This window comes from Streptomyces sp. NPDC127068, from assembly GCF_042724695.1.
Classification (GTDB): domain Bacteria; phylum Actinomycetota; class Actinomycetes; order Streptomycetales; family Streptomycetaceae; genus Streptomyces.
Genome location: NZ_JBHXEN010000065.1, coordinates 1 through 44641, shown reverse-complemented (window position 1 = coordinate 44641; position 44641 = coordinate 1). Strand labels below are relative to the sequence as shown.

Here is a 44641-nt window from a genome sequence, read left to right as displayed (position 1 = left end):
CCGCCGACCCGCACGGCACCCGTGCCCGGGCCGGCGGAGACGAGGGTGGAGAGGATCTTCACGACGGTGGTCTTTCCCGCACCGTTCGGGCCGAGCAGGGAGAAGACGGTGCCCGCGGGGATGTGCAGGTCGATGCCGTCGAGGACGACCTTGTCACCGTAGGACTTGCGCAGGCCGACGGCGGAGACGGCGGCGGGCGGTGTCTGACCGTCGACACTATTGGACATGGGCATGACAGATGAAGCCATGGGGCTCTCCCGATCGAGGGCTGGAGCGGTCTGGGACGGACGGGAACGGAGCGAAGCGGAGGGCGGACCCGCTCAGACGCGGGCGCGGCGGATGTCGATGTTGCCGTGACGGGTCCGGGCGCGGACCTTGACGGTGCCCTCGACCTCCTTCGGGGCCTCGGAGGTGGTGAGCCCGTTGCGCACCTGTCCGGAGCTGGAGCTGACGTCGAGCCAAGCGGCCGTGCCCTCCCGGATGCCGACCTCAATGGCACCGTAGGAGGTCTCCAACTCGACCTTTCCGTTGGCGACTTCGGCTACGCGCAGGGTGCCGTGGGCGGTGGTGGCGGTGACGGAGCTCTCGGCCCGTTCGATGTCGATGTCGCCGTTGGCCCCGCGCACCCGCAGATCGCCGGCCGCGACGCCGATGGTCGTGGAGCCGTGCGAGTTCTTCAGGACGGCCGATCCGTCGACGCTGCCGACGCGCAGGCTGCCGGAGCTGGTGCTGATCTCGGCCGTCCCCTCGATCCGGTCCACGGTGATCGAGCCGTGGGAGGCGGTCAGTTGGAGCGGCCCGGTCGTGTCGAGGCGGACGTCCCCGGAGGAGGTCCTCACCTGCACCTCACCGAGTCGCCCCTCGCCGAGCACCTGGGTCCAGGCGCCGCTGACGTCGACGTGTGAACCCGTGGGCAGTTCGACCGTCACGTCGACCGTGCCGGGACGGGCGAGGGGATTGCGCGGCTTGGGCGTCCGGATGGTCAGGACGCCGCCCACATGGGTGATCTCGGCCTGGTCGGCCGATCGCACGTCCTGGTCCTTCGACCGGTCGCGGGGCTGCACCTCGACGACCGTGTCGAGCCGGTCGCCCGCGGTGAACTGGATGGAACCGGAGTACACATGGGCCTTGACCGCGACCGGCTTGGGCGTGTCGAAAGAAGGCATGGCTGTCCCGTCCTCTTGGGTTCTGTGGAATGTTCTCGGCGTCCCCGCTGGTGAACGGGGTGTGGGTGGAGTCGTTGCGAAGGCCGGCTAGTGCACCCAGCCGGTGAAGCTCTGACCGACGGCCCTGGTCTTTCCGGGGGGGCGGGGGCCGGCTGCGCCCGTGTCGACGGCGGCCGACACGACACGCACCAGCCAGGCGTTGACCGACAGGCCCTCGCGGCTCGCGGCCTCCTCGGCGCGGGCCTTGAGAGGGGCGGGCAGGCGCAGATTGACGCGGGCGGTGCCACCCTCGTCCGTCTCGGTGGGGACCGGAGCCGGGGCGGGTGCGGGCGCCGCCGCGGCGAGCGTTTCGGTCCCGTCCTCGCGCTGCGGCAGCACCACCACGAAGTCGGGGTCGAGGCCCCGCAGTCGTACGTCGACCGAGCCGGGGGCGAGTTCACGGGTGATCTCGTCCATGGCTGCGGACAACACGTTGAGCAGGGTCAAACGGGTGGCCGACTCCAGCGGGGCGGTCAGCCGCTCGGCGAGCTCGCGGGCTTCTCCACCTCCGGCCTCGGCGGCCACCGCGAGTTCCCGGCGGAGTGTTTCGACGTACGGCGTGAGGTCCATGACGCAATAATGGCACCATTTTGGCGCCACTGGCAAGTGCGATGGCGCAACTGATGGCACGAACCAACACCCGAGGCCCCCCGATCGCCGTATTCATGCAGCTCACAGCCGTGGGTGCCAATCTGGCGCCAGAGCGCCACACAGTGGCACCGGATGGCGCCGGGTGGCACCACACGGCACCCATCGGCCGCCCACACCCACGGGAGGACTCCCGCCCGACACCCGCAGCGGACGCACACCCACCTCAGATCGGGCCGAAAATCCACACATACCAGACAATCACCCTATGGATCTGCCGGTGATGCCACCCGTGAAGCCGATGCTCGCCAAGTCCGTGAAGGACATTCCGCCCGGCATGCAGTACGAGGCCAAGTGGGACGGCTTCCGGGCCGTCGTCTTCCGCGACGGCCCGGAGTTGGAGATCGGCAGCCGCACCGGCAAACCCCTGACCCGTTACTTCCCCGAACTGGTCGGGGCGCTGTCCGCCCGGCTACCGGCCCGGTGCGTCGTGGACGGGGAGATCGTGATCGCCCGGGAGGGGCGGCTCGACTTCGACGCGCTGACCGAGCGCATCCACCCGGCCGACTCCCGGGTCCGGCTGCTCGCGGAGCGCACCCCGGCGTCCTTCGTCGCCTTCGACCTGCTCGCCCTCGGCGACGACGGTCTGCTGGAGACCCCGCTGACGGACCGGCGCGCCCTGCTCTCCCGGGCACTGGCCGGGACCGTCTCGCCCGTGCACCTGGCGCCCGCGACGACCGACCCCGAGGTGGCGCGCGCCTGGTTCAGGAGTTACGAGGGGGCGGGCCTGGACGGGATCGTGGCCAAGCCGCTCGACCTGCGGTACCGACCGAACGAACGGGTGATGTTCAAGGTCAAGCACGAGCGGACCGCCGATGTGGTGGTGGCGGGCTACCGCTTCCACAAGTCCGGGCCGATCGTCGGCTCGCTGCTGCTCGGCCTGCACGACGCGCGGGGCACCCTCCAGCACGTGGGGGTGTGCGCGGCGTTCCCCATGAAGCGCCGGGCCGAACTGGTGGCCGAACTGGAGCCGCTGCGGATGGAGTCGGCCACGGACCACCCGTGGGCGGCCTGGGCACAGGAGTCCGCGCACGCGTCGGCGCGACTGCCGGGGGCGCCGAGTCGCTGGTCGGGGAAGAAGGACCTGTCGTGGGTTCCGCTACGGCCCGAGCGGGTCTGTGAAGTGGTGTACGACCACATGGAGAACGGGGCGCGGTTCCGGCACACCGCACGCTTCAGGCGCTGGCGCCCGGACCGGACGCCGGCAAGCTGCACGTTCGACCAGTTGGAGGAGCCGGTGCGCTATGACCTCGGGCAGATCCTCGGCACCTGACCGCGCCCCCGGCGGGGTCGCGGGCGTTCGCGCGGACGGACGGCCCGGTTGGTCGTACCGTGGAGATCACGGCCGTCACCGGGGGTGCCAGATGAAGGAACCGATCAGTCGGAGCCGCACAGCCGGGCGGACCCGGCGCGCGGTCAGCGCAACCGTCGCCGCGCTGGTGCTGGGTGTGCTCGGCACCAGCTGCTCCGACGGGGGCCCGTCGCCGCAGGAGTCGGAGACGGCCCCCGCGGTGGGGCCGGTGCTGGCCGTGAAGGTCGACAACGTGGCCGCGGCCCGTCCGCAGACCGGCCTCGCCGCGGCCGACGTCGTGTACGCGGAACAGGTCGAGGCGGGGTTGAGCCGGTTGCTGGCCCTGTACGCGACCCGGTTGCCCGACACCGTGGGCCCGGTGCGTAGCGCCCGCGAGTCCGACCTGGAGCTGCTCGCGCAGTTCGAGGACCCCGTGCTCGCCTTCTCCGGTGCGCAGTCCAAACTGCTCCCGCTGATCGACGCGGCGCCGCTGCGTCCGGTGCCGCCCGACGGGGCACCGGCCGGGGCGTACACCCGGGAGCCCGGCCGGTCCGCGCCGCACAACCTGATGCTGCACCCCGCGAAGGTGGTGGACGGGCCCGCCGGGGCGGCGGCCCTGGCCCAGACCGGCTTCCGCACGGGTCCGGCACCGGACGGCGGCGAGCCGGTCGGCGAGCGGACCGTCAGCTTCCCGTCGGCCCGATTCACCTTCACCTGGTCGGCCGACCAGGGCCGCTGGCTCGTCTCGATGGACGGCCGCCGGAGCACCGAACCGAACGGCACCCCGGTGACGGCGGCGACCGTCGTCGTCCAACGGGTCGAGATCCGCGATTCGCAGTTCCAGGACTTCATGGGCAACAACTCGCCGTTCACGGTCACCGTGGGCTCCGGGCCCGCCGAGGTGCTGCGGGACGGGCGCGCCCATGCGGGCGAGTGGAAGCGGCCTTCGGCCTCGGACGGAACCACCTTCACCACCCGCGACGGCAAGCCGCTCGACTTCGCCGCCGGGCCGGTCTGGGTGCTGCTGGTGGCCCGCTGAGAGGGTGGGGCCCTACCGTCAGTCGCGTTTGCGCCAGGCGGCGAGCGCCGCTTCCCCACGGACCACCAGACCGTCGGCGCCACAGGAACGGGCGAGCGTGAGACCCCGGTTCACTTCGGCGGCGGAGCGGGCCGCGATCCCGTAGTCGATCCGGGCGACGGCGTGTTCGTAGGCACAGGGGGACGCCTCCAGATAGGCCACCGCCTGGGCGTAGAGCGTCACGGACCGCTGCCCGGTCTCCAGGGCGGCGGCGCACCGCAGGGCCTCGCCCATGGCCGTGTCGGTGCCGATGCGTTCGGCCTGGGCCCGGGCCACGGCGGCCAGTTCGGCCGCCCGTGCCGGGTCCTTGCGCACCAGGGCGCGGGCCAGGTCGGCGGCCCAGGGGGCCATCACCGTGTTGTGCCGTCCACCGACGGCGGCGGACTTCTCGGCCGCCTCCAGCGCCCGGACGCCCTCCGCCACTCGCCCCGTCTCGATCAACAGCCGGCCGCGGACCGCATGGGCGTCCGGCATGATGATCGTGGACGGGTACGGCGGGGTGATGCCGTACTGGTCCACGACCTCCATGGCCTGGTCGAGGTGGCCGCGGGCCACCAGGGTGTCGATCAGCATGCAGGCCGCGTCCCAGTGCATCGGCAGCCCGGAGCCCACCCGGTCGGCCAAGCGCAGGCCCTCGCGCAACAGCCCCTCGGCATCGGCCAGCTTCCCGCGGCGACGCAGGACGAAGCCGACGAAGGCGTGGGCGAGCGCCAGATGGCCACCGCTCCAGCCGCGGGACTGGTAGACGCGCAGCGCTTCGCTGAAGAGGCTCTCCGCACGGTCGAGCCGGTCGGTGAACAGGTACGAACTGCCCAGCATCATCAGGAGCTCGAAACCCCACTCGGTGTCGGTCCAGCCGAGACCGGCCGGGAGGACACCGTTGACCAGGGACCGGTCGCACAGTTCGACGACGGCCTCGGCGCTCTCACCGCGGGTCATGGCGTCGAAGGCCCGGATGATCAGGAGGGCGCGTTCCGTGTTGTCGCGGCCGGTGAGGGGGGTGACGAGCGCGGCGAGGCTCTCGGAACGGGTGGACGAGTTCACCTTCTCGGCGTGGATGCCCTCCCACATGTACCGCAACGCCTGGAGGCGCAGTCGCTGGGGTCCGGGCTCCAGATGGCCGGCCTCCTGGTCGATCACGCGGACGGCTTCCTTCAACTCGTCGTTGTGGACGAGGGCCTGGGCGAGCCGGCAGACCGCGTCGACCCGGTCGTCACCCGAGAACCCGGGCACGGCGAGGGCTTCGCGCAGATGGGCGACGGTCCTGGCGGGCGCGGTCAACAGCGTGGCGCAGCCGAGTTCGTAGAGAACGTGCCCCTGGAACTCGGGCGGCGGCGGCTCCCTCAGGGCACGTTCCAGACAGCGGACGGCGGCCTCCGGCGCCCCGACGGCGAGGCTCTCCCGTGCCGCGGCCCGTAGCTGCTCCACGAGCTCGGGGTCGTCGTCCGGGTGGACCTCCAGGAGGTGGCGGGCCACGGCGGTCGGAGACCCGCCGGTGTCCAGGACCACCCGCGCGGCCAAGCCGTGCATGGTGGTGCGGGTGGCCGGTCTGATCGACTGGTAGACGGCGCTGGCGATCAGCGGGTGCACGAACTCCAGCCCGTCGGACCCGGTGGCGGGGACCGCTTCGGGCTCGGCGAGGATGCGGGCCGCCCGGAGTTCCGCGACCCGGCCGTGGGCCACGTCCTCGGTGACCCGGGCGAGTCGGGCGACGACGGGCAGCGGGATGTCGGTGCCGAGGATGGCGGCGGCCCGGGCGAAGCGGGCGGTTTCGACGCCGAGTGCGTCCAACCGGGAGATGAGGCCGCCGTCCCGTGCCGCCTTGTTGAGGCCGCGCAGCGCGTCGGCCGAGGACTCGGTCGGCTGCATGGCGCGGTCCTCGACCTTGGCCAGCAGTTCGACGGTGTCGTACGGGTTGCCGCCGGTGACGGCCCACACCTGACGGCAGAACGGGTCGTCGGCGTGGGCGCCGAGGGTGGCCCGGGTGAGCTGGGCCGCCGCCTCGGGCGTGAAACGGTGGAGGACGCTGTCGAGTTGGGCGGCTTGGCCGATCCGGCTCAGGTACGGCGCGGCGTCGTGACCGGGGTCGAGGGTGCGGTGGGCGACGACGACCAGGACCCGCGACTCGTCGAGGTGTTCGGCGAGGTCGGCCAGCCAGCGCAGGGTCTCCGGGTCGGCCCACTGGGCGTCGTCGATCAGCAGGACCAGCGGGAAGTGCTCCTTCGCGAGGTTGCCGACGACGTGCACGAGTCCGTCGAACACGGCCTGCGGGTCGACCAGCGATTCACTCGGTTCGGCGATGCCGAGGGCGGGACCGGCGATGCCGTACCACTCGTCGAGGTGTCCCCGCGCCTCGTCGGGGGTGAGGGTGATCAGGGCGGGCTGGATCAACTGCCGGACGACGTGGAAGGGTACGGAGGTGAGCGTCTCGCCGCTGCGTGCCGACCAGACGACGCAACCGGCGTTCTGGGCGGTCCGACGGATCGCGTCGAGCAGCGCGGTCTTGCCGATGCCGGGCTCACCCGTGAAGACGAGCAGGTGACCGGGTGGTTCGGGGACGCCGGGCACGGTCGCGGGCCGGTCCCGACACAGGTCGGCGATGGCTTCCCGAGCGGCGTCGAGTTCGCGGTCACGTTCCCACAGCTTTCTCGCGCCGGCCGCGTCCGGCCGTCCCTGCGTCATCCCGCGTCCTCCCAGATCACCCAACCGGCGTACAAACTCACGAGATTAGCCGGCCGGGACCCGAACGCGCCGACGGACGGGCAGGTTGCCCCACGTCGAGTGACGGCACCACCCCGAGCAGGACGAACGGGCGTTCCCCGCACGGAGGGTCGCGAGTCGTTCACCGAGGCGCGTGGGGCCACCGTGCTCGGGGTTGGCCGGAACACTGCGCCGCTGGTCACAGCCCCGCTACCGATCTGCCCCCTCTCATCCGGATCTCAGGAGGGGCTCCTACTGTTACGTCATGACCCAGATGACGCCGCCCGGCTGGTACCCCGACCCCGGGCAGACAAGTGACGGGCCGCCGACCGAACGATGGTGGGACGGCACCGCGTGGACGGAACAGACCCGGGTGCTCGGCGCATCGGGTGCGTGGGGTCCCCCGACCGCCCCGTCCTGGCCCGTGGCGCCCCCGACCTCGAAGCGGCGCAAGGCGATACGCGCGGCGATAGGCACCGTGGTCGCGCTCGCCGTGCTCGGCGGCCTCGCGGGTGGGGTGTACGCGCTGACGCTGGACGACGACGGGGACGACGACCGCACAGCGCCGGCCCCCACCGCCTCGTCCGCCACCCCGGAGGGCACGCAGCCCCCGGAAGGCGCGCAGCCGCCGGGCGGGGGGCCCGAGGACGCCGTGCCCAGCACGCCGGACGGGCCCGGTGGGCCGGGCGGCCGGGACGGCGGGGGTCCGAGCGGACCAGGGGTGCCGGAGCAGGGGGCGCCCCCCTTGGAGAAGGGGTACGCCACCGACCTGGCGAGCGGCATCAGCCTGCCGGTCCCCAAGGGGTGGACCGGCCAGTCCTCGCCCGTCGGGGCGCAGGTGACCACCGGGCCCTACAAGTGCCCGGGCGACACCAAGAACATGTGCGCGCGGGCCGGCGCGAACTCGGGTCCGGCGAAGGCGTTCAAGCGGAACCAGTCGTCGGCCGAGGCGATAGCGAAGGCGGACATCAAGCAGGCGGCCGAGGAGGCGTACGGGAAGAGTTCGTACGGTGGGATCACCTCGCACACCGAGGTGGCCGCCCGGTCGGCCACCGTCGCGGGCGGCAAGGGGTACCTGATCCGCTGGAAGGTGATCACCGAGAAGGGCGACGACGGCTACGTGCAGACGCTGGCCTTCCCCTCGCCGCGGGACAAGGGCCAGTTCGTCGTGGTGCGGTTCGGTTTCGACGTGAACGACAAGGCGCCCGCGCTGTCCGTGATGGACGACATCACCAAGGGCATCAAGAAGGCCGCCAAGGGGTCGGGCAACGGTCGGCCGGCCTGATCGTCGGACCGGGAGCCGGACGGGTCCCGTGTGGAGGGACCCGTCCGGCCCGGGGTGCGCGCCGCCCCCGTCCCCACGGTGCGGCGCTGACGGGCCGCCGCGGGTCATCCGTCCCCGGCGGCCCGTCGCTCACGGAGAGCGGTCGGCCGTGACCGCTCCGTCGAGGCCGAAGGCGGGCAGGATCACGGCGTCCACCAGCCTGACCAGGTACTCCGGATCGGCGAAGCGGCCCTCCAGCTGGGGGCGGACCCGGGTGACGCCGAAGAGCAGGGCCGCGACGTACTCCGCGGCCGGGTGCCCCGCCCGGATCTCGCCCCGGTCCACGGCCCGGGCGAGCATGGCGTCGAGGGCCACCAGTTCCGGTTCGACCAGCGCCTCGCCCAGTGCCTGCTGGAGCTCCTGGTCCTGGAGCGTGGTGTGGCCGAGGGCGTGCAGCAGTCGGGTGTCGTCGCAGGACTCGGCGCCGGCCGCCCGGGCGGCGGCGCGGAGGTCCCCGGCCAGGCTGCCGGTGTCGATGCCGGCGAAGCGGGGGCAGCGCTCGGAGCGCAGGGCGGCGGCCACGAAGCGGGGTTTGGTGCCCCACTGGCGGTAGAGCGTGGACTTGCCGCACCGTGCGCGAGCGGCGACGCCCTCCATGGTCAGCGACTCGTACCCGCACTCCCGGAGCTGGTCGAGCGCGACGGCGAAGAACTCCCGCTCCCGCTCGGGGCTGATCTTCGAGCGGCGGGCCGGAGCCGCTGCCCGCGGTGCTGGTTCCCCCGTGGTGCCCGTCGTCATCGTGGCTCCGTCTCCTTCCGCGCGTGGTGCGCGTCGCGCCGCTCCCCGGACCGGTCCCGCTGCCGTGGCGGTAACGATCCGGCGACCCCATCGATACGTGAGTGTACCGATACGGGCCCGTATCGGTACACTCACGTATCGATGGGGTGGCGCGCGGCCGGCCCGTGCCCGGGCTGCGCGGCACGTGCGCCGCCGCACCGCCCAGCAGGTCTCACACGAAGGGGCAGGGAATGGACTCCCGTACCGGGGCATCCCGGCCGGAGCCGCAGCGAGCGCTCCGCCGACGCCCCCTGCCCCGCCCGGGGGTGCAACGATGAACGCCACCGCCGTCGCCGTCGTCCTCTCCCTGCTCTCGGCCGTCGCGTACGCCTCGGCCGCCGTCACCCAGGAGCGGCTCGCCGCGCGGAGCCGGGACGAACGCCACCTCCGGGGGCTGCTGGGCGCCCGGGTGTGGTGGGGGGCCGTGGCGCTCAACGCGGGCGGCGCACTGCTGCACGTCGCCGCCCTGCGGTTCGGTCCGCTCACCCTGGTGCAGCCGCTCGGCGCCCTCACCCTGGTCGCGGCGGTGCCCCTGGGCGCCCGGCTGGCCGGGCGACGGGTGGGCCGGCTGGAGTGGCGGGGCGTCGCCCTCACCCTGGCCGGGCTCGGCGCCCTGACGTTCGCCGCGTCGGGGCCGGCACCCGAGGACGCCCTGTCGCTGGGCGAGGCGCTCGGCGTCGCCGGGGTCACCGTCCTGCTGCTGGGCCTGCTGGCGTGGCCCGGGGCCCGGCCGGGGCTACGACACGCGACCGCGTCCGGCATCGCCTCCGGGGTCGCGTCGGCGCTCACCCAGACGGTGACCGTCGCCGCCACCGCGACGGCGGCCGGACTGCTGAGCACCCGGGTGGCCGTGGTGGCCCTGCTGGTCGCCGGCTTCGCCTCGGCCGGCCTGCTGCTCGCCCAGACCGCCTACCGCCACGGGCTGGGTGCGCCCCTCGCGCTGCTCACCCTCGCCAACCCGGTGGCCGCGTCGGCGATCGGGATCGCCCTGCTCGGTGAGGGGTTCCGGGGCGGCACGCCGGGGCTGGCGCTGGCGCTGGCGCTGGCCGGCGCGGTGGTCGCGGCGCGCGGGGTCCTCGTGCTCAGTCGGGCCTCCGCCGGGCTCCGGGACACCGGGCCGGGCGCCTCCCGGGTCGTCGTCTCCGGCGGGACGGTGCCCCGCCCCGGCCCGCGGAACGGACCGAGCAGCGCCGCGGACGCTCCCCCACCCCTGACGCCCGCCCCCTGACGGGCCGTCCGGACCCCGTACGCCCCGGCCGCCGGGGTCGACAACGGCCCCTCGCAGCCCACTCGGTACGGTCGGACCCGGCACGATCACCAGTACGGGAACGACGGGGGCACGGCATGGACGAACGCCGGGAGGAGCACGGGCGTCACCAGCGGCGGCGGGGCAAGGACAGGGCCTCGGGGCGGTACCGGTCCCGGCGGGACGGGCCGCCGGAGGAGGAGAAGGACGGCTGCTGCATGACCGCCATGGACACCTACGTCGGCCACTACTACTGCTGTCCGGCGAACTGGTTCCCGGTGCTGGTCCTCCTGGCGCTGCGCCCCGGCTCGACGAAGGGCACGACGGGCCGTCGCGCGCACCGCACCGACCCGGCCGCGCGCCGCCCGTCGGGGCCCGTCGCGGGCGTGCTGTACGCGGCCGTCGTCCGGTACCGGACCGAGGTCAGCCCGCGGCTGCCCGCGCGCTGCCCGTACCGTCCCTCCTGCTCCACCTACGCGGTGCAGGCGCTGGGGCGGCACGGGGCGGTGCGGGGCGTCCGGTTGACCGTGGGCCGGCTGCTGCGGTGCCGTCCTTCCCGGGCCCGGCGCCGGGGCGCCATCGACCCGGTTCCGCCGGTCGACTGAGCCGGTCGCGCGCGGCTACCGGAGGTAGGCCAGCCCCGGGTGCGCGCGGGCGTACCCGTCGACCAGTCGGCGCGCGACGGACACCGAGTCGACCAGGGGGTGCAGGGCGAACGCCTTGACCGCACCGGCGCGCGAGCCGGCGTCCGCCGCGGCCATCGCCTCGCGCTCCACCGCCTTCACCCCGGTGACCAGGGCCAGGGCGTGGGCGGGCAGCGGGTCCACGGGCAGCGGGTGGGCGCCCCGGGAATCCACCCGGCAGGGCACCTCGATGACCGCGTCGGCGTCCAGTCCGGCGAGGGTGGAGCGGTTGCGGACGTTCAGGACGAGGGTGGCCCGTTCGTCGCGGGCGATGGCGCGCATCAGGGCGAGGGCCACCGTCTCGTAGCCGCCGGACTCGGTGAGGGACGCCTCGTCGCGTTCGCCCGCCCCGGCCGCCTCCCGGCTCTCCGCCATGTACGTGGCCTCCCGTTCGGCCCGGACCTCGTCCCAGGTAGCGAGCGCCGGGACGGTCGGGTCGGCCGCGCGGGCGTAGAAGCGGGCCTGCTGCCCGTGCAGGAAGGCCCCGCGGGTGAGGTCGGCCTGCTGGTAGGCGCGCACCGCCTCCCGGTTGAAGTAGTAGTAGTGCAGGTACTCGTTGGGGACGCAGCCGAGTGACCGTAGCCAGTCCGCGCCGAAGAGCCGGCCCTCCTCGAAGCTCTCCAGGAGCGCCGCGGACGTGAACAGGCGCGGCAACTCGTCCTTGCCGTCCACCCGGAGCCCGCGGAGCCACCCCAGGTGGTTCAGGCCGACGTAGTCGACCTCGACGGTCGCCGGGTCGGCGCCCAGCGCCCGGGCGACCCGGCGCCCCAGCCCGACCGGTGAGTCGCAGATCCCGATCACCCGGTCGCCGAGGTGCCGGGACATCGCTTCGGTCACCAGCCCCGCCGGGTTGGTGAAGTTGATGAACCACGCGTCGGGGGCCACCTCGGCCACCCGCCGGGCGATGCGGTCGACGACCGGCAGGGTCCGCAGCCCGTAGGCGATGCCGCCCGCGCCCACGGTCTCCTGCCCGAGGACCCCTTCGGCCAGGGCGATCCGCTCGTCGGTGGCGCGCCCCTCCAGTCCGCCGACGCGGATCGCGGAGAACACGAAGTCGGCGCCGCGCAGCGCGGTGTCGAGGTCCGTGGTCACCCGCACGCGCGGGGCGTCGGTCGTCGCGGAGGTCGCCGCCTGGTCGGCCAACACCCGGGCGATGGTCCGCAGCCGCAGCGGGTCGGTGTCGTACAGCACGACCTCGTCGACCCGGCCCTCGCCACGGTCCCCGAGCAGGGCTCCGTACACCAGGGGGACCCGGAACCCCCCACCGCCCAGAACGACCAGTCTCATCGCGCCACCGCCCTCGTGTTCCGACCGCATCCTATGCGTCCGGGGCGCGTGCGCCGGGGGCCGCCGCGGGCTCGCGGTCCGGGTGCGTGCCGGGCCCGCACCCGGACGGGCGGGCTCAGCCGGTGGTCGCGAGCGTCGGGGCGCCGAGGGCCGCGGAGAAGCGGTCGAGCACCTGGGTCACCGCCTCCGCCGCCTCGGGCGCGAGGGTGAGGCTGTCGTCGGCCTCCACGGTGATGTGCCGGTCGAGGGTGAACCACCCCTGGACGATGTGGTCGGCGCCCATCGAGTTGAGCACCGGCCGCAACGCGTAGTCGATGGCGAGCACATGGGCGTTGGTCCCGCCCGTGGCCAGCGGCAGAACGGTCTTGCCCTCCAGGGCGTACTGCGGCAACAGGTCCAGCAAGGACTTCAACAGCCCCGAGTACGCGGCCTTGTAGACCGGTGTCCCGATGACGACGCCGTCGGCCTGCGCGAAGAGCGAACCGGCGTGGACGATCGCGGGGTGCGCGAAGTCCGCTCCGAGCAGCGGCTCGGCGGGCAGGGTGCGCACGTCCAGGGCTATGACCTCGTGTCCCTGGTCCCGCAGTCGGGCGTCCAGGTGCCGCAGCAGGCGGGCGGTACGGGAAGTGGCGGAGGGACTGCCGGAGACGGACAGAACGGTGGCCATGGGAGTTCCTTCGAATCGAGAGTGCACGAGCGAGCGGGTGGCCCGCACGTCCCGCCCGCCGGAACGCGACCACGGGGCGGCGCGGGGCGGTGGACGAGGTGCGGGCACGAACGGCCCGGGAGCGCGCAGCGGTGGGAGTTCCCGGGACGAGCGGGTGGGGAGGCGGTGGCCGGTGTGCTCGCGCACGGACCGGGAGGCGCGGTGCTGGCTGGCCCCACAGGGGGCGCGGAATCCTGCCGTGGAGAGCGTGCTCACCCGGGGTCGCGGGGACCGCGAGCGGCGTCGGGGCCGGCGGTCAGGGGCGACAGAAGGAGCTGGCGACGCGGGCGAGGTCGACGTGGCGTCGCCTCGTGAGTTCCTGTCGTTGCCGCATGCACTCGATCAAATCAGGCGTGGTCAAGACGGTCAAGGCCGGTCGCTGCGGGGGAAGTCCCGCAGGTGACGCAGGCCACGGCGGGCGCGGGCGCCCGCGCCGCCCCGGACGGCACGGACGGGTCCGGAACCCGGCTGAGCAGAAGGACGGACCGGGGGATGAACCGAAGGCCGTGGGCGCCCGTACTGGAGGGCGGTGCGACCGGGCCGCCCGCCGGTCCGCAGCCCCGCACCCGTACCGGGCCCACTGGGAAGGACGTTCGGGTTGAGTCACCCCCTGCACCCGCTCCGGCGACGGAACCCCGACCGCCCGGCACCGGTCCCCGGGGCCGACGGCGCGGCGGGGACGCCGGACGCCACGATCGGTGGCACGTCCGCGTCCCCGGGCGCCGGCTCCGGCCGGGCCCGGCGGATCGCGTCCGCCGTGGTGACGGGGGCGGCGGTCGTCCTGGTCCTGGCCGGACTGCTGTTGCCGCCCCGGCTCGACGGAGTGGACTGGCGGTCGTTCGTCCGGCTACCGGTCGAGGCGGTGTTCGGGGCGGCGCTGTTCCTGGTCCTGCCGGACCGGGCACGACGTGCCGCGGCCGTGCTCATCGGGCTGCTGCTCGCGGGGACGGTCCTGCTCGGTGCGTTGGACCTGGGCTTCAGACAGTCGCTGGGACGGGACTTCGACCCGGTCCTGGACTGGATCCTCCTCGACGACGGACTGGCCTTCCTGAAGGACTCGGTGGGTCGGACGGGCACGGCCCTGATCGGTGCCGCGGGGGCGGCCCTGGTGCTCCTCGTACCGGCCCTGATGGTGTTCTCGGCGCTGCGGGCCAGCGCCCTGCTCGCCCGGCACCGGGCGGCGGCGGCCCCCGCGACGCTGGTCGCGGGCACGGTGTGGACCGTGTGCGCGGCGCTCGGCGCCCAACTCGCCGGGGCTCCGCTGGCCGCGCGGACGACCTCGGACGCGTTACGGGGCCGGGTCGCCCAGGTGAACGCGACCCTGGCCGACGAGGAACGGTTCGCGCGGGAGGCCGCCGTCGACCCGTACGGGGACGTCCCGCCGGAGCGGTTGCTCACCGGGTTGCGCGGCAAGGACGTGCTGTTCGTGTTCATCGAGAGTTACGGGCGCGGCGCGTTGACGGACCCGGCGATGGCCCCGCAGGTGGGGCGGGTCCTGCGGGAGGGCGGCGAACGGCTGCGCAGGGCCGGCTACGGGGCCCGCAGCGGGTTCCTCACCTCTCCGACGACCGGCGCCGGCAGTTGGCTGGCGCACTCGACGTTCCTGTCCGGCCGGTGGGTGAACAACCAGCAGCGGTACCGCAGCGTGACCAGCAGTGAGCACCTGACGCTGACCGGGGCGTTCCGCAGGACGGGCGCCTGGCGCACGGTCGGCATCATGCCCGGGGTGACGCGTGCCTGGCCGGAGGGCCGGTTCTACGGTCTCGACCACGTCTACGACTCGCGTGAACTCGGCTACCGGGGGCCGAAGTTCAGTTGGGCGCCGGTACCCGATCAGTTCAGCCTGGCCGCGTTCGAGCGACTGGAGCACGGGCGGGCGGGGCGGGGTCCGCTGATGGCGGAGATCGTCCTGGTCTCCAGCCACAACCCGTGGGCGCCGCTCCCCCGGATGCTGCCCTGGGACGGGCTCGGCGACGGCTCGGTCTACGAGGGGCTCCACGCACGGGGCGAGGACCCGCGTGCGGTGTGGAAGGACCCGGAGCGCCTCCGTACGGAGTACCGGCGTTCCGTGGAGTACTCGTTGACCAGTCTCCTGTCGTACCTGGAGCGGTACGGCGACGAGGACACGGTGCTGGTCTTCCTCGGGGACCACCAGCCGGTGCCCGCGGTGGTGGGCCGCGAGGCCTCCCGTGACGTACCGGTGTCGGTGGTCGCGCGGGACCCGGCGGTGCTCGACCGCATCGCCGGCTGGCGGTGGACGGAGGGGCTCGTCCCCGCGCCCACCGCACCGGTCTGGCGCATGGACGCGTTCCGGAACCGCTTCCTGGACGCCTTCGGCCCCCACCGCACGGGCGGGGGCCCGTCCTCCGCAGGGCGGAGGGAGGAGGGGAGGGCGGGCGCCGCGGCCCCCTGACCGGTCGCGACGCCGCCCTCCCGGGTCCGGCTCAGCCGTCCGCGGGGACGGCTCGCAGGTGCCGTGCGACGGGGCGGCGGGTGACGCCCCGCCGTACCGGGCGCGGTTCGGGGGCTCGACGCGGTTCGCGCAGGACCAGCGTCAGCCGGGAGAGTCCCAGGGCCTGGAGCGTGCGCGGCGTCTCCCCCACGACCCGGCAGTAGGTCTGCCCCCAGCGCGGGTCGGGATGCGTCAGCGGGCGCAGCGCCCCGTCGTTGGCGACGGCGTCCAGGCCGACGGCCCTGATCCAACGGGGCAGTCCGTCCCGGAACGCGGCGTCCATGATGGGGTCGTCGGCGATGGCCCGCCGGACCGCCCACAACTCCTCGTCGTCCGGGTGCCGTTCGATGGCCTCCGTGAAGTGCGCCAGCATGGGGAGGCACCAGCTCGTCTCCCGGTCCGCCAGCACCGATCCGGCATCCGGATGGAACAGGACGAACCGGAGGAAGTTGTCTCCGGGCATGGCGGTCGGATGCGGCGCCACGGCACCGAACAGCGCGTCGAAGGCGTCGTTCGCGTGGACGACGTTCCAGCGGTGGTCGAGAACGAGGGAGGGGAACGAAACAGCATCCAACAGTGCGGCGTAGTCCTGGAGATAGGCCCGGCTCTCCGGCTCGGGCCCCGTGCTCCCCCGGACCGGTAGTCGGCGCCCGTTTGCCTTGAATGCCATCGGGTGGTCACCCCTCTTACGGCTCTGACGGCGAGCGCTGGTCGTGCGACACGGCATCAGGGACCGAAGGAGGACCAAGGCAGGACCAAGGTCCCTCAACACCGCGTGATGATCGTGCTACTCCGTCCGCGCACATGTCAACTATCGTGGCATTTACAGTCGGTTGACGGCTGAATCGCGCCACAGATGTGGCGCGCTCTGGCCGCCCGACGGGTCGACGGGCTAGCCTCTGGTGCTGTCCATGGCACGATGCCGGACAGCGACGTCCAGGGCCCGCACACCGGGGCCCGTGCGCCGTGCGCCCGGCACCACCGGAGAGCCCCCGGCGGACCGCGGCGGTTCCCGTGCGGACCGCCCGTACGCGCCGTCCGGCTCTGCCGGAGCGGCTGAGGGGGGTGTGCTCGTGATGGATGTCGGTCCTGTTCGACCTGTCGGTTCTAGGAGACCTTCGGTGACGGATGGCTTCTCGGTACCGGGTGGCGCCACCCCCTCGGGTTCACTGCCCGGCGTCCTCACCCGGGTCCGCGGTCTCGCCGACCGGCTCGGCGTGTCCCACGCCGAGGTGTTCGACGTCACCCGCCTCTCGGTGGCCTCGGGAGTGCCCGAGGCGGTCGTCAAGGACCTGCTGTCCGGCCGCCCCGGCGGCGAACCCGACCTCCAGGCCCGGTTCCTCCAGCGCTTCGACCTGCTGCGGCGGACCCGACTGAAGCCGAACGGACGCCGCTACACCCAGCAGGAGATCGCGGACGGCGCCAAGATGTCCCGCCAGCAGGCCGGGGCCCTGATCAACGGCGACCGGCGGCCCACGATGGAACACTGCGCGGCCATCCAGCGCTTCTTCGGCGTGCACGCGGGCTTCCTCTCCGCCGAGGACGCCGACGCCCTCGCCTTCGCGCTGCAACTCACCGAACAGGAACTCCTCCAACGGGCCGCCGTCCACGAGAGACCCGCCCGGAAACGCCGACCGGCCCGCGGCTCCCACCGACCGGACGGATCGAGCGGACCGGGCGGACCGGACGGACCGGATTCGGGCGGCCAGCTCCGCACTCCGGGCCGCCCGCACGACGGGCTCGACGACCCGCAGGACCCCGACGGCATGGACGACGCATTGGAACGTCTCCTCCAGGACCACGGCGTACGCGGCATCGCCTGGCGGGCCGCCCAACTCCCCACCGACAAGCACCGCGACAAGGTCACGGAGTGGCTGGACATGCTGCTGGAAAGCGTCAAGCCGCCCCACGGCCCCACGGAGCCCTGATGCGTGCCCGGGTCAGCAAGGACATGCGCAGGCTGTGCGGCGAACTCATCGCCGAACTACCGCCCGAGGTCCCCGGCGGACCCGGCGACGTCCTCACCGCCCTGTGCGCGGCCATGAGCGTTCGGCGCGGGCGGCCGGTCAACCACCGGATGGCGGCCTTCCCTCCCGGGACCGCGAGCGGACTGTGGCTGGACATGGCCGACCAGGACCTGATCGTCATCGAGGAGCGCACCGCCCCGGACCACCAACTGGTGATCCTCGGACACGAGTTGTGGCACATGACGGCCGGCCACAGCCGGCGGCAGGTCGACGGGGACGGCACCGGGGTCGCCGCCCGGCTGCTCGCCGGCGGAGTGGACCTCAAGGACACCGTCCTCAAAGTGGCCGCGCGCAGCCGCTCGCACGCCGCCGAGGAGGAGGAAGCCGAGAGCTTCGGCCTGCTCCTGGCCAGCAAGTGCCGCCCCTGGCTGGTGGGCACCCCCGGACGGGGCCCGGTGCCCAGCGAGGGGATCGCCGCCCGGATCGAGGCGTCCCTCGGCTACCGAAGGCCCCAAGGCTGAGGACGTGAACGGGCCGGACTACTACCTCCCCGCGGCGGCCACCGGGTTCGCGCTCGCGCTCAAGATCCCGGCCCTGGTGCGCAACTGGCGCGACCCCCTGCTGCGGTCCGTCACCGCACTGCTCGCCCTCGGCACCTCGGTGTTCTTCTTCTCCGCCCCGCCGACGATCGTCCGGGTCAACCGGCTCACCGGGGTCCCCAACATCTCCGCGCCGCTCGTCTACGTCCTGCTCTCCGCGTTCAGCGCCTCGTGCCTGGTGCTCATGGTCAACTGGCGGGGCGGGCCCGCCGAGGCCACCCGGCGCACCTCACGGCTGTGGATCAGCGGATACGCCGCGGTGAGCCTGGCCCTCATCGCCCTCTTCGCCCTCGGGGACGCGCCCGTGGAGCGGCTGCGGGACCTCGACACGTACTACGCGAACACCCCGTACATCCGCGAGATGATCGTGCTCTACCTGACGGGGCTGACGGTCGCGGGCGTCGCGATGGCCTGGCTGTGCCTGCGCTGGTCGCTCCAGGTGCGCGGACTGCTGCGCGCCGGTCTGATCTGCATCGCCACCGGGTACCTGTTCAACCTGGCCTACGCCACCACCAAGTTCACCGCCGTGTTCGCCTGCTGGTCGGGACGGACCGACCTCGACGGGCTGAGCACCGACACCGCTCCCCTGCTCGCTTCGGTCGCGGCCGGGTTCACCGCGGTCGGCTTCTGTCTGCCGCTCGCCTTCCAACGCCTCACGGACCGGCTGGAGATCTGGTCGACCTACCGGCGGCTCGGCCCGCTCTGGCACGAGCTGCGCGGACTCGGCCCGCACGGGGGGCACCCGCCACGCCTGGTCTGGTGGCCGTCCGTCGAACTGCTCGTCATCCAGCGCGAGTCCGACATCCACGACGGGATGCTCTGTCTGTACCCGTACTTCGACGGCCGGATCCGCGCCGGCGCCTACGCCGCCGCCGTACGGGACGGCAGCGGACCCGACCAGGCGCACGCCGTCGCCGACGCGGCGATGGTGACCGCAGCGGTCCGGGCACGCGCCGCCGACCCCGAGGGCGCCGCTCTGGAGCACGACGCCGCGGCGCCGCCCGCCGCGTTGTCCGGTGAGGGCCCGCGGGACCTGGTGCGGATGTCCCTGGCGCTGCGCCACTCTCCGGTGGTCGCGGCGGCCCGCAGGGCCGACTGTCCGTCAGCGGACTGACTCCGTCGTTCAGGCGCCGGACCCGCGGGGCGGGGGCGGGTCCGTCGCCCGACCGGGGCCGCACGGGGCCGTTGCGGGCGTGGAGCGGACGGGTTGTCAGTCGCAGGGGGCAAGCTGGTGCGCGCAGTGCCGTGTCCAGCCGATCGCACGATCCCCGACACTCAGGGAGACGACCGATGCCCACCGCCGTGATGACCGACAGCGAGCGCTCCGCGGTCCAGGCGTACCTCCGCCTGCTGCACACCGTACGGGCGGTCCTCGACGCGCCGCCCGGACCGGCCCGGCCGGTCGTCGTCCCGGCGGGGGTGCTCGCCGAGGCCGAGCGGGCGCTGGCCGCCGCCGGTCTGGTCGGCAACGAGCGGGAGTTCTTCACGTTGTTGCACGGGGCCTGTTCCCGGCACGGGTGAGTCCGCACCGGAAACACCGGGGAGCACGGCCCCCTCCCGCGGACGGATCACGGGTGGCGGGTCCGGGCGGACAGCAGGACGGCGAGGAGGCAGGGGATCAGCAGCAGGACGAACGCGGTGGCGTAGCCCGCGGAGCGGTCCGTACCGACGGCGAGGCAGATGTTCAGGGCGGCCGAACCGATGCCCAGGACCGAGATCTGTCCGAGGTTCTGCGAGGTCTGCATCGCACCGCTGGCGTAGCCCTGCCGAGCGGCCGGGCTGTGCGCCAGGGACAGCACGGTGAGCGAGGGGGCGACCAGTCCCATCCCCAGGGCCGCCACCGGCATCGCCGATGCGGCGAGGACCGGCGGGAGCGAGGGGACCGTTCCCACGGCCGCGACCACGACGGCCAGGGCGAGCACCACCGCGCCCACGGAGACCAATCGGTGCCGTGGCCAGCCCACCAGGAGGTGTCCCTGCACCCAGGACGCGGCGGCCCAGGCCAGGGCGGCGCTGGTGAAGGCGAGGCCGATCATCAGGGGCGGTGCGTCCCGGTCGGTGACGAGCATCAGCGGCACCAGCGCCTCCAGGGTGAAGAACACCCCGGACCCCAGCCCGCGCAACAGCACCGTCACGGGCAGTCGGCGCGCGGCCCGGAAGGTTCCCGGCGGCAGCAGCCGCGGGGTGAAGGCGACGAGCAGGACGAGGCCGCCGCCCGCGAACAGCAGGTGCCACGCGTCCCAGCCCGACACACCGTACTGGGCCAGCGCGGCGCCGACGCTGACCGTCGCCGCGAGCAGCAGCGGGGGCCGGGTCGCCTCGACCGCCTCCGCCGTGGGGGCGGTCGACCAGGACACGCCGCGCAGTACGGCCACCACCGCGAGCGCCGGGATCAGGGTGAGCACGGCGAGCCCGAGGAACACCGTGCGCCAGGACCAGAGCTCGGCCACCACCCCGGCCAGTGGCGGCCCGATCAGCGAGGGCACGATCCAGCAGGTACTCATCAGCGCCAGGGCACGCGGGCGCAGGGCCGGGGGGTAGGACTGGCCGATCGCGGTGTTGACCGCCACCGCCACCATGCCGGCGGCCACGCCGTCGAGGAACCGCCCGGCGGCCAGGTGCCAGATCGAGGTGCTGACGCCCGAGACGACCAGGGTGACGACGGCCAGCGCCATGCCGGCGGCCAGGGGGCGGTGGGCGCCGGAGCGGTCCGCCCAGTGGCCGCCCAGGACCCCGCCGAACAGGCTCGCGGCCACGAAGCAGCCCGCCACCAGCGGGAAGAGACGCACTCCGTCCAGGGCTTCGGCTGCGGTCGGCAAGGTGGGGATCACGGCGAGCGCGGCGAGACCGGTCAGGAACATCACCGCCGCGAAGGTGGTGGTGGCCGCCCGGTACGTCGGGGAGAACAGCTTCTCGGGGGCTTCGACGGGGCGCTCGGGGTCCGAGGGGGCGGACTGCTCGGGCGGGGTCGGGTGGGTCGACGAGCGCTGGGCGTCATGGGTCACGAGCGGACAAGGTAAGCGAACGGGGTGACCTGCGCCACTCCTTTTCCGTGCGCCCGGCGTACGGACGCACCGGCGCGAAACGGAATGCAACCGACCGCCCCCTGAATGTGTCTGAACTGTCGTCGTCGAGCCGTGACTTGATCGGTTCCGTGGGCAAACCCCCGCGATTCAGCTGCTCGACGTGATCGACTCGCACAACTCCCGGTACGGAGAGGGATTCTCATGAACACAGGCATGGCCGTAGACAGCGGGCAGAACGGACGGATCGGGCGGCGGGCCCACGAAACGGGAGGAAAGGCCGGGGGCGCCGGGCGGGGGCGCACGGCCGTGGTCAGCGTCGTGGTGGCCGGGGCGCTGACCGGGTCCGTCCTCGTCGCCGCGCCCGCCGTCGCCGCGCCGGCGCCCGCCAAGGTGGTGTACCTGACCTTCGACGACGGCCCGGGCGTCCACACGCCCAAGGTGCTGGACCTGTTGAAGCAGTACGGCGCCAAGGCGACGTTCTACCAGAACGGGGCCAACGTCGCGGCGAGGCCCGCCACCACCAAGCGGGCCCACCGGGAGGGCCACAGCATCCAGAACCACACCTGGTCGCACGTCGACCTGCGGACCGTCAGCGCGGCGACGTTCAAGTCCGAGGTGAACCGGACGGACGCCGCGATACGCGCCCAGACGAACACGACGCCCACCTGCCTGCGCCCGCCGTACGGGGCGGTGAACCAGACGGTCCGCGACCGGGCGGCGGCACTGCGCAAGGGGATCCGGCTGTGGTCGGTGGACACCCAGAACTGGGCCCGGCCGGGGCGGGCCGCGATCGAGTCGCGGGTCCTGAACAACGTCCGCAACGGGTCCGTGGTGCTGCTGCACGACGCGGGCGGTGACCGCAGTCAGACCGTGGCGGCGCTCCCGAAGATCCTCAAGACGCTCAAGGCCCGGGGTTACACCTTCGGCAAGCAGACCTGCTGACGTCGGACGGCGCCCGGCAGCACTTCGGCGGGGTCAGCCGGTGGGCGGCGGGGGCAGCTCGGTGCCGTGCACCCAGGCCGCGAACAGGTCGTCCAGCGGCCGGTCCGCGTACTGGGCCGCGTGGGCGGCGAACGCGGCGGTGCTGACCGCGCCGCCGCGGTGCCGGGCGGCCCACCCCCGGAGCATCCGGAAGAACGCCCCGTCCCCGAGTGCGCGGTGCAGTGCGTGCACGGTGAGGCCGCCCCGCTCGTAGAGCCGGTCGTCGAACATGTGCGGGCGGCCCGGGTCGGCGAGCAGCAGGTCCCGCGGGCGGGAGGCGAGCATCCGGTGGGCGGCCCCGGCCAGTTCGGTGGTGGTACGTCCGCCGGAGCGCTCCGACCACAGCCACTCGGCGTACTTCGCGAGTCCTTCGTTGAGCCAGATGTGTCGCCAGTCGGCGATGCTCACGCTGTTGCCGAACCACTGGTGGGCCAGTTCGTGGGCGATGAGGCGTTCCGAACCCCCGGCGCCGTCCACGTGGTTGGTGCCGAACAGCGACAGGCCCTGCGCCTCGACGGGCACGTCCAGTTCCTCGTCGGCGATCACGACGGTGTACTCGTCGAAGGGGTACGGGCCGAAGAGTTCCTCGAACAGGTCCATCATCCCGGGTTGCCGGGCGAAGTCCCGGGTGAACTTCGGGAAGAGGTGCGCCGGTAGGTGCGCGGTCTGCGGGACGCCGAGGGTCGGATCGCCCAGCAGGACCGTCCGGAACCTGCCGATGGCGAGGCCGACGAGGTAGCTGGAGGTCGGTGCGGACTGCTCGTACACCCAGGTCGTGGTGCTGGCCCTGGCGACCCGGCTGAGCAGCCGTCCCCCCATCACCACGGAGTACGCGGACGGGGTGGTCACGGAGACCAGGTAGGACGCCTTGTCGGCGGGCCGGTCGTTGCAGGGGAACCAGGACGGTGCGCCGATGGGTTGGCTCGCGACGAGGGCGCCGTCGGTCAGTTCCTCCCAGCCCAGGCCGCCCCACGGGCTCCGCACCGGCTTCGGGTTGCCGGACCACTGGACCTCGACGGTGAACGCGGCGCCGGCCCGCGGGACCTTGACCGGGCGCAGTCGCAGCCGGCCGCCGCGGTGCGTCCAGCGGGGCTGTCGTCCGTCGACGCGGACGCGGCCGATCCGGAAGTCGTTCAGGTTGAGTTGGAACTCCGCGAGGGCCGCGGGTCCGGCCGTGGCGGTGATCCGGGCGCTGCCGGCGAGCCGGTTGGGGTCGGGTCGGTAGTCGAGGGCGATCTCGTAGCGGTGCACCCGGAATCGGGGGTCGCCGTGCCCCGGGAAGTACGGGTCCGGGTCGGGGAGCCGGTGGCCGCTCGCCGCCGGCTCGCTCCCCGCGCGGGGCCGGTGGTGCGGCGGCGGGCCGTTCAGGGCCGCCACGCTTCGATCGGGTTGCCCAGCCAGCGGGAGTCGGCGGGCACCGACTCGCCGGCCATGACGAGGGAGGCGGGCCCCACGCTGGTGCGGGCGCCGATGGTGCTGCCGGGCAAGGCGATCCCGTTCGGCCCGAGGGTGGCGCCCGCCCGCAGCTCCACCGTGTCGGTCCGCAGGATGCGGTCGTGGAAGAGGTGCGTCTGGAGGACGCAGCCGCGGTTGACGGTGCTGGCGAGGCCGAGGGTCACCAGATCGGTCTCGGGCAGCCAGTAGCTCTCGCACCAGACGCCCCGGCCGATCCGGGCGCCGAGGGCCCGCAGCCAGAGCGTCAGCAGGGGCGTTCCGGGCACCGAGCCGGCGAGCCAGGGCACCGCCACGACCTCCACGAAGGTGTCGGCGAGTTCGTTGCGCCACACGAAGCCGCTCCACAGCGGGTGTGCACCGGCCCGGTGCCGTCCGACGAGCAGCCACTTGGCGAGCACCGTCACCAGGCAGGCGGCGAGGCCCGCGGCGAGCACGACCGCTCCGGACAGGGCGACGGCGGTCCAGGCGCCGAGGGCGGAGGTGAGGGCGCTCAGCGCGGCGAGGGTCAGTACGGCCAGGGCGACCGACTGGAACACGGGCACCAGGCGGCACAGTTCGACCAGGGCGCGCGCCCACAGCAGTCGGGCGGGGGGATCGTAGGTGCGGCTGTGGTCGCCGTCCTCGGTGGCGCGCGGCAGCCGGACCGGGGGGAGCCCCAGGTACGAGCTGCCCTTCTTGGCCTTCTTCGGGGTGGCGGACAGCACGCCGACGAGTCCGCCGTCCGGAACGCGGCGGCCGGGTGCCGTCATGCCGGAGTTGCCGAGGAAGGCCCGGCGGCCGATCCGGGCGCGGCCGATGCGCACCCAGCCGCCGCCGAGCTCGAACGGGGCGGTGAGCGTGTCGTCGGCGAGGAAGGCGCCCTCGCCGACGGTGGTGAGGCTGGGCAGGGCGAGGACGGTCGACACCTCGGCGCCCCGACCGATCCGCATGCCGAGCAGCCGCAGCCAGACGGGGGTGATCAACCCGGCGTACAGGGGGAAGAGGGTGTCGCGGGCCAGGTCCATGAGCTGGGTGACCGTCCACGCCTGCCATCCGGTGCGACTGTGGGCGGGGTGGACGCCGGTGCGCAGGCCGAGGTTGAGCAGCCGGACGGCGACGAGCAGCAGCAGCGCGTATCCGAGGCCGAAGGCCAGCGCCGCCGGGACGACCGCGAGCAGGGCGTCGTCCAGGGCCTCCGGCAGGGTGGCTGCCGGGTCGATGAACGCGCCCGCGACGAGGAGCGCGGGCAGGGTGGGGAGCAGGGGGAGCAGGAGCAGGGCCGAGCCGGTGGCCCCGTACATGGCGCGCCAGTGCGGGGAGCGGGGCGGGCGGGTGTGGGGCCAGTCGCGCTTCGCCTTGCCGAGTTTGACGGCGGGGGCCCCGGCCCAGCGCTGCCCGGCGGGCACCCGACCGGTGACGGCGGAGCCGGGGGCGATCTCGGCGCGCTTGCCGATCCGGGCGCCGGGGAACAGCAGGCTGCGGGTGCCGATCACGGCTCCGGCGCCGACCCGGACGGTGCCGATGTGCAGTCGGTCGCCGTCCAGCCAGTGGCCGCAGAGGTCCACCTCGGACTCCACGGCGCAGCCCCGGCCGAGCCGCAGCAGTCCGGTGACGGGGGGCAGGGAGTGCAGGTCGACGTCGGTGGCGATGCGGGCGCCCAGGGCACGGGCGTACCGCTGGAGCCAGGCACCGGTGAGGGCGGTGGCGCCGGTGTGCTCGGCGAGGCGCTCCGCGGTCCACAGTCGCAGGTGGACGGAGCCCGCGCGCGGGTGGGTGCCGGGGCGCACCCCGTGCAGCAGCAGCCGTGCGCCGCCGGCGGCGAGGGCGAGCCGGCCGGGCGGGGTGAAGAGGGCGGCTGCTGCGGCGAGGACCAGCCACCAGGGGGCGGTGGGGGCCCAGGGATAGGGCCCGAGGGAGTGCAGGACGTTGCCGAGGGCGAACAGCGCCACGCTCCACCGCAGCCCGGTGACGGTGAACAGGGGGAGCAGCAGCAGGGTTTGCAGGACCTGGGCGCGCCGGGGCACGGGGGCGACGGTGCGGGCGGCGGCGGTGACGCGGGCGGACCGTTCCAGGCGTCGGGCGAGGGTGCGCAGCACGGGCTGCTGGTAGACGTCGAGGACGGCGGCCGTCGGGTAGCGGCTCCGCAGTCGGGTGATGAGGCGGGCGGCGGCGAGGCTGGTGCCGCCGATGGCGAAGAAGTCGTCGTCGCGGCTGGTGACGGGCACGCCGAGGGCCCGGCTCCACTGCTCGGCGAGCCAGGCTTCGGCGGGGGACAACGTCCCTGCGGGGGCCTCGCGGGGGAGCCCGGGCAGTGGCCAGGGCAGGGCGTCGCGGTCGACCTTGCCGGAGGTGCGGGTGGGCAGCCCTGGCACCGGGGCGAGCAACGGCACCAGGGCGGCGGGCAGTTCGGTGCGCAGCCGGTTGAGGGCCGCGGTCCGGTCCCAGTCGTCCGCGACGACGAGGTAGCCGACGAGGAGTCGGCTGCCGCCGGGGGCGGTGCGGACGGCCGCCGCGGCGGTGGTGACGCCGGGCAGCGCGGACAGGGCGGCGTCGACCTCACCCAACTCGACGCGTCGGCCGCCGAGTTTGACCTGCTCGTCGCCCCGGCCGAGGAACACCAGTCCTTCGGGTTCGGCCCGGACGAGGTCACCGCTGCAGTAGGCGCGCGGCCAGCCGAGGGAGTCGAGCGGTGCGTACTTCTCGGCGTCCTTGACGGGGTCGAGGTAGCGGGCGAGTCCGGCGCCGCCGATGACGAGTTGTCCGGTGGCGCCCATCGGTACGGGCCGCCCGGTGTCGTCGACGACCGCGAGTTCCCAGCCGTTGAGGGGCAGGCCGATCCGGACGGGTTCCGCGCCGGTGAGCAGGGCGGCGCAGGCGACGACGGTGGTTTCGGTGGGCCCGTAGGTGTTCCACACCTCACGGCCCTCGGTCACCAGTCGCTGCGCCAGCTCCGGCGGGCACGCCTCCCCGCCGAAGATGAGGAGCCGGACGTGGGTGAGGGTCTCCGGTTCCCACAGGGCGGCGAGGGTGGGCACGGTCGAGACGACGGTGATCTCCTGGGCGGCCAGCCAGGGTCCCAGGTCGACGCCGTCGCGGACCCGGGAGCGGGGTACGGGGACCAGGCAGGCGCCGTGGCGCCAGGCGAGCCACATCTCCTCGCAGGAGGCGTCGAAGGCGACGGACAGTCCGGCCATGACCCGGTCCCCGGGGCCGATCGGGTCGTCGGTGAGGAACAGGGCGGCCTCCGCGTCGACGAACGCGGCGGCGGAGCGGTGGGTGACGGCCACGCCCTTGGGGGTGCCGGTGGAGCCGGAGGTGAAGATGATCCACGCGTCGTGCGCGGGCGCGGGTCGGGGTGCGGGCGCGGTGCGTCCGGTGGGGTCGCGTCCGGGCAGCGGGACGCGGTGCGTGAGGTGGTGGCCGGCGCCGATCACCGCCCGTACGCCGGCCTCGGCGAACACCAGCTCGGCCCGTTCGTCGGGGTCCTCCGCGTCCACGGGTACGTACGCGGCTCCGCTGGCCAGGACGGCGAGGATCGCCACGTACAGGTCGTTGGTGCCGGACGGGACACGGACCCCGATCCGGGTGCCGGGCCCCGCCCCCGCTTCGGTGAGGCGGCGCCGGAGCCGCTCGACCTCCAGGGCCAGGGCCCGGTAGGTGAGTCGGGTGGTGCCGTCGTCCAGCGCGGGTTCCCCGGGGTGGCGGCGCACGGACGCGTCGAGCACGTCGATCAGGGTGCGGGCCGGGGCCGCGGGGCCGGCGGTGAGGACGGCCGGGACGCCCGCCCCCGGCGCGGTGGACGGGGAGTGTTCCCGCCCGACGACGAGGCCGTGGTTCCCCGGGGTCGTGGCCGGTGTCGTGGCTGCCATCGGGTCCTCGCGTCTCGCTCCCGGAGCGGTTCCCGGGCGGTCGGCACACCCTGCGACCCGCCCGGTTCGTTGCGGTCCATCACTGGACGACCAGGCACAGCCTAATGGCGTCGAGGGAATTCCTCTCTGCGAAAGGGATTCAAGAGCGGACGGAATACGACACGGCCTGCGCCCACGATCCGGGGAGCCCCTTGGTGAATCCGAGGAGAGGTGAAGGGGGAACCGCACGGAGCCCCGGGAACAGCCGCCCGGAACGGGCACCCGAATGCCGGAACGAAAACGACGGAACGGCCCACCTCGATGTGCGGGAGTCCCTGCTCCGAAAGCCGACCGTCAGGAAGGTCCGGCCATTCGGTCGAGGTGCGGCAGGACGTGGTCGAGGCGTTCTCGTTTGGCCCGGAGGTAGGCCAGGTTCTCGGCGTGCGGCGGTATGAGCAGCGGTACGCGTTCGCTGACCCCGATACCGTGCCGGAGCAGCGACTCCCCCTTGCGCGGATTGTTGGAAAGGAGTCGCACCGAACGCACCCCGAGGTCGCCCAGCATCCGGGCCGCCACCGCGTAGTCACGGGCGTCGACGGGGAGCCCCAGGGCGAGGTTCGCCTCGACCGTGTCCAGCCCTTCCGCCTGGAGACGCATCGCCTGGAGCTTGGCGACCAGCCCGATCCCGCGCCCTTCGTGGCCGCGGAGGTACACCAGGATGCCGGCCCCCTCCGCCGCTATGGCCTCCAGCGCGGCCCCGAGCTGCTCGCCGCATTCGCAGTGCCGCGATCCGAACGCGTCCCCGGTCAGGCACTCCGAGTGCAACCGGGTCAGCACGTGCTCCCCGCCGGGCTCGCCGTGGACGAGGACCATCTGTTCCGCACCGGAGTCGCCGGGTCGGTAGCCGACGGCGGTGAACTCGCCGTACTCGGTGGAAAGGCGCACCTCCACGACCCGTTCGACACCGTCCGGGGGAACGGCGGTTCGCGTGCCGAGCGAGGCGCCGGAACCCTCCCGGGGGCTGTTGACGGCCTTCGGGAAGGCCGCGGTCGCCCCGTCGAACTCGGCCGCCGGCACCCGCCTCCGGGGGCGGGAAAACGTCGTCAAGAACCTCATCAACCACTCATTTCCGTCCCCGTCGACCGGAGTTGGTCCGGGGCGCGTACGCTGCTCCTGCCGTCCAGCGGAATTCCACAGGAGCGAAATGACTAAACCGACATCAGGTCACGACGCCGTCGCTTTCCTACCGACGGGCACGACCGAGGAGATACGTGAACGCGGCGCCGTCGTCGCGGTCCTTCCCATCGGTAGTTTTGAACAGCACGGCCCCTTCCTCCCGATGACCACGGATACGTTGATAGCCAACGAACTGGCTCATCGGATCGCCGGTTCCCACACGGTCCTCCTCCTTCCTCCGCTCACCGTCTCGTGTTCCCACGAACACGCCGACTGGCCGGGCACGGTCAGCATTTCCGCGGTCACCCTCCACCACGTCGTCGAGGACATCTCCCGTTCGCTCCGGAACTCCGGGGTGCACGCGCTCGCACTCGTCAACGGTCACGGCGGCAACTACGTGCTGCGCAACACGGTTCAGGAGTCCGCCGCCCGGGGGACGCGCATGTCCCTGTTCCCCGGCCCGGCGGACTGGAGGTCCGCCGGTGCCGCCGCCGGCATCGTCACCTCCGCCCACGACGACATGCACGCGGGCGAGATCGAAACGTCGATCCTGCTGCACACGCATCCGGAACTCCTGCGCCCGGGCCACGCGTCCGCCGACCACTGCGCGGGCGATCGCGCGCACCTCCTGACCCTCGGCATGGGCGCCTACACGAAGTCCGGTGTCATCGGCCGGCCGTCCCGTGCCACGGCGGCCAAGGGGAAGGCGCTGTTGGAGTCGCTGACGGATTCCTTCGGCGCCCACCACGCGCTGCTGGCGCAGAGCATCGGGGGCGACGCACCGTGAACGGGACCTCCTCCGCCGGCGCGCTGACCGGCTCCTCGGCCTGGCGACGACTGCTCACCGTCCGCACCCCGGCGCACGCCCGGAGCGTCGGGCTCGTCGAACGGTCCGACGGCACCTGGTGCTGGGACGGACCCGCGACGGCAGCGGCCACGGATCTCGTGGCGCGCTACCTCCCGCTCTGTCTCGCCGGCCCACGCCTCGCCTTCGCCCAACTCGGCCAGAGCGTCGACGGGTTCATCGCCACCCGGACCGGCGACGCCGACTACGTCACCGGCGACGAGGACCGCCGCCATCTGCACCGGCTGCGTGCGCTGGCCGACGCCGTGCTGGTCGGAGCGGGCACCGCGGTGTCCGACGACCCGCGGCTCACCGTCCGGGCCTGCGAGGGGGCCCATCCCGTGCGCGTCGTACTCGACCCGCACGGCAGGGTCCCCGCCGACCGACACGTCTTCACCGACGGATCGGCACCCACCCTGTGGCTGGTCGGTCCGGACGGGAGGCCCCCGCACCTCGTCGCCGAGGGGGTGACCGTGGTGTGGCTGCCCGACCGGGAGGCGTTCGCCCCGCAGCGGTTGGTCGAGGTGCTGAACCGGCGTGGACTGGGGCGGGTGCTCGTCGAGGGGGGCGGCGTCACCGTGTCCCGCTTCCTGCACGCGGGCGCACTGGAACGGCTGTACGTGACGGTGGCGCCGGTCCTGCTCGGGGACGGGGTTCCCGGGCTGCGGTTCGACGGTCCGGACGTGATGCGTGCGGCACGGCGCCCGCCGCTGCGGCGGGCGTTCCTCGGTGAGGACACGCTCTTCGAGTTCGACCTCACCGTTCCGACCGGTCCCATCGATCCGACCAGTCCGACCAGTCCGACCGGTCAATAGGGCGCGGGGGCGCGTACGGGGGCCGGCGCGCGTACCGGAGTGGGGGACGCGTTCCGTGCGCCTGCGGGAGAGAAGCACCACGGCGCCCGGCAGCGCGGCGACGGCACTCAGTACCCCGTACACCACGGACACGGCGAGACCGTGCCCCGCGCCGAGTCCGGCGGCGGCGAACGCCCACACCGTGACGCCCTCGCGGGGCCCCCACCCGCCGACGCCCAACGGGAGCGACATCGCCAGCAGGGCGAGGACCATCAGCGGGAGCAGAACGGTGAGGGGTGCGCTCACCCCCGTGACGCGCGCCGCGAGCCAGAACAGGCAGAGGTGTCCGGCCAGTGCCGCGAACGAGGCACCGAGTACCCCGGGCGCGCACAGGACGCGCCACGCGCCCGCGCACGCCGAACGCAGCCGTCGGGCCCGCGGACCTGCGGCCACCACCGCACCGAGGACGAGGAGGCCGGCCCCGAGGGCGGCCAGCGCGGGGGGACCGGTGGCGAGGGCGCGGGCCCGGTCGGCCACCGGGGACGGGAGGCCGAGCAGCACGCCGACGCCGACCGCGCACAGGGCCAGTTGTCCTGCCGCCCGTTCCAGGACGACCGCGCGGACGGCACGGCTCGGGTGGCCGCTGTCCCGGCCGTGGCGCAGTGCGCGGTCGAGGTCGCCGAGCACCCCGCCCGGTAGGACCACGTTCAGGAACAGCGAGCGGTAGTAGTCGGCGACGGCCCGCCCGAGCTCCAGTCCCAGGCCGAGCGCGCGGGCGACGAGACACCAGCGGCTGGCGCTGAGCAGCGTGGTCGTCGCCCCGATGCCGAGGGCGGCGAGCACGGTGGCGGGGTCGATGCGGTCCAGCGCGGCGGCGAGGGCTGCGGTGTCGAGGTACCGCAGGAGCGCGGCGAGTACGGCGGCGCCCGCGAGCGAGGACGCGTGTCTGCGCAGCCCGCGGCGACGGGACCCGGTCGTGCTCGGGGCGGGGGTCACGGCGTGGTGTCCCGGTTCCTGGGGAGGGCCAGGACGTCCGCGTGGTGGACGGTCGCCCGCAGCTCGCCGGCCGCGTCGGCGGCCAGCCGACGGGCGAGGTAGTCGTCCAGTCGGCCCGCCAGGTCGGGGCGCTGCTCCCGAGCCGCGCCGACCCAACCGCGCAGCCACTCACCGAGCAGGGGCGAGCCGGCCGCGAGCCGCCACGGGCTGGCGTGGACCCGGACCGTCATGCCCTGGCGGGCGAAGGCATCGGTGGCGAAGGGGACGGCGTCCGGGCCGAGCAGCCCGCTGCGGCGCTGATGCGCGTTGAAGGCGTCCGTGACCTCCGCGTCGGCGGGGTGGGCGGGGGTCAGGTCCACCCGGCCGAGCACGGAGAGCGTCAGCAGGGCCGGACAGCCGGCCGCCGCGCAGGCGGCGGCCAGTGCGTCGACGGCTTCGGCGGTCAGGATGTCCAGCAGCGCGGACGCCGTGACCAGCGAGGCGTCGGCGAGCACGGCCGCCGACAGCCGGCCCACGTCCGTGCCCCGGACCACCGCGGTCACCGGGGAGCCGTCGGCGGCGGACGGGGGCATGCCCTCGGCGGCCCGTCGGGCGAGGTCGGGATCGTGGTCGTGCAGGATCCAGTGCTGGGGTCCGGGCAGTCGGGGCACCAGCCAGCGGGACATGGCCCCGGTGCCGCAGCCCAGGTCGTGGACGACCAGGGGTGCGCCGGCGGTGGCCCGGTGCCCGAGCCGGGCCCGGAGCGGACCGAGCAGGGCGGCCGAGCGGGCCTCGGCGTCGGCGGGTTCGCGCAGGGCGAGCCATTGCGGGGTGAACGCCGTCGGATCGGGGGCGGTCCTCGTCACGGGGTGCTCCAACTGTCGCGGCGGAGTTGTTCGAGGACCCCGGAGAGGCTGCGGGCGGTGGTCGCCCATCCGTCGAGCGAGGTCCGCCGCTGCCGGGCCGCCGCCTTGAGTCGTTGGCGTTCGTCGTGCTCGTCGAACCAGCGGCGGATCGCGGTGCTCAGCGCGGCGGGGTCCCTGGGCGGCAGCAACACTCCGGGCAGCGCGCCGTCGGGGGCGCGGCCCACCGCTTCGGGCAGTCCGCCGACGTCGTTGACGAGCACGGGGACGCCCCGGGCCAGGGCTTCGGTGACGGCCATGCCGTAGGTCTCGGTGCGGGAGGCGAGCACCATCAGGTCGGCGCTCGCGTAGCTGGCGTGGAGCGCCGCCCCCGTCTGCGGACCGGCGAGCCCGATCCGGTCGGTGAGCCCGTGGTGGGCGATGAGGGCGCGCAGCTTGGTGACGTAGGCGGGGTCGCGGTCGAGACTGCCGACGCAGACGCAGGTCCACGGCAGGTCGGCGACGCTGGCGAGGGCCCGGACCAGCCGGTGTTGGCCCTTGCGCGGGGTGACCGAGGCGACGCACACCAACTGGGAGATGCCGTCGGTTCCGGTGGCCAGCGGGGCGATGTCCGTACCGGGAGCGGCGACGTGCACCCGGCGGCGGGCCAGGCCGTGGTGGTTGACCAGTCGTTGGGCCGCCCAGTCGCTGGTCGCGATGACCGCGGAGACGGCGCGCAGGGTGGTGCGCTCCAGGGCGTCGAGTTCGGTCGCGGTCGCGGGGTCGAGTCCGGTCTCGTCGGCGAGCGGCAGGTGCACCAGCACGGCGAGCCGCAGCCGTTCGGCCTCGGGGACGAGGACCTCGGGCACCGCGCAGGCGACCAGTCCGTCGAGGAGCACGACGCTGCCGTCGGGCAACCCGGCGAGCAGGTGGGCGAGTTGGGCCACGGACAGGGCGTCGGGGCGGGGCCAGGTGCCGGGGACGGCGAGGGCCCGGACGTCCCAGCCGAAGCCCGACAGGTCCAGGCTGACCCGTCGGTCGTAGGTGTTGCCGCCGCTGGGGGTGTCCGGGTCGTCCACCCCGCCGGGCATCACGAAGTGCACCGGACGGGCTTCGGTCGGCCTGAGCGCGGCGGGCGTCGCGGGGCCGCGGACCTCGATCGGCACCACGGGGGGCGGGCCGTGCGGGCCGTGCGGGTGCGGGGCGGAGCTGTGGGCCGGGGTCGGTGCGGGGGCCGGGGTCACAGTGCACGCTCGTAGCTGGCCCAGGCGACGTGGGACTCGTGGAGGGTGACGCTGATGCCGCACAGTTCCCGGGCGCCCTCTCCCAGGGCGCCGGCCCCCACCCGTTCGGCCAGCCGGTCCGCGATCACCCGGGCCAGGAACTCGGTCGAGGTGTTGACGCCGGCGAACGCCGGCTCCTCGTCCAGGTTTCTGTACGTCAACTCCGCGACGACTGCTCCCAGTTCGCGGGCGGCCAGCCCGATGTCGACCACGATGCCGTCGTCGTCCAGGGCGGTACGGCGAAAGGTGGCGTCCACGAGGAACGTGGCGCCGTGCAGTCGCTGCGCGGGGCCGAAGACCTCGCCGCGGAAGCTGTGGGCGACCATCAGGTGGTCGCGAACGGTGATGCTGAACAAGGACCCTCCAGGTACGGCGTACCGGTCCGGTGCCGGGGCTCGCCCCCTTCTACGGATTCCTCGCGCGAATTGTTCAGGCAGCGTGACTTCTCACCCGTCGCCCCCGTACACGACCCGGTGGCACAGGCCGGGCAGCTCCCCGGAGGCGATCCGTGCCATGTCCCGCGGGAGGTCGTCGAAGGCCGACTCGCCGGAGACGAGCGCGTCGAGGACGGGATCGGCCAACAGGTCGAGGGCGAGGGCCAGCCGGTCCCCGAAGGTGCGTCGGGAGCGGCGGGCGGGGGCCACGGCCCCGACCTGGCTGCCGCGCACCACCAGTCGGCCCGAGTGGAACGCCTCGCCGAGCGGCAGGGACACCTTCCGGTCCCCGTACCAGCTGAGTTCGAGCACGGTGCCCTCGGGGCCGAGGAGTTCCAGGGAGCGGGTGAGCCCCTCCTCGGTGGCGCTGGCGTGGACGACGAGGTCACAGTCGTCGAGGGCGTCCCCGGGCGCGGCGAAGGAGACGCCGAGCGCCTCGGCGAGGGCGGCCCGGCCCGGGTCGGCGTCCACCAGTTGGATGCGTACGCCGGGGAAGCGGGCCAGCAGCGCGGCGACCGAGGCCCCCACCATTCCGCCGCCGACGACGGCGATCCGGTCCCCGACGAGGGGGGCCGCGTCCCACAGGGCGTTGACCGCCGTCTCGACGGTCCCGGCGAGCACGGCGCGGGCGGCGGGCACGGAGTCGGGCACGGGCGTGACGGCACCGGCGGGCACGACGTACCGGGTCTGGTGCGGGTACAGGCAGAACACCGTGCGGCCGAGGAGTCCGGCCGGTCCCGCCTCCACCCGTCCCACGTTGAGGTACCCGTACTTGACCGGCGCCGGGAAGTCCCCGTCCTGGAACGGGGCCCGCATCGCGGTGTGCTGGCTGGCCGGGACCCCGCCGCGGAACACCAACGTCTCGGTCCCCCGGCTGACCCCCGAGTACAGGGTCCGGACGACGACGTCCCCCTCGCCCGGTTCGGGCAGCGGCACGTTGCGGATCTCCCCCTGCCCGGGGGCGGTCAGCCAGTAGGCGCGGGCGGTACGGGGCGGGGTGCGCGGTGTCACGGGCGCTCCTGTCGTCGGTCGCGGCGCGGGGCCGGGCGGGTGCAGGAGCACCGCCGTGGGGGTGAACGATCCCCCGACGCCCCGCGTACTGAGGCAGAGACCGCGACACGGTACGCGGCGGGAGTCAGCCCTGTCACCGGGGAGGAAGGTGCGCGATGGACCTGAACCAGGCTTGCGGGCGACGGGGGTTCCCGGCGCCGCGGCACGAGGCGGCGATCGGTGCGGGCGCCCAGGTGCTGCTGTTGGCCCTGCTCGGTGCGACGGTCGGGTTGGGCGCGGCGGGGTGGCTGGCGGGGCTCGCCTTCGGGGCCGGCAGCTGGGTCGTGTTGACCCGTGCGCTGGACCGGTCCGGCGCGCACCGGCTCGGCCCGGCGAACCGGGTCACCCTGGGGCGGACGGTTCTGGTCGGCGGGGTGACGGCCCTGGTGGCAGAGGCGTTCGGGGGCGCGCGCCCGGTGCTCCCGCTGCTCGCCCTGACGGCGGTGGCCCTGGTCCTCGACGCGGTGGACGGCAGGGTCGCCCGACGCACGGGTACCGCGACGCCGTTGGGCGCCCGGTTCGACATGGAGGTGGACGCGGTCCTGATCCTGGTGCTGAGCGTGGACGCCGCGGTGCGGTTCGGTCCCTGGGTGCTGCTGATCGGCGCGATGCGCTACGCGTTCGTGGTGGCCGCCCGCGGGCTGCGCTGGCTGGGCGCTCCCCTGCCGCCGCGCACGGGCCGCAAGGCGGTGGCCGCGTTCCAGGGGATCGCCCTGCTGCTGGCCACCGCGCCGTTCCTGCCCCACCTCGTGCGCGCCGGTCTGCTCCTGACCGCGCTGGCCGCGCTGACCTGGTCGTTCGGCCGGGACGTGGGGTGGCTGTACCGGTTCGGGGACCGGCCCGGGGCCGCCCCCTTGCCCCGAGCCGAGGCGCCGCCCCGGCTCGGTCGGGCGCGGCCGGGTCACGCGACCTTGGGGCCGCAGCGCATCCCGATGTACACGCAACCGGTGCCGTCCAGCAGCGTGGAGAAGGTGACGGGCATGTAGCCCTCGCTGAACGCCGCGCCCACGCCGGTGCCGGCGAAGACCGTCTCCGTCACCGGTACCAGATCGATCTCCAAGGGGTCGGAGAAGTCCTTCATGCCGTCGACGAACTCGTACAGCAGGTGGCCCGCACCGTCCCGCTCGGTCACGGTGATGACCACGCCCTCGCGCCGGTACGTGCCGACGAGCGGTGCGAAGTCGACCACGGGGGGCGTGGCCGGCGGGGCGAAGGCGTCCGGCATCGTCACCCCGGCCAGTTCGGCGAGGAGTTCCCGGTAGAGCGCCGCGTACAGTTCGCGCGCCCCGCCGCCGTTGGTGAGCAGCGCCACCGCGACGCCCGCCGACGGGACGACGCGCAGGTAGCCGTACTGTCCGATGGAGGCGCCGTCGTGGCCGTAGCCCTGGACGCCGTCCCAGTCGTAGAGGGTCCAGCCCAGACCCCAGCCGTCGGCGCTGACCGACCACCGGTCCGGGGAGTCCACGACCCGGCGCTGCATCAGCGCGACGGCCTCCTCGGAGAGCACCTGACTACCGTCTTCCGCCTTCCCGCCCGCGAGGTGCATCCGCGCGAGCCGCGCGAGGTCCCCGGCGGTGGCGATGACCCGGCCGTAGGGGCCGGCCGAGCGAGGCATCAGGTCCCAGGACGGCGCCGGCTCGGGGTCCCGGCCCGGCTCGCCCAGGTGGCTCATCGCCGCGCGGAACCGCAGCGCCTCCTCGGGCAGCGTCACGGTGCGGTCGAGCCCGAGGGGGGTGAGGAGCAGGTCCTTCAGGGCCTCGTCCCAGACCTTGCCGGTGAGCACCTCGACGATGCGGCCGAGCACGTTGTACCCGACGCTGCTGTACGAGAGCGCCTCACCGGGCGGGCAGTCCAGGGCCACTCCCTTCGCGGCCTCGACGTACCGGGCGAGGCAGTCGTCGCCGCGCCCGCTGTCATGGGTGAAGTCGCAGGTGAGACCGCTCGTGTGACTGAGCAGCTGGCGCGTGGTGATCATCCTGGTCACCTCGGGATCGGCGACCGAGAACTCCGGCAGTACGTCCACGACCGGCGCGTCCAGGTCCAGTCGGCCTGCATCGACGAGCTGCATGATCAGGGTGGCGGTGTAGATCTTGGCGATCGAGCCCATCTGGTAGACCGAGTCGGTCGTCGCCTCCACTCCCGTTCCGCGGTGGAGCACACCGCTGGCCAGCTCGTGGACGGCACCGTCGACGAGGACCGCCAGGGAGGCGGCCGGCACGTGGTGCTTGGCGCGCAGCTCGTCGAGCCGGGACTGCCAGTGCGCGAGGTCCAGCTTCCGGCCCGCCGAGTCCCGGGTCCCCCACGTGCCCTTGGCGGCCCAGTTGCCCTGCTCGTCCCAGCTCACGTTGTTCGACATGTCTGCCCCCACTCGGTGCGTACGGTGTTCCTCGATGCGCACATCATACGCATCAAGGAACGCTGTGCGCAATGTGCGCACAGCGTTCCGGCCACAGCGCGCGCCGGAGAGACGGGGCAGCAATCGTCGGGCCGCGGTGCCGGGCTTCGTACCGTTCGGCGTCGGCCTGCGGAGGACCGGCATCCATGGGCCCGGCGTGGGCCCTCGCGCGGGCGGCTGCGGAAACAGCGCGGACGGACTCAGGCGCGCTCAGCGTGGGAGCTGTGCCGTGCGGCGGGGGTCCAGGCGAGCCGGTCAGCGCCCAGGAGATCAGCAGGAACCGGCGATGCCGGCGCTGGCCGACCACCTGCCTGACGGTAGCCGCTTTGTTGTCTCGGGCTCCCCAGGCCGTAGTTGACGCCTTCGTCTCACGGCCTTCGCCCGCGCGAACCTGCCGACAACGAACCACCGCTGGGGTGGGGGCGATCCCGACGGGGGTGCGGGACCGCCCCGGCTCTCAGGCCATCGACTCGGTCAGCCGACGGCGGTACTCGACGTCGTCCCGGTCCTCAAGTTCGACGTCGCCGTAGACGTCGCGGACCCAGGACTCCTGGTAGATCGTTTCCAGGTAGCGCTCGCCGAGATCGGGGGCGATCGCCACGGCGGTGAGCTCCTCACCCGGTCGGTGTGCGTCCAGCCAGCGCCGCGCGCCAGCGACGACCGTGCCGGTGGAGCCGCCGAACAGGAAGCCTGCGGCGGCCAGCCGACGGCAGGCCCGGACGGTCTCCGGCTCGGACACCATCACCACGTCGTCGACGTACGAGGCGTCCAGCAGCTCCGGCCGCACCCCCGCCCCCAGCCCCGGCACCATTCGGGGCTGCGCCGGGCCGCCGAAGGTCACCGAGCCGACCGTGTCGACCGCGACCACGGTCACCGGCCGCCCGCTTTCCCGGAAGTACCGGGCGCAGCCCATCAGGGTGCCCGTGGTGCCGGCCCCGACGAACAGCACGTCCAGGTTGGGGAACTGGTCGGCGATGGCCGGCGCGGTGCTGTCCTGGTGGGCACGCCAGTTGTACGGGTTAGCGTGCTGGTTCAGCCAGACGTAGCCCGGGTCGGAGGCGCACAGCGCACGGACGTGGTCGAACCGGGCGGCCAGGAAACCGCCCTCCTCGGCCGGCCGGGTCACCGTGTACACCTCGGTGCCCAGGGCCTCCATCATCCGCCGGGTGGCGAGGTTGCACCGGTTGTCCGTCACGCACACGAAGCGGTAGCCCTTGTCGGCGGCGATCACGCTCAGCGCCACCCCGAGGTTGCCCGAGGAGGACTCCACCAGCACGGAGTCCTCGGACAGCCGGCCCGCCCGCTCGGCCGCCTCCACCATCGCCGCCGCTGCCTTGAGCTTGATGGAGCCCGCGAAGTTGAACCCCTCGACCTTCAGGTAGAACCGGCGGCCGAGCACCGGGAGCAGGTCGACGTAGAGGTCTTCGGTGTTGAACTCCTGGGGCGAGGTGATCACCGGCATACCAGCCGCCTCCGCTCACACATGGCGGCCCTCGCTCCTGTCGGCCTCCCCGTAGCGGTGGACATCGTGGAAGAAGTCCGCCACCACGGCGAGTTCGCCGCGCTCGTGGATCCGGTCGTAGACGTACTTGCCGACCGCGAGGTCGAGCACGCCCAGTCCGAAGGGCGAGAAGACGACCGGCCGGTCGGCAGGCGCCGATATCCGGCCGGACAGTACGTCGAACAACGTTCCGTCGATGAACTCCCGGTGCCCGACGGCCTGTTCGGCCAGATGCGGGGAGGTTTCGGCCTTGAGGCAGTGCTCGATGTCGTCCACGATGTTGGCCGAGGACAGCACGATCTCCGGCGCCAGGTCGCGCAGCGAGACGTGCAGCACCAGTGGGTTGTGCGAGAACCAGCCGGGATCGGTCACATGCGGCGTCCCGGCGACCGTGGCGAACACCACCAGGTCGCACGACCGGATCAGCGCCTCGGGCGAGTCGTGGACGGTGATCCGGCCGCCGTCGCCGTCGTGCTCCAGGTACGAGCGGAACCCCTCGCTGTTCTCGGCGTCGAGGTCGTGCACCCCTATCTCCTCGAACTCCCAGCCGGACCCCCGGAGATAGGTGTGGATGTAGCGCGCGATCAGCCCGACCCCGAAGAACCCGACCCGGCGCGGGCGGCCCCGCTCCCGGCTGAGCAGGTCGGCCGCCAGCGCGGCGGAGGCCGCCGTCCGGGTGGCACTGATGATGGAGCTCTCCATGCAGGCGATCGGGTAGCCGGTGTCCCGGTCGTTGAGTACCAGCACTGCGGAGGCCCGGGGGATGCCCGCGTGGATGTTCTCCGGGAAGCTGGATATCCACTTCAGGCCGTCGATTCGAGTCTGCCCGCCCAGCGAGGCGGGCAGCGCGATGATCCGCGACGACGGCCGGTCCGGGAAGCGCAGGAAGTAGGACGGCGGGTTGACCGAGTCACCCTCTCCGTGGGCCCGGTACACCTCCTCGACCAGGGAGATGACCCGCCGCTCGTCTCCGCTCAGCACCTGGTGCACCTGTGCACCGGGGACGACAGCGAACGAGGGGATCGCGAAAGGGGGGATCTGTCCGTTCATGACGATGGACGGCTCCGTTCGGAAGGATGGGGCGGCCGGTTGGTGGATCGGCCGGAGTGGTTGGTCACGGGGCGGCGGGCCGATGGGGGGACGAGCAGTCGGCCAGCAGCACCGGAGCGCCCAGCACCATGCCCACCTCGCGCGGACCGGTGTACGGCTCACGGCTGTGTGCCATTCGGATGTTGTCGACCAGGAGGACGTCCCCCGCCTGCCAGGGCTCACGCAGGGTCGCTGCCTCGTAGACCTCGTTGACCGTCGCGACGGTCTCCGCGTCGATCGACGACCCGTCGCCGTAGCGGGTGTTGAAGGGAAGCCCCGCCTCACCGAACTGCATCACCAGGTACTCCCGGACCGCCGGGTCCATGGTCCACTCGTTGAGGAAGGCGATCTGGTTGAACCAGACCCGCCGGCCGGTCAGCGGGTGGCTGATCACCGCGGAACGGCGTTGGTTGGTACGCAGCCCGCCGTCCCGCTGCCACTCGAACTCGGTTCCGTCGGCCCGGAAGTACGCCTCGGCCGCCGCGGGGTCGGCGGTGCCGAGCGCTTCGGTCCACGGCACGCCAACCAGGTCGTTGTACGAGCGGGTCAGCGCCCAGCCCAGCTCGGTGAAGCGCGTGACGATCGCCTCCGGCATCTCGGCCAGGACCGTCTCGGCGTCGGCCAGCCCGGTGACGCCGCCGCTCGCCGGCGCGGTGAAACAGCCGATCGTCAGTAGCCGGGGAAACTCCAGTGCGTAGCTCAACTCGTGGTGCATACACATCGGTTGGTCCGGCGGCCACTCCAAAGAGGAGTGCACCGGGCCACCCAGCGGGCGACGCCGGGCAAACGGCTCCCGCTCCGGCACGACCGCGCCCGAGAGCCGCTCGCCGATCCCGCCGAGCGCGGCGGCGTCCCGCACCTCCAGGCCCCGGATCAGCACTGCGCCGTGCTCCAGAAGCGCCGCCTCCAGGGCGACGGCGCGCTCGCCGGCCCAGTCGGCGACCTGGCCGGCCGGGACGGACTCGGCGACCCGCAGGATCGGCGGCCGGCCCGGGGCCAGCTCCAGGTCCAACTCGGCTGCGGCCGTCGTCGCCGTCTCGGATGGCTGGGTCATGCGCTCTCTCCCTTCCCTTGCCGGGTATCGGCTGTGCCGGTTGCGGCCTCGTGGTCCACGGCATCCATGGCCCCGGCGAGTTCGGCCAGGACCGGCCGGGTGACGATGTCCTCCAGCGCCACCGACCCGCCGAGCGCGACGCCCAGGCGCACCGCCGACAGCGAGGTGCCGCCGGCGTCGAAGAAGTGGTGGTGCCGGGTGATCTCGGCGAGGGGGATGTTCAGCACCTGCGCCCAGAGTGCCGCCAACCGCAGCTCGGTGGCCGTCCGCGGCGCGTCGCCGTCGGCGGCGGTGCTCGCGGCCTCGGCGGTACCGGCAGTCGGGACGGCACCGGTCGCCTCGGCCGCGTCCCGGGCCAGCGACTTCTTGTCGATCTTGCCGTTGCCGGTCAGCGGCAGCGTTGCCCGATGCTGGAAGTACTGCGGCACCATGTACGCGGGCAGCGCCTCGCCCAGCGCCCGGCGCAGACCGTCCGGCTCCAGCGGGGCGTCCGCGGCGTAGAACGCGACCAGGTGTTTCTCCCCGTCGGGGCCCTCGGCCACGACGGCCGCGGAGTCCCGCACCCCCGCCACCCGCAGCAGGTGGTTCTCGATCTCGCCGATCTCGATCCGGAATCCCCTGATCTTGGTCTGTGCGTCCCGTCGACCCAGGAACTCGAGGGTTCCCTCCGGCAGCCAGCGGCCGATGTCACCCGAGCGGTAGAGCCGCTCGCCCGTGCGATGCGGGTCCGTCCCGAAGGCGGCGGCGGTGCGCTGCGGGTCGTTGATGTAGCCGCGACCCACGCAGACCCCGGAGAACACGATCTCCCCCGGCGCCCCGAGCGGCAACGGTTCCAGCCACTCGTCCACGACGTACACCCGCACATTGCGGACCACCGAGCCCAGGGGCACCCGGTCCTGGTCCGGCACCCGGTCCATCACCTCGTGGTTGGTGTCGTCCGAGGTCTCCGTCAGACCGTAGGCGTTGACCAGCCTGATCTCCGGGAAAACGGTGAACCAGCGTTCGACGAGCTCCTTCTTCAGCGCCTCGCCGGTCGCGGAGACGCTGCGCAGCCGCCCGAGGGAGCGCGGTTGCTCCTCCAGATAGGTGAGCATCACCTCCAAGTACGACGGCACGACCTGGAGCACTTCGACCTTGCCCTCGACGAGGGTGTCGACGTACCGGCGGACGTCCAGGATCTCCTTCTGCCCGACGATCAGTGTCCGCCCGCCCACCAGCAGCCCGCTCACCAGCTGCCAGAGCGAGATGTCGAAACACTGCGGCGCGGTCTGGGCGACCACCTGCTCGGAGCCGATCTCCAAGTCTTCGATCTTGGCGAACAGATGGTTGAGCATCCCGGCCTGCTCGCACATCGCGCCCTTCGGCTCACCGGTGGAACCGGAGGTGAAGTAGACGTAGGCGAGCTGATCGGCCCCGACGGGAACGCCCGGATCGGCGTCCCGGTCATCGCCGTCCCGACCGTGGGACAAGAGGTCGGCGACGAACAGCCGGGGCAGGGTGCCAAGCCCGACCAGGGCCTGGTCGAGGGTGGCGGTGCTGCCGAACTCGGTCAGCACGAATCGGCACTCGCTGCGGGCGAGCATGACGGCGATGCGATTGGCGGGGAAGTGCGGCTCGACCGGCAGATAGACCCCGCCCGCCTTGAAGACCGCGAGCACCGCTGCCAGCCACTCCAGGTTCCGACCGGTGACCACGGCCACCACGTTCTCGGGCTGCAGCCCGCGCTCCAGCAGTGCGTGTGCTATGCGGTTCGCATGGCGGTTCAGGCTCTCGTACGTCCACTCCGCACCGTCGTACACGGCGGCGATCCGGTCGGGATGCAGCCGTACCCGGTCCTCGAACAGCTCGTGCATCCGACGGTCCGGCAGCTCGCGCCGGGGGCCGGCCAACCCATCGATCTGGTAATCCAGTTCCTCTGCGGAAAGAATGCGCGCGCGGTGCTGCTCGGCGGTGTCGTCGGACGCCATCAAGTCCAAGACGGTCAGCAGGTAGCCGGCGATCCGCTGCGCGTAGGGCACGTCGAGCACATCGTCACGGCCCAGCAGCCGCAGCCGCAGGCCGTCCGGCCCCGGGGCGAACACCACACGTAGCACGACGTGCGCCGGCGCCGCGGAACCGCACGGGTCGACGGAGGACTCCCCGGAAGGCGTCGCGAGGGTGTCGAGCGCGGACAGGTCGAGGATCACCTCGTACCTCGGGGACGCCCCCTCGGGCGAGGCCTCCCGCGCCGCCTGCCCGGCCGCCCGGACAAGTTGCCGCCATTCGCCGTCCGCCACCGACAGCGCACACGTGAGAAGGCGGCTCGCAGCACAGGGCGCCGTGTATCCGGTCAGCACGTCCTGCTCCCCGGTAAGCGCCGCCAGCACCTTCGCGTGCGCCGCCAGCAGTACCGAGTCCAGCGTCACGTGCAGCTTCTCGGCGAGAGCGGTGAGCCGCAGGACCGTGTCTGCGTGGACCAGGCACTCGTACTCGGTCGTCGGAGTATCGGCATGTCGTGGTTCGGTGCGCCAGCGCGGGATGGCGGAGACGATCCCGGATTCACCGTGCGTACCGACGTCTGTCGGTGTGCCCATGGTTCCTGCTGCCTTCATGAGAGGGGAGTTCGGTGCCGGTGGCACCCCGCGCTCGGGGCGCCACCGGCGGTGATGAGTCCGGCTGCCGCCGTCTCAGGCGCCCGACTCGGTCATCGCCTTGACGAGGCTGGCGGGCCTCATGTCCGTCCAGTTCTCCTCGACAAACGCGAGGCAGGCGTCTCGCGTGTCGGCGGTCTTGGCCACGGTCCAGCCGTCGGGAACGTCGATGGACGCCGGCCACACGGAGTGCTGCCCCTCGTCGTTGACGAGCACGAGGTAGCTGCTGTCGGGGTTCTCGAAGGGGTTCGTCATGACTGTTCCTCACTTGTGTTTCGGTTGGGTTCACCGGTTTCCGGGGAGACGCGTCCGCGCCTCCCGAAGGTGGTTCGTCAGGGATTTCCGGTCGGCCGCGCCATCCGACGCAATGCCGGTCGCTTCTTGGCCTCCGTCTGCGGTGTGGCCTCCAGGCAGGCGGCCAGGCCGGCGGCTGTGGGGGTGCCGAAAACGTCCTTGATGGGCAGCTCGACTCCGAGCGTGCTGCGGATGCGGCTGACCAGACGAGTGGCGAGGAGGGAGTGGCCGCCCAGTTCGAAGAAGTTGTCGTCGATGCCGACCCGGTCGACGCCCAGGACCTCGGCGAACAGTCCGCAGAGCACCTCCTCCTGCGGGGTGCGGGGTGCCCGGCCGCTGGCCGTGGCCGCGTAGTCGGGAGCGGGCAGGGCATGACGGTCGAGTTTGCCGTTGGGGGTCAACGGCATATGGTCCAGGACCATGATCGCCGAAGGAACCATGTACGTGGGCAGGTGTTGAGAAAGCCGCTCACGGGCGGCTTTGACTACCGTCCCGATACCGCGTGCGGCCAAGGGATTGTTGACCGGTGTGCTAGGTGAGGCTGCCGGGGTGTAGACACCGGTGAGAGTGGGGGTCTCGTCAGCGAGAACCAGGGCGTCGAAGAGGTCGACCGAACGGGGTGACCATGTGGCCACCACCCGAAGACCCAACTCCACACCCCGCTGAATCAGCTCCTCGGGGTCGACTTGAACGCCGAGGTCTTGGGCATCGAAACCGTCCAGCCTGCGTTCCGCGGCGACTTCCGCGACCAGGCGACTGTTGGGAATGCCTGTGACCCGCACGGGTACCGGCAGAGCCGCCAGGTCCAGGCCATCGGTCCACTCGACCTGTGGGAGGTGAGCGGCGTCAACGGCCTCGGTTCCGGTCCGGTGAAAGACGACTTCGTAGCGGTGGCGAGTGAGCTCGTTGTGGTAGTCGCCGTGCTTCAGACGTATATCCAGTCCACTGATCCGGGAATCACGTTCAGCGACAGCAGTGAAGAACTCGGGCGCGACGACAAGTTCCTTCTCCAAGAGCACGGCCCGGTC

General features: G+C 73.2%; 38 protein-coding genes and 1 pseudogene. 14 read left to right on the top strand and 25 right to left on the bottom strand.

Features of this window, described 5'->3' with window-relative positions; all coding sequences use genetic code 11:
- The 3 genes from ACFWIA_RS30810 to ACFWIA_RS30800 all read right to left on the bottom strand — a co-directional run.
- Positions 1-248, bottom strand: a 248-nt coding sequence (locus ACFWIA_RS30810) for an ATP-binding cassette domain-containing protein (protein WP_387010543.1), incomplete at its 3' end; no start/stop codon positions are given.
- A 72-nt stretch (positions 249-320) separates the two neighbouring features.
- Complete coding sequence (locus ACFWIA_RS30805; RefSeq protein ID WP_387010542.1) at positions 321-1166, bottom strand: DUF4097 domain-containing protein; 846 nt, start codon at positions 1164-1166, stop codon at positions 321-323.
- A gap of 87 nt (positions 1167-1253) precedes the next feature.
- Positions 1254-1775, bottom strand: a complete 522-nt coding sequence (locus ACFWIA_RS30800) for a hypothetical protein (protein WP_387010541.1) — start codon at positions 1773-1775, stop codon at positions 1254-1256.
- A 286-nt stretch (positions 1776-2061) separates the two neighbouring features.
- On the opposite strand from ACFWIA_RS30800, the gene ACFWIA_RS30795 reads away from it, so the two are divergent.
- Together ACFWIA_RS30795 and ACFWIA_RS30790 are read left to right on the top strand one after the other, a co-directional pair.
- Positions 2062-3126: an ATP-dependent DNA ligase gene (locus tag ACFWIA_RS30795; protein WP_387010540.1), complete on the top strand. Its 1065-nt coding sequence runs from the start codon at positions 2062-2064 to the stop codon at positions 3124-3126.
- A gap of 91 nt (positions 3127-3217) precedes the next feature.
- Positions 3218-4183, top strand: coding sequence for a DUF3048 domain-containing protein (locus ACFWIA_RS30790; RefSeq protein WP_387010539.1), 966 nt, complete (start codon positions 3218-3220; stop codon positions 4181-4183).
- A gap of 18 nt (positions 4184-4201) precedes the next feature.
- On the opposite strand, the gene ACFWIA_RS30785 is transcribed toward ACFWIA_RS30790, so the two are convergent.
- Complete coding sequence (locus ACFWIA_RS30785) at positions 4202-6904, bottom strand: ATP-binding protein (protein ID WP_387010538.1); 2703 nt, start codon at positions 6902-6904, stop codon at positions 4202-4204.
- Positions 6905-7187: 283 nt separating this feature from the next.
- Between ACFWIA_RS30785 and ACFWIA_RS30780 the strand changes: the two genes are divergently transcribed.
- A complete protein-coding gene (locus ACFWIA_RS30780; protein WP_387010537.1) occupies positions 7188-8207 on the top strand; it encodes a DUF2510 domain-containing protein in 1020 nt (339 codons plus the stop codon).
- Between the two features lie 129 nt (positions 8208-8336).
- Here ACFWIA_RS30780 and ACFWIA_RS30775 read toward each other — a convergent pair whose 3' ends face one another.
- On the bottom strand, positions 8337-8984 hold the full coding sequence (locus ACFWIA_RS30775; protein WP_387010536.1) for a TetR/AcrR family transcriptional regulator: 648 nt from the start codon (positions 8982-8984) through the stop codon (positions 8337-8339).
- 313 nt (positions 8985-9297) lie between these two features.
- Between ACFWIA_RS30775 and ACFWIA_RS30770 the strand changes: the two genes are divergently transcribed.
- Both ACFWIA_RS30770 and yidD read left to right on the top strand, forming a co-directional pair.
- Positions 9298-10251: a hypothetical protein gene (locus ACFWIA_RS30770; protein WP_387010535.1), complete on the top strand. Its 954-nt coding sequence runs from the start codon at positions 9298-9300 to the stop codon at positions 10249-10251.
- A 116-nt stretch (positions 10252-10367) separates the two neighbouring features.
- The gene (gene yidD / locus ACFWIA_RS30765) at positions 10368-10874 is read left to right on the top strand and encodes a membrane protein insertion efficiency factor YidD (protein WP_387010534.1); all 507 of its coding nucleotides are present in this window, start codon (positions 10368-10370) and stop codon (positions 10872-10874) included.
- Positions 10875-10889: 15 nt separating this feature from the next.
- Here the strand turns inward: yidD and ACFWIA_RS30760 are convergent, their stop codons facing one another.
- The 3 genes from ACFWIA_RS30760 to ACFWIA_RS30750 all read right to left on the bottom strand — a co-directional run bounded on the left by ACFWIA_RS30760 (position 10890) and on the right by ACFWIA_RS30750 (position 13279).
- Positions 10890-12239 carry a 6-phospho-beta-glucosidase gene (locus tag ACFWIA_RS30760; protein ID WP_387010533.1) on the bottom strand — a complete coding sequence of 450 codons (1350 nt, stop codon included), beginning with the start codon at positions 12237-12239 and terminating at the stop codon, positions 10890-10892.
- A 115-nt stretch (positions 12240-12354) separates the two neighbouring features.
- Positions 12355-12906 carry an NADPH-dependent FMN reductase gene (gene ssuE / locus ACFWIA_RS30755; RefSeq protein WP_387010532.1) on the bottom strand — a complete coding sequence of 184 codons (552 nt, stop codon included), beginning with the start codon at positions 12904-12906 and terminating at the stop codon, positions 12355-12357.
- A 295-nt stretch (positions 12907-13201) separates the two neighbouring features.
- Positions 13202-13279 (bottom strand): putative leader peptide, encoded by a 78-nt coding sequence (locus tag ACFWIA_RS30750; RefSeq protein WP_385491244.1) that lies wholly within the window; start codon positions 13277-13279, stop codon positions 13202-13204.
- A gap of 264 nt (positions 13280-13543) precedes the next feature.
- On the opposite strand from ACFWIA_RS30750, the gene ACFWIA_RS30745 reads away from it, so the two are divergent.
- Positions 13544-15358, top strand: coding sequence for a sulfatase (locus ACFWIA_RS30745; protein ID WP_387010531.1), 1815 nt, complete (start codon positions 13544-13546; stop codon positions 15356-15358).
- 31 nt (positions 15359-15389) lie between these two features.
- Here ACFWIA_RS30745 and ACFWIA_RS30740 read toward each other — a convergent pair whose 3' ends face one another.
- Positions 15390-16067 (bottom strand): hypothetical protein, encoded by a 678-nt coding sequence (locus ACFWIA_RS30740; RefSeq protein ID WP_387010530.1) that lies wholly within the window; start codon positions 16065-16067, stop codon positions 15390-15392.
- Between the two features lie 451 nt (positions 16068-16518).
- Between ACFWIA_RS30740 and ACFWIA_RS30735 the strand changes: the two genes are divergently transcribed.
- The 4 genes from ACFWIA_RS30735 to ACFWIA_RS30720 all read left to right on the top strand — a co-directional run bounded on the left by ACFWIA_RS30735 (position 16519) and on the right by ACFWIA_RS30720 (position 19484).
- Positions 16519-17325 (top strand): helix-turn-helix domain-containing protein, encoded by an 807-nt coding sequence (locus ACFWIA_RS30735; RefSeq protein ID WP_387010529.1) that lies wholly within the window; start codon positions 16519-16521, stop codon positions 17323-17325.
- A 23-nt stretch (positions 17326-17348) separates the two neighbouring features.
- Positions 17349-17885 carry a toxin-antitoxin system, toxin component gene (locus ACFWIA_RS30730; protein ID WP_387010546.1) on the top strand — a complete coding sequence of 179 codons (537 nt, stop codon included), beginning with the start codon at positions 17349-17351 and terminating at the stop codon, positions 17883-17885.
- 4 nt (positions 17886-17889) lie between these two features.
- Positions 17890-19077 (top strand): MAB_1171c family putative transporter, encoded by a 1188-nt coding sequence (locus tag ACFWIA_RS30725; protein ID WP_387010528.1) that lies wholly within the window; start codon positions 17890-17892, stop codon positions 19075-19077.
- A 176-nt stretch (positions 19078-19253) separates the two neighbouring features.
- Positions 19254-19484 carry a hypothetical protein gene (locus ACFWIA_RS30720; protein ID WP_387010527.1) on the top strand — a complete coding sequence of 77 codons (231 nt, stop codon included), beginning with the start codon at positions 19254-19256 and terminating at the stop codon, positions 19482-19484.
- Positions 19485-19531: 47 nt separating this feature from the next.
- On the opposite strand, the gene ACFWIA_RS30715 is transcribed toward ACFWIA_RS30720, so the two are convergent.
- A complete protein-coding gene (locus ACFWIA_RS30715; protein ID WP_387010526.1) occupies positions 19532-20968 on the bottom strand; it encodes an MFS transporter in 1437 nt (478 codons plus the stop codon).
- Positions 20969-21202: 234 nt separating this feature from the next.
- Here ACFWIA_RS30715 and ACFWIA_RS30710 point away from each other — a divergent pair, with 234 nt between their 5' ends.
- Entirely contained in the window at positions 21203-21931 is a 729-nt protein-coding gene (locus tag ACFWIA_RS30710) for a polysaccharide deacetylase family protein (RefSeq protein WP_387010525.1), read from the top strand.
- Positions 21932-21964: 33 nt separating this feature from the next.
- Here ACFWIA_RS30710 and ACFWIA_RS30705 read toward each other — a convergent pair whose 3' ends face one another.
- The 3 genes from ACFWIA_RS30705 to ribA all read right to left on the bottom strand — a co-directional run bounded on the left by ACFWIA_RS30705 (position 21965) and on the right by ribA (position 28368).
- Positions 21965-23221 carry a M1 family metallopeptidase gene (locus ACFWIA_RS30705; protein ID WP_387010545.1) on the bottom strand — a complete coding sequence of 419 codons (1257 nt, stop codon included), beginning with the start codon at positions 23219-23221 and terminating at the stop codon, positions 21965-21967.
- A gap of 113 nt (positions 23222-23334) precedes the next feature.
- The gene (locus ACFWIA_RS30700) at positions 23335-27273 is read right to left on the bottom strand and encodes a Pls/PosA family non-ribosomal peptide synthetase (protein ID WP_387010524.1); all 3939 of its coding nucleotides are present in this window, start codon (positions 27271-27273) and stop codon (positions 23335-23337) included.
- 333 nt (positions 27274-27606) lie between these two features.
- Complete coding sequence (gene ribA / locus ACFWIA_RS30695; RefSeq protein WP_387010523.1) at positions 27607-28368, bottom strand: GTP cyclohydrolase II; 762 nt, start codon at positions 28366-28368, stop codon at positions 27607-27609.
- An 88-nt stretch (positions 28369-28456) separates the two neighbouring features.
- Here ribA and ACFWIA_RS30690 point away from each other — a divergent pair, with 88 nt between their 5' ends.
- Both ACFWIA_RS30690 and ACFWIA_RS30685 read left to right on the top strand, forming a co-directional pair.
- Positions 28457-29215 carry a creatininase family protein gene (locus tag ACFWIA_RS30690; RefSeq protein WP_387010522.1) on the top strand — a complete coding sequence of 253 codons (759 nt, stop codon included), beginning with the start codon at positions 28457-28459 and terminating at the stop codon, positions 29213-29215.
- Entirely contained in the window at positions 29212-30087 is an 876-nt protein-coding gene (locus ACFWIA_RS30685) for a RibD family protein (RefSeq protein ID WP_387010521.1), read from the top strand. Before ACFWIA_RS30690 ends, ACFWIA_RS30685 begins: the two co-directional genes overlap by 4 nt.
- Positions 30088-30234: 147 nt before the next feature.
- Here ACFWIA_RS30685 and ACFWIA_RS30680 read toward each other — a convergent pair.
- The 5 genes and pseudogenes from ACFWIA_RS30680 to ACFWIA_RS30660 form a co-directional block, all read right to left on the bottom strand.
- A pseudogene (locus ACFWIA_RS30680) lies at positions 30235-31062 on the bottom strand (YbhN family protein); the annotation flags it as partial.
- Positions 31059-31907, bottom strand: a complete 849-nt coding sequence (locus ACFWIA_RS30675) for an SAM-dependent methyltransferase (protein WP_387010520.1) — start codon at positions 31905-31907, stop codon at positions 31059-31061. The pseudogene ACFWIA_RS30680 and the gene ACFWIA_RS30675, both read right to left, overlap by 4 nt.
- The gene (locus tag ACFWIA_RS30670) at positions 31904-32974 is read right to left on the bottom strand and encodes a glycosyltransferase family 4 protein (protein WP_387010544.1); all 1071 of its coding nucleotides are present in this window, start codon (positions 32972-32974) and stop codon (positions 31904-31906) included. The genes ACFWIA_RS30675 and ACFWIA_RS30670 overlap by 4 nt, the downstream gene beginning before the upstream one ends.
- A gap of 149 nt (positions 32975-33123) precedes the next feature.
- Positions 33124-33522, bottom strand: a complete 399-nt coding sequence (locus ACFWIA_RS30665) for a 6-pyruvoyl tetrahydropterin synthase family protein (RefSeq protein ID WP_387010519.1) — start codon at positions 33520-33522, stop codon at positions 33124-33126.
- A 90-nt stretch (positions 33523-33612) separates the two neighbouring features.
- On the bottom strand, positions 33613-34611 hold the full coding sequence (locus ACFWIA_RS30660) for a zinc-binding alcohol dehydrogenase (RefSeq protein WP_387010518.1): 999 nt from the start codon (positions 34609-34611) through the stop codon (positions 33613-33615).
- A gap of 155 nt (positions 34612-34766) precedes the next feature.
- On the opposite strand from ACFWIA_RS30660, the gene ACFWIA_RS30655 reads away from it, so the two are divergent.
- Entirely contained in the window at positions 34767-35636 is an 870-nt protein-coding gene (locus ACFWIA_RS30655; RefSeq protein ID WP_387010517.1) for a CDP-alcohol phosphatidyltransferase family protein, read from the top strand.
- Here the strand turns inward: ACFWIA_RS30655 and ACFWIA_RS30650 are convergent.
- The 7 genes from ACFWIA_RS30650 to ACFWIA_RS30620 all read right to left on the bottom strand — a co-directional run.
- The gene (locus ACFWIA_RS30650; RefSeq protein WP_387010516.1) at positions 35552-37006 is read right to left on the bottom strand and encodes a serine hydrolase domain-containing protein; all 1455 of its coding nucleotides are present in this window, start codon (positions 37004-37006) and stop codon (positions 35552-35554) included. The two genes, ACFWIA_RS30655 and ACFWIA_RS30650, sit on opposite strands and share 85 nt — an antisense overlap.
- A 496-nt stretch (positions 37007-37502) precedes the next feature.
- On the bottom strand, positions 37503-38507 hold the full coding sequence (gene sbnA, locus ACFWIA_RS30645; protein WP_387010515.1) for a 2,3-diaminopropionate biosynthesis protein SbnA: 1005 nt from the start codon (positions 38505-38507) through the stop codon (positions 37503-37505).
- 15 nt (positions 38508-38522) lie between these two features.
- Positions 38523-39596: a 2,3-diaminopropionate biosynthesis protein SbnB gene (sbnB, locus tag ACFWIA_RS30640; RefSeq protein ID WP_387010514.1), complete on the bottom strand. Its 1074-nt coding sequence runs from the start codon at positions 39594-39596 to the stop codon at positions 38523-38525.
- Positions 39597-39660: 64 nt separating this feature from the next.
- On the bottom strand, positions 39661-40689 hold the full coding sequence (locus tag ACFWIA_RS30635; RefSeq protein WP_387010513.1) for a TauD/TfdA family dioxygenase: 1029 nt from the start codon (positions 40687-40689) through the stop codon (positions 39661-39663).
- Positions 40686-43262 carry an amino acid adenylation domain-containing protein gene (locus ACFWIA_RS30630; protein WP_387010512.1) on the bottom strand — a complete coding sequence of 859 codons (2577 nt, stop codon included), beginning with the start codon at positions 43260-43262 and terminating at the stop codon, positions 40686-40688. The genes ACFWIA_RS30635 and ACFWIA_RS30630 overlap by 4 nt, the downstream gene beginning before the upstream one ends.
- A 93-nt stretch (positions 43263-43355) precedes the next feature.
- A complete protein-coding gene (locus ACFWIA_RS30625; RefSeq protein WP_383759048.1) occupies positions 43356-43574 on the bottom strand; it encodes an MbtH family protein in 219 nt (72 codons plus the stop codon).
- A gap of 77 nt (positions 43575-43651) precedes the next feature.
- Positions 43652-44641 (bottom strand): phosphopantetheine-binding protein (locus ACFWIA_RS30620; RefSeq protein WP_387010511.1); only part of this gene is annotated, 990 nt, incomplete at its 5' end.

Coding starts and splice junctions, on each gene's coding strand:
- ACFWIA_RS30655 (WP_387010517.1), top strand. CDS start 34,767: ATGGACCTGAACCAGGCTTGCGGGCGACGGGGGTTCCCGGCGCCGCGG.
- ACFWIA_RS30720 (WP_387010527.1), top strand. CDS start 19,254: ATGCCCACCGCCGTGATGACCGACAGCGAGCGCTCCGCGGTCCAGGCG.
- ACFWIA_RS30795 (WP_387010540.1), top strand. CDS start 2,062: ATGGATCTGCCGGTGATGCCACCCGTGAAGCCGATGCTCGCCAAGTCC.
- ACFWIA_RS30710 (WP_387010525.1), top strand. CDS start 21,203: ATGGCCGTAGACAGCGGGCAGAACGGACGGATCGGGCGGCGGGCCCAC.
- ACFWIA_RS30740 (WP_387010530.1), bottom strand. CDS start 16,067: ATGGCATTCAAGGCAAACGGGCGCCGACTACCGGTCCGGGGGAGCACG.
- ACFWIA_RS30700 (WP_387010524.1), bottom strand. CDS start 27,273: ATGGCAGCCACGACACCGGCCACGACCCCGGGGAACCACGGCCTCGTC.
- ACFWIA_RS30690 (WP_387010522.1), top strand. CDS start 28,457: ATGACTAAACCGACATCAGGTCACGACGCCGTCGCTTTCCTACCGACG.
- ACFWIA_RS30785 (WP_387010538.1), bottom strand. CDS start 6,904: ATGACGCAGGGACGGCCGGACGCGGCCGGCGCGAGAAAGCTGTGGGAA.
- sbnA (WP_387010515.1), bottom strand. CDS start 38,507: ATGCCGGTGATCACCTCGCCCCAGGAGTTCAACACCGAAGACCTCTAC.
- ACFWIA_RS30805 (WP_387010542.1), bottom strand. CDS start 1,166: ATGCCTTCTTTCGACACGCCCAAGCCGGTCGCGGTCAAGGCCCATGTG.
- yidD (WP_387010534.1), top strand. CDS start 10,368: ATGGACGAACGCCGGGAGGAGCACGGGCGTCACCAGCGGCGGCGGGGC.
- ACFWIA_RS30670 (WP_387010544.1), bottom strand. CDS start 32,974: ATGCCCGGCGGGGTGGACGACCCGGACACCCCCAGCGGCGGCAACACC.
- ACFWIA_RS30635 (WP_387010513.1), bottom strand. CDS start 40,689: ATGACCCAGCCATCCGAGACGGCGACGACGGCCGCAGCCGAGTTGGAC.
- ACFWIA_RS30625 (WP_383759048.1), bottom strand. CDS start 43,574: ATGACGAACCCCTTCGAGAACCCCGACAGCAGCTACCTCGTGCTCGTC.
- ACFWIA_RS30730 (WP_387010546.1), top strand. CDS start 17,349: ATGCGCAGGCTGTGCGGCGAACTCATCGCCGAACTACCGCCCGAGGTC.
- ribA (WP_387010523.1), bottom strand. CDS start 28,368: ATGAGGTTCTTGACGACGTTTTCCCGCCCCCGGAGGCGGGTGCCGGCG.
- ACFWIA_RS30770 (WP_387010535.1), top strand. CDS start 9,298: ATGAACGCCACCGCCGTCGCCGTCGTCCTCTCCCTGCTCTCGGCCGTC.
- ACFWIA_RS30760 (WP_387010533.1), bottom strand. CDS start 12,239: ATGAGACTGGTCGTTCTGGGCGGTGGGGGGTTCCGGGTCCCCCTGGTG.
- ACFWIA_RS30780 (WP_387010537.1), top strand. CDS start 7,188: ATGACCCAGATGACGCCGCCCGGCTGGTACCCCGACCCCGGGCAGACA.
- ACFWIA_RS30790 (WP_387010539.1), top strand. CDS start 3,218: ATGAAGGAACCGATCAGTCGGAGCCGCACAGCCGGGCGGACCCGGCGC.
- ACFWIA_RS30800 (WP_387010541.1), bottom strand. CDS start 1,775: ATGGACCTCACGCCGTACGTCGAAACACTCCGCCGGGAACTCGCGGTG.
- ACFWIA_RS30630 (WP_387010512.1), bottom strand. CDS start 43,262: ATGGGCACACCGACAGACGTCGGTACGCACGGTGAATCCGGGATCGTC.
- ACFWIA_RS30775 (WP_387010536.1), bottom strand. CDS start 8,984: ATGACGACGGGCACCACGGGGGAACCAGCACCGCGGGCAGCGGCTCCG.
- sbnB (WP_387010514.1), bottom strand. CDS start 39,596: ATGAACGGACAGATCCCCCCTTTCGCGATCCCCTCGTTCGCTGTCGTC.
- ACFWIA_RS30650 (WP_387010516.1), bottom strand. CDS start 37,006: ATGTCGAACAACGTGAGCTGGGACGAGCAGGGCAACTGGGCCGCCAAG.
- ssuE (WP_387010532.1), bottom strand. CDS start 12,906: ATGGCCACCGTTCTGTCCGTCTCCGGCAGTCCCTCCGCCACTTCCCGT.
- ACFWIA_RS30750 (WP_385491244.1), bottom strand. CDS start 13,279: ATGCGGCAACGACAGGAACTCACGAGGCGACGCCACGTCGACCTCGCC.